54 protein-coding genes (1 of these 54 running past the window's edge) are annotated in these 55,902 nt (G+C 74.5%); 20 read left to right on the forward strand and 34 right to left on the reverse strand.

From position 1 onward, the window contains the following. A protein-coding gene (locus ACFWTC_RS05065) for a hypothetical protein (protein ID WP_384026217.1) crosses the window boundary here: on the reverse strand, positions 1-1,455 show its 5' portion. The gene continues 1,284 nt to the left of window position 1, outside the view; only the first 1,455 of its 2,739 coding nucleotides appear in the window; its start codon is at positions 1,453-1,455; its stop codon lies beyond the left edge, outside the window. Next, positions 1,452-4,769, reverse strand: coding sequence for an FtsX-like permease family protein (locus tag ACFWTC_RS05070; protein WP_384026214.1), 3,318 nt, complete (start codon positions 4,767-4,769; stop codon positions 1,452-1,454). Before ACFWTC_RS05070 ends, ACFWTC_RS05065 begins: the two co-directional genes overlap by 4 nt. 170 nt (positions 4,770-4,939) lie before the next feature. Between ACFWTC_RS05070 and ACFWTC_RS05075 the strand changes: the two genes are divergently transcribed. Continuing rightward, complete coding sequence (locus ACFWTC_RS05075; protein WP_383919426.1) at positions 4,940-5,668, forward strand: ABC transporter ATP-binding protein; 729 nt, start codon at positions 4,940-4,942, stop codon at positions 5,666-5,668. Here ACFWTC_RS05075 and ACFWTC_RS05080 read toward each other — a convergent pair. Then, positions 5,658-6,065, reverse strand: coding sequence for an STAS domain-containing protein (locus ACFWTC_RS05080; RefSeq protein ID WP_383919429.1), 408 nt, complete (start codon positions 6,063-6,065; stop codon positions 5,658-5,660). The two genes, ACFWTC_RS05075 and ACFWTC_RS05080, sit on opposite strands and share 11 nt — an antisense overlap. 244 nt (positions 6,066-6,309) lie before the next feature. Next, positions 6,310-6,543 (reverse strand): hypothetical protein, encoded by a 234-nt coding sequence (locus ACFWTC_RS05085; protein ID WP_383919432.1) that lies wholly within the window; start codon positions 6,541-6,543, stop codon positions 6,310-6,312. 208 nt (positions 6,544-6,751) lie between these two features. Here ACFWTC_RS05085 and ACFWTC_RS05090 point away from each other — a divergent pair, with 208 nt between their 5' ends. After that, positions 6,752-7,522: a reductase gene (locus ACFWTC_RS05090; RefSeq protein ID WP_384026211.1), complete on the forward strand. Its 771-nt coding sequence runs from the start codon at positions 6,752-6,754 to the stop codon at positions 7,520-7,522. A gap of 153 nt (positions 7,523-7,675) precedes the next feature. Here the strand turns inward: ACFWTC_RS05090 and ACFWTC_RS05095 are convergent, their stop codons facing one another. Continuing rightward, complete coding sequence (locus tag ACFWTC_RS05095) at positions 7,676-7,804, reverse strand: hypothetical protein (RefSeq protein WP_383919437.1); 129 nt, start codon at positions 7,802-7,804, stop codon at positions 7,676-7,678. 35 nt (positions 7,805-7,839) lie between these two features. Beyond that, complete coding sequence (locus tag ACFWTC_RS05100; protein ID WP_383919439.1) at positions 7,840-8,586, reverse strand: GntR family transcriptional regulator; 747 nt, start codon at positions 8,584-8,586, stop codon at positions 7,840-7,842. Between the two features lie 244 nt (positions 8,587-8,830). Here ACFWTC_RS05100 and ACFWTC_RS05105 point away from each other — a divergent pair, with 244 nt between their 5' ends. Genes ACFWTC_RS05105 through ACFWTC_RS05125 form a run of 5 tightly spaced genes read left to right on the forward strand, consistent with a single transcriptional unit; the run spans position 8,831 to position 13,586 of the window. After that, positions 8,831-9,997, forward strand: coding sequence for an ABC transporter substrate-binding protein (locus ACFWTC_RS05105; protein WP_383919442.1), 1,167 nt, complete (start codon positions 8,831-8,833; stop codon positions 9,995-9,997). Then, positions 9,997-10,902: an ABC transporter permease gene (locus ACFWTC_RS05110; protein ID WP_384026208.1), complete on the forward strand. Its 906-nt coding sequence runs from the start codon at positions 9,997-9,999 to the stop codon at positions 10,900-10,902. The genes ACFWTC_RS05105 and ACFWTC_RS05110 overlap by 1 nt, the downstream gene beginning before the upstream one ends. Further along, a complete protein-coding gene (locus tag ACFWTC_RS05115) occupies positions 10,899-11,816 on the forward strand; it encodes an ABC transporter permease (protein ID WP_383919564.1) in 918 nt (305 codons plus the stop codon). Before ACFWTC_RS05110 ends, ACFWTC_RS05115 begins: the two co-directional genes overlap by 4 nt. A gap of 4 nt (positions 11,817-11,820) precedes the next feature. Continuing rightward, positions 11,821-12,924, forward strand: a complete 1,104-nt coding sequence (locus ACFWTC_RS05120) for an ABC transporter ATP-binding protein (protein ID WP_383919447.1) — start codon at positions 11,821-11,823, stop codon at positions 12,922-12,924. Beyond that, positions 12,921-13,586: an HAD family hydrolase gene (locus tag ACFWTC_RS05125; protein ID WP_383919450.1), complete on the forward strand. Its 666-nt coding sequence runs from the start codon at positions 12,921-12,923 to the stop codon at positions 13,584-13,586. The genes ACFWTC_RS05120 and ACFWTC_RS05125 overlap by 4 nt, the downstream gene beginning before the upstream one ends. Positions 13,587-13,705: 119 nt before the next feature. Here the strand turns inward: ACFWTC_RS05125 and ACFWTC_RS05130 are convergent, their stop codons facing one another. Next, positions 13,706-14,452: a TauD/TfdA family dioxygenase gene (locus ACFWTC_RS05130; RefSeq protein WP_383919453.1), complete on the reverse strand. Its 747-nt coding sequence runs from the start codon at positions 14,450-14,452 to the stop codon at positions 13,706-13,708. A gap of 184 nt (positions 14,453-14,636) precedes the next feature. On the opposite strand from ACFWTC_RS05130, the gene ACFWTC_RS05135 reads away from it, so the two are divergent. Further along, the gene (locus tag ACFWTC_RS05135; RefSeq protein WP_383919455.1) at positions 14,637-15,725 is read left to right on the forward strand and encodes a DUF2330 domain-containing protein; all 1,089 of its coding nucleotides are present in this window, start codon (positions 14,637-14,639) and stop codon (positions 15,723-15,725) included. Positions 15,726-15,875: 150 nt separating this feature from the next. Beyond that, entirely contained in the window at positions 15,876-16,445 is a 570-nt protein-coding gene (locus ACFWTC_RS05140; RefSeq protein WP_383919458.1) for a hypothetical protein, read from the forward strand. 74 nt (positions 16,446-16,519) lie between these two features. Here the strand turns inward: ACFWTC_RS05140 and ACFWTC_RS05145 are convergent, their stop codons facing one another. After that, positions 16,520-17,896 carry an erythromycin esterase family protein gene (locus ACFWTC_RS05145; protein WP_384026205.1) on the reverse strand — a complete coding sequence of 459 codons (1,377 nt, stop codon included), beginning with the start codon at positions 17,894-17,896 and terminating at the stop codon, positions 16,520-16,522. A gap of 708 nt (positions 17,897-18,604) precedes the next feature. Here ACFWTC_RS05145 and ACFWTC_RS05150 point away from each other — a divergent pair. Further along, positions 18,605-19,549: a nucleoside hydrolase gene (locus ACFWTC_RS05150; RefSeq protein WP_383919463.1), complete on the forward strand. Its 945-nt coding sequence runs from the start codon at positions 18,605-18,607 to the stop codon at positions 19,547-19,549. 85 nt (positions 19,550-19,634) lie between these two features. Here the strand turns inward: ACFWTC_RS05150 and ACFWTC_RS05155 are convergent, their stop codons facing one another. Then, positions 19,635-20,456 carry a helix-turn-helix transcriptional regulator gene (locus ACFWTC_RS05155; RefSeq protein WP_383919567.1) on the reverse strand — a complete coding sequence of 274 codons (822 nt, stop codon included), beginning with the start codon at positions 20,454-20,456 and terminating at the stop codon, positions 19,635-19,637. Between the two features lie 140 nt (positions 20,457-20,596). Here ACFWTC_RS05155 and ACFWTC_RS05160 point away from each other — a divergent pair, with 140 nt between their 5' ends. After that, positions 20,597-22,009: an MFS transporter gene (locus tag ACFWTC_RS05160; protein ID WP_384026202.1), complete on the forward strand. Its 1,413-nt coding sequence runs from the start codon at positions 20,597-20,599 to the stop codon at positions 22,007-22,009. Between the two features lie 238 nt (positions 22,010-22,247). On the opposite strand, the gene ACFWTC_RS05165 is transcribed toward ACFWTC_RS05160, so the two are convergent. Beyond that, positions 22,248-22,568 (reverse strand): SH3 domain-containing protein, encoded by a 321-nt coding sequence (locus ACFWTC_RS05165; RefSeq protein WP_383919468.1) that lies wholly within the window; start codon positions 22,566-22,568, stop codon positions 22,248-22,250. Positions 22,569-23,039: 471 nt separating this feature from the next. Continuing rightward, positions 23,040-23,543, reverse strand: coding sequence for a PPOX class F420-dependent oxidoreductase (locus ACFWTC_RS05170; protein WP_384026199.1), 504 nt, complete (start codon positions 23,541-23,543; stop codon positions 23,040-23,042). Positions 23,544-23,991: 448 nt separating this feature from the next. Between ACFWTC_RS05170 and ACFWTC_RS05175 the strand changes: the two genes are divergently transcribed. Further along, on the forward strand, positions 23,992-25,416 hold the full coding sequence (locus ACFWTC_RS05175) for a hypothetical protein (RefSeq protein ID WP_384026197.1): 1,425 nt from the start codon (positions 23,992-23,994) through the stop codon (positions 25,414-25,416). A gap of 64 nt (positions 25,417-25,480) precedes the next feature. Here ACFWTC_RS05175 and ACFWTC_RS05180 read toward each other — a convergent pair whose 3' ends face one another. Continuing rightward, positions 25,481-25,678 (reverse strand): hypothetical protein, encoded by a 198-nt coding sequence (locus ACFWTC_RS05180; protein WP_383919476.1) that lies wholly within the window; start codon positions 25,676-25,678, stop codon positions 25,481-25,483. 161 nt (positions 25,679-25,839) lie between these two features. Between ACFWTC_RS05180 and ACFWTC_RS05185 the strand changes: the two genes are divergently transcribed. Beyond that, entirely contained in the window at positions 25,840-27,042 is a 1,203-nt protein-coding gene (locus ACFWTC_RS05185) for a cellulase family glycosylhydrolase (RefSeq protein ID WP_383919479.1), read from the forward strand. A 99-nt stretch (positions 27,043-27,141) separates the two neighbouring features. Here ACFWTC_RS05185 and ACFWTC_RS05190 read toward each other — a convergent pair whose 3' ends face one another. The 9 genes from ACFWTC_RS05190 to ACFWTC_RS05230 all read right to left on the reverse strand — a co-directional run bounded on the left by ACFWTC_RS05190 (position 27,142) and on the right by ACFWTC_RS05230 (position 37,937). Further along, complete coding sequence (locus tag ACFWTC_RS05190) at positions 27,142-28,260, reverse strand: glycosyltransferase family 4 protein (RefSeq protein WP_384026194.1); 1,119 nt, start codon at positions 28,258-28,260, stop codon at positions 27,142-27,144. Beyond that, a complete protein-coding gene (locus ACFWTC_RS05195) occupies positions 28,257-29,501 on the reverse strand; it encodes a polysaccharide pyruvyl transferase family protein (protein ID WP_383919484.1) in 1,245 nt (414 codons plus the stop codon). The genes ACFWTC_RS05190 and ACFWTC_RS05195 overlap by 4 nt, the downstream gene beginning before the upstream one ends. Further along, on the reverse strand, positions 29,498-30,892 hold the full coding sequence (locus ACFWTC_RS05200) for a lipopolysaccharide biosynthesis protein (RefSeq protein WP_384026191.1): 1,395 nt from the start codon (positions 30,890-30,892) through the stop codon (positions 29,498-29,500). Before ACFWTC_RS05200 ends, ACFWTC_RS05195 begins: the two co-directional genes overlap by 4 nt. Further along, positions 30,885-32,036, reverse strand: coding sequence for a glycosyltransferase family 4 protein (locus ACFWTC_RS05205; protein WP_384026189.1), 1,152 nt, complete (start codon positions 32,034-32,036; stop codon positions 30,885-30,887). Before ACFWTC_RS05205 ends, ACFWTC_RS05200 begins: the two co-directional genes overlap by 8 nt. Next, entirely contained in the window at positions 32,033-34,324 is a 2,292-nt protein-coding gene (locus tag ACFWTC_RS05210) for a DUF2206 domain-containing protein (RefSeq protein ID WP_383919492.1), read from the reverse strand. The genes ACFWTC_RS05205 and ACFWTC_RS05210 overlap by 4 nt, the downstream gene beginning before the upstream one ends. Then, a complete protein-coding gene (locus ACFWTC_RS05215) occupies positions 34,321-35,433 on the reverse strand; it encodes a glycosyltransferase family 4 protein (protein WP_383919495.1) in 1,113 nt (370 codons plus the stop codon). Before ACFWTC_RS05215 ends, ACFWTC_RS05210 begins: the two co-directional genes overlap by 4 nt. Then, positions 35,433-35,858, reverse strand: a complete 426-nt coding sequence (locus tag ACFWTC_RS05220) for a hypothetical protein (protein WP_384026186.1) — start codon at positions 35,856-35,858, stop codon at positions 35,433-35,435. Before ACFWTC_RS05220 ends, ACFWTC_RS05215 begins: the two co-directional genes overlap by 1 nt. Beyond that, positions 35,855-36,568: a glycosyltransferase family 2 protein gene (locus tag ACFWTC_RS05225; protein ID WP_383919501.1), complete on the reverse strand. Its 714-nt coding sequence runs from the start codon at positions 36,566-36,568 to the stop codon at positions 35,855-35,857. Before ACFWTC_RS05225 ends, ACFWTC_RS05220 begins: the two co-directional genes overlap by 4 nt. A 253-nt stretch (positions 36,569-36,821) precedes the next feature. Next, positions 36,822-37,937, reverse strand: a complete 1,116-nt coding sequence (locus ACFWTC_RS05230; protein ID WP_384026183.1) for a LamG-like jellyroll fold domain-containing protein — start codon at positions 37,935-37,937, stop codon at positions 36,822-36,824. Between the two features lie 184 nt (positions 37,938-38,121). Between ACFWTC_RS05230 and ACFWTC_RS05235 the strand changes: the two genes are divergently transcribed. The 3 genes from ACFWTC_RS05235 (at position 38,122) to ACFWTC_RS05245 (ending at position 40,912) form a co-directional block, all read left to right on the forward strand. Beyond that, complete coding sequence (locus tag ACFWTC_RS05235) at positions 38,122-38,655, forward strand: hypothetical protein (protein WP_383919506.1); 534 nt, start codon at positions 38,122-38,124, stop codon at positions 38,653-38,655. Positions 38,656-38,941: 286 nt separating this feature from the next. Then, a complete protein-coding gene (locus tag ACFWTC_RS05240) occupies positions 38,942-39,805 on the forward strand; it encodes an SAM-dependent methyltransferase (protein ID WP_383919509.1) in 864 nt (287 codons plus the stop codon). A gap of 69 nt (positions 39,806-39,874) precedes the next feature. Continuing rightward, complete coding sequence (locus ACFWTC_RS05245) at positions 39,875-40,912, forward strand: hypothetical protein (RefSeq protein WP_384074053.1); 1,038 nt, start codon at positions 39,875-39,877, stop codon at positions 40,910-40,912. Between the two features lie 72 nt (positions 40,913-40,984). Here the strand turns inward: ACFWTC_RS05245 and ACFWTC_RS05250 are convergent, their stop codons facing one another. The 7 genes from ACFWTC_RS05250 to ACFWTC_RS05280 form a co-directional block, all read right to left on the reverse strand. After that, on the reverse strand, positions 40,985-42,394 hold the full coding sequence (locus tag ACFWTC_RS05250; protein ID WP_383919515.1) for a cytochrome P450: 1,410 nt from the start codon (positions 42,392-42,394) through the stop codon (positions 40,985-40,987). Beyond that, positions 42,391-43,011 carry an ATP/GTP-binding protein gene (locus tag ACFWTC_RS05255; protein ID WP_383919518.1) on the reverse strand — a complete coding sequence of 207 codons (621 nt, stop codon included), beginning with the start codon at positions 43,009-43,011 and terminating at the stop codon, positions 42,391-42,393. The genes ACFWTC_RS05250 and ACFWTC_RS05255 overlap by 4 nt, the downstream gene beginning before the upstream one ends. Further along, on the reverse strand, positions 42,992-43,351 hold the full coding sequence (locus ACFWTC_RS05260; RefSeq protein WP_383919521.1) for a DUF742 domain-containing protein: 360 nt from the start codon (positions 43,349-43,351) through the stop codon (positions 42,992-42,994). Before ACFWTC_RS05260 ends, ACFWTC_RS05255 begins: the two co-directional genes overlap by 20 nt. After that, positions 43,348-43,752, reverse strand: coding sequence for a roadblock/LC7 domain-containing protein (locus tag ACFWTC_RS05265; protein ID WP_383919524.1), 405 nt, complete (start codon positions 43,750-43,752; stop codon positions 43,348-43,350). Before ACFWTC_RS05265 ends, ACFWTC_RS05260 begins: the two co-directional genes overlap by 4 nt. A 6-nt stretch (positions 43,753-43,758) precedes the next feature. Next, a complete protein-coding gene (locus tag ACFWTC_RS05270) occupies positions 43,759-45,285 on the reverse strand; it encodes an ATP-binding protein (RefSeq protein WP_383919527.1) in 1,527 nt (508 codons plus the stop codon). A 353-nt stretch (positions 45,286-45,638) separates the two neighbouring features. Then, a complete protein-coding gene (locus ACFWTC_RS05275) occupies positions 45,639-47,093 on the reverse strand; it encodes a sensor histidine kinase (RefSeq protein ID WP_384026177.1) in 1,455 nt (484 codons plus the stop codon). Positions 47,094-47,181: 88 nt separating this feature from the next. Further along, positions 47,182-47,859 carry a response regulator transcription factor gene (locus ACFWTC_RS05280; RefSeq protein WP_383919533.1) on the reverse strand — a complete coding sequence of 226 codons (678 nt, stop codon included), beginning with the start codon at positions 47,857-47,859 and terminating at the stop codon, positions 47,182-47,184. 136 nt (positions 47,860-47,995) lie between these two features. On the opposite strand from ACFWTC_RS05280, the gene ACFWTC_RS05285 reads away from it, so the two are divergent. Next, entirely contained in the window at positions 47,996-48,622 is a 627-nt protein-coding gene (locus tag ACFWTC_RS05285; RefSeq protein WP_383919536.1) for a hypothetical protein, read from the forward strand. Positions 48,623-48,982: 360 nt separating this feature from the next. Continuing rightward, the gene (locus ACFWTC_RS05290; protein ID WP_384026174.1) at positions 48,983-49,513 is read left to right on the forward strand and encodes a DoxX family membrane protein; all 531 of its coding nucleotides are present in this window, start codon (positions 48,983-48,985) and stop codon (positions 49,511-49,513) included. A 92-nt stretch (positions 49,514-49,605) separates the two neighbouring features. Here ACFWTC_RS05290 and ACFWTC_RS05295 read toward each other — a convergent pair whose 3' ends face one another. Then, positions 49,606-50,310, reverse strand: a complete 705-nt coding sequence (locus ACFWTC_RS05295) for a DsbA family protein (protein ID WP_383919541.1) — start codon at positions 50,308-50,310, stop codon at positions 49,606-49,608. A gap of 232 nt (positions 50,311-50,542) precedes the next feature. On the opposite strand from ACFWTC_RS05295, the gene ACFWTC_RS05300 reads away from it, so the two are divergent. Further along, positions 50,543-50,758, forward strand: a complete 216-nt coding sequence (locus ACFWTC_RS05300; RefSeq protein WP_383919544.1) for a hypothetical protein — start codon at positions 50,543-50,545, stop codon at positions 50,756-50,758. A 39-nt stretch (positions 50,759-50,797) separates the two neighbouring features. On the opposite strand, the gene nadE is transcribed toward ACFWTC_RS05300, so the two are convergent. The 4 genes from nadE to ACFWTC_RS05320 all read right to left on the reverse strand — a co-directional run bounded on the left by nadE (position 50,798) and on the right by ACFWTC_RS05320 (position 54,314). Next, complete coding sequence (gene nadE, locus ACFWTC_RS05305) at positions 50,798-51,628, reverse strand: ammonia-dependent NAD(+) synthetase (RefSeq protein ID WP_383919547.1); 831 nt, start codon at positions 51,626-51,628, stop codon at positions 50,798-50,800. Between the two features lie 185 nt (positions 51,629-51,813). Beyond that, entirely contained in the window at positions 51,814-52,767 is a 954-nt protein-coding gene (locus ACFWTC_RS05310) for a hypothetical protein (RefSeq protein ID WP_383919550.1), read from the reverse strand. 151 nt (positions 52,768-52,918) lie between these two features. Next, on the reverse strand, positions 52,919-53,314 hold the full coding sequence (locus tag ACFWTC_RS05315; protein WP_267723634.1) for a hypothetical protein: 396 nt from the start codon (positions 53,312-53,314) through the stop codon (positions 52,919-52,921). Between the two features lie 145 nt (positions 53,315-53,459). Continuing rightward, a complete protein-coding gene (locus ACFWTC_RS05320) occupies positions 53,460-54,314 on the reverse strand; it encodes a class I SAM-dependent methyltransferase (RefSeq protein ID WP_383919553.1) in 855 nt (284 codons plus the stop codon). Positions 54,315-54,782: 468 nt separating this feature from the next. Between ACFWTC_RS05320 and ACFWTC_RS05325 the strand changes: the two genes are divergently transcribed. Further along, positions 54,783-55,058 (forward strand): isoamylase early set domain-containing protein, encoded by a 276-nt coding sequence (locus ACFWTC_RS05325; RefSeq protein ID WP_383919555.1) that lies wholly within the window; start codon positions 54,783-54,785, stop codon positions 55,056-55,058. Between the two features lie 117 nt (positions 55,059-55,175). Here ACFWTC_RS05325 and ACFWTC_RS05330 read toward each other — a convergent pair whose 3' ends face one another. Next, complete coding sequence (locus ACFWTC_RS05330) at positions 55,176-55,532, reverse strand: STAS domain-containing protein (RefSeq protein ID WP_383932620.1); 357 nt, start codon at positions 55,530-55,532, stop codon at positions 55,176-55,178. Positions 55,533-55,902 lie beyond the last annotated feature (370 nt).

The raw sequence follows: 55,902 nt of genomic DNA on the forward strand, positions 1-55,902 counted from the left end.
GGTCAGCGCCAGCAGCAGCGGCGCCGCGACCAGCAGCGGGTCCAGCCCGGCCCCGGCCGGGGCGACCCCGCGCCGGCGCACCTCGAACACGGCGGCGCCGGTGGCGGCCACGACGAGGAGCTCGGGGACGAGCCGCCGCCGGGGGCTCCGCCCGCGCGGAGCGGACAGCAGCACGAAGGCCCGTACGGGAAGGGCCAGGAGGGCCAGGAGCGCGACGGCCGAGGCGGCGAACAGCGAGGCCGTGGCCCGCGGCGCCGGCAGCAGTACGAGGGCGAGCCAGCAGGCGAGCGCGGAGGCGGGCAGCACGGTGACGGCGCCCTCCCCGAGCAGGCGGCGCACGATGGACCGGCGCGAACCGCCGCGCGCGAGCAGCAGCCGCAGCTCGGCCTCGCGCCGGTCGCCGCCGAGCGCGGCGGCCAGGCAGAACACCACGGCGGCCACCCCGGCGACGCCGGCCGGGCCGATGGCGGCGAGCGGCGCGGCCGCCTGCTGCCGGGCCTCCGCTTGGGCGAACAGGGCGGGGAGGCGGGAGGTGATGCGCAGGTCCGGCCGCTTGATGGCGAGGGCCAGCTCGGCGGCGGTGGGACCGGCGACGAACGCGGCGACCTCCCGTTCGACACCGGGCATGCGGTCGGCGCGCAGGACCGAGGTGTCCACCGGGAGCCGCCAGAAGAAGTCGGCGCCGCGGCCCCAGGGCGCCAGCCGGTCGATGGAGTCCGCCCCGACGACGGCGGTGGTCTCCCAGAAGATCTTCGGTTCCGGCGGCACCGTCACGTTCTCGCAGGCCCTGGTCAGGCAGGGGAGATCGGTCCAGTAGACGTCGGCGGGGTCGGCGTCGTAGAGGCCGACGACCTCGGCCCGGTCGCTCACGCCGAGGTCGGCCACGGATTCCAGCACCGTGCCCAGCGGGGCCTTGAGGGTCTCGGAGGCCTTGCGGGACAGGGCGACCGGGACCGGCGCGCCGGGCGCCCCGCCCTCCGGCCAGCGGCCGGCGACCAGCCGGGTGTGGGCCGCGATCTCGGGCAGGTGCAGCAGGCTGAGGCGCGGGGCGACGCCCTCGGGCCGGGCCAGGCCCGGATTGGCGAGGGAGCGCCCCTTCAACGCGCGCACGCCGTGTACCGGACCGCTCGGGGCGACCCGGAAGGTGCCGCCCGTACGCGCCCGCAGCTCGGCCAGGACGGAGTCCATGTCCGCCGGCGTCAGCTGTCCGTACCGCGCGGAGGCGACGGCGGTCAGGCTCGTCTCGCTCGGCCCCCGCTCGTGCAGGAAGGAGCGCAGGGCGTGGTCGGCGCCCCGGTCCACGGCCCGCGGGAGCGCGGCCGCCAGCAGTACGGCGACGAACGCCAGGGCGGCGGCGAGCAGCGCGGCCAGCGGGGCCGCGCGCAGCCGGGTCCGCACCCAGGGCGCGGGCCGGAACCGCCGTCGCTCGCCGGCGGTGGGGGCCGGGCCGGTCACATCTCCTCCACGTGCCGCAGCCGGGCGGCCACGTCTCGGTCGTACCGGCCGCCGAGGACGGCCGACAGCAGGGGTACCGCGGCGATCGCGGCGGCCATCAGCAGGGTCTGGGTGCCCGGCAGGTCCACCAGGATCTCCGGCACGGGCCGGCGCGCGGCCGGCGTCAACACCACCAGCGGCACCACCAGGTGGACCACGGCGGCGCCCAGCCCCAGCCCCACGGCGGTGGCGAGGCCGACCAGGAGCCCGCCTTCGGCGGCAGCGGTACGGGCCAGTCTCCGGCGGGGCGTTCCGAGCGCCAGCAGGACCGCGAACTCCGCGGCCCGCTCGCGCCGGGTGGCCGCGGCGGCCGCTCCGAAGCCGATCGCCGCCAGCACCGCGCAGGCCACGGCGAGGGCGGCCAGCGCGCTCTGCGGGCCCGCGCTCAGCGGGTCGTCCAGCAGCACGGCGGCGACCTCCTCGCGCAGTTCCACCTGCTGCGACCCGGCGCCCGCGCGCAGTTCGGCCGCCGCGCGCGCGGGCGCGGGGTCGGACGGCGACGCGGCGGGCAGCCACCACTCGCCGGCCGGGGGCAGCTCCAGCCCGCCGTCGGCCGCCAGCAGCCGTCCGGCGGTGGCCAGGTCGACGGCGAGCGCGGTGTCGCCGGCCACCGGCAGCGAGCCGACGGCCGCGGTCACCCGGACCGGGACGGTGGCCCCGCCCAGCGGGACGGGGACCAGGTCCCCGACTCCGGCCCCGACCGCGGCGAGGTAGCGGTGGGTGGCGACGCCGGGCACCTCGGGCGCTGGGGCCGCGCCCGGGACCAGCCCGAGCTGGATGCCGCCGGCGGTGTCCCCGCCGCCGCGGTAGCGCAGCCGCGGGAGCGCCGGTGCGCCGTCCGGCGGGGGCAGCAGCTCGGCGGCGGGGGCGCCGCCGTTCAGCGTCGGGGTCTTCAGGGTCCAGCCCGGAGCCCCGGCCGGCACCGGTACGGTCACGGACGGCCCGCCGGGGGTGTCGGCGACGGCGAGGCGGCGTACGGCCAGCTCCCCGGGGGCCTCCGCGTCCTCGCGGGGGAACCGGTAGGTGCCGGAGTACTCCGCGCCGTACGAGAGGACCAGCCCCGCGACCGACAGGGGTGCGGCGGGAGCGCCGAGGGGCGCCCCGGCCAGCGCGTCGACGTCCACGGAGACGGTGCCGTCCCCGGACTCCGGCAGGCGGAGCATCGGCGACCGGAACGTCAGCCCGAACCGGTCCCGCAGCAGCAGTCCGAGGCCCGCCCGGGAAGCGCCCTCCGGCACCCGCACCGTCACGTCGACGTCGATGCGGCGCGGCCGTCCGGGCAGCTCGACGGCGTTCCCGCCGGCCGGGCCGGCCGTTGCCAGTGGCGCGAACAGCTCCCGCATCGGGCGCCCGTCGCGCAGGTCGGCGCGCAGCGGCACCCGGTCGGCCACGGCGGCGGCGCCCAGCGCGAGCACCTGGGCGGGCTTCCCGCCCGGCAGGTCCTGGACCGTGCGCACCACCGGGACGACGCGCTCGCCGCCGGGCAGCGCGGCGTACCGGCCGCCGCGGCCCGCGGGGTTCAGCTCGCTGCCGGAGATCCGCAGGCCGCCGGCGGTGGCGAAGTCTGCCTGGTCGCGCTGGGACGCGGACCAGGCGGTGTGCTGGCCGAGCGCCAGGACACCGCTGGAGACGGCGAGCACGAGGAGCAGCACCGGCCCGGTGGACCGCTTGGGCCGGCGGGCCAGCTGCCAGCCGACCAGGGCGGGTCCAAGGCCGCTGCCGCGCGCGGCGATCCGCCCGCCCAGCCGGGCGGCGAAGGGCAGCAGCCGCAGCACGAGCAGGGTGCCGGCGCACATGGCCAGCGTGGGGGCGGCGACCAGCACCGGGTCGACGCCGAAGCCGTCGGAGGCCGCGGTCGCAGAGCCGTTGGCGCCGTCGGTGCCGGACCCGGGGTCCTCCCCGCTGCCGTACCGGGCGAGTTGGCGGTACGCGAGCACGGCGAGAGCCAGCAGCGCCAGGTCGGCGCCGGACCGGGCCGCCCCTGCGACCAGGGCCTGACGGCGGCCGCTGCGGCGCAGTGCGGCGGCCCCGGCGCCCCGCAGCGCGCCGGGCAGCGCGGTCAGCAGGACGCAGCCCAGGGCGCAGGCGGTTGCGACCGGCCACGACAGCCAGGTTCCGGACGTGTCCAGCGGGACCCCGGACAGCGGGCCGAAGCCGGTGAGCAGGTCCAGCAGGGGCGGGGTGAGCAGCGGGGCGAGGACGGCGGCGGGCAGGGCGAGCAGCAGGGACTCGGCCGCGCCCAGGGCGCCCAGCCGCAGGCGGGAGGCGCCGCGCGCGGTCAGCAGGACGCGCTCCGGCTCCTGCCGGTCCGTCAGGAGGTGGGAGACGAGCAGCAGCGCGGCCCCGGCCAGCACGGCCAGCTGGAGCGCGCCGACCAGCAGCGAGGAGCGGGCGACGGACTGCCCGGAGCGCAGCTCGGCGAGCACGGCGGGGAGATCCGACGTGGCCTGGTGCCCGGCGGGGGCCTTCACCCCGGACTCCTCCGGCGCCCCGTCCGCGAGCCCCGCCGCCCGGCCGCGGAGCGCCTCGGCCCCGGCGGCGTCGACGGCGGAGAAGTCGGGGTCCAGCAGCGACGCGCGGCCGTTCTGCGCGAGGGCGCCGGAGGTGAAGGCGGAGTCGTCCACGAGCAGCGGCCCGTACGTGGTGAACCCGCCGACCCGGAGCCCGCGGCCGCCGACCGGATCGAGCCGCCAGTAAGGGGAGTCGGGGTCGGCGGCCAGGTACACGCCGGTGACCCGGACGGTGAGCGGGGCGCCGCCGAACCGGTCGTCCAGGCGGACCTCGGCGGGCAGCGCGGCCCCGGTCAGTCCGAGCCGGGCCAGCGCGGCCCGCGGGACAACGACCGCGAGCGGTCCGGGTTCCGCGGCGGCCCCGGGCCACTGGCCGTCGAGGAGGCGTACGCGCGCCCGGTCGAGGGAGGCGAGCAGGGTCAGATCGGGCTGCCTGCCGGGGGAGACCGCCCCGGGCAGCCCGTACGGGCGGCTGCGTGCCAGGCTCTCCACGGCGACCGGCAGCCGGCCGAACAGCTCGTCGGAGAAGGCGCGTACCGCCTGCTCGTCGGCCGCGCGGGAGGCCGCGGCGTGCTCGGAGGTCACCAGGACGGTGGCACGGGAGTGGCCCGGGCCCTGGAGCGCCTGCCGCAACCCCGCCTCGCCGACGCCGCGGGTGAAGGCGAACAGCGCCGTCAGCACGGTCGTCGTGATCAGGACGGTGAGCAGTACGGCGACGGCGAGCGGCAGTCGCCCGCGCAGCCGGCGCGTGACGAAGCCGAGCATGTGCCTGTTTCCTCCCCCATCCGGACCGTTGGTACCGGATAGCGGACGATGCTGCCAGATTCGAACGCATGGCGGAAGGGACTTGCGCGATATGTGTGGCGGGTGAGCAAATGCGAACGGGTGGCGCCTCGGACGCCGCCGGAAGGCCGATTCGAGGGGGAGCGCACGCCATGACGCAGCACCGGGAGAGCACGCCGGAACCCATCCTGACGGTGGTCGACGTGCACCGCAGCTTCGGCACCGGGGAGCAGGCCGTGCACGCGCTGCGGGGTGTGTCGTTCGACGTGCGCAGGGGCGAACTCACCGCGCTCAAAGGCCGGTCCGGCTCGGGCAAGACCACCCTGCTGAACGTGGTCGGCGGCCTCGACACCCCGTCCGGCGGCGCCGTCTCCCTCGACGGCACGGACCTGGCGGGCCTGGACGAGGCCGGGCTGCTGGAACTGCGCCGCGACCGGATCGGCTTCGTGTTCCAGTCCTTCGGCCTGATCCCGGTGCTCACCGCCGCGGAGAACGTCGGCGTACCGATGCGGCTGCGCAAGGTGCCCGCCGCGCAGCGCGAGGAACGGGCCCGGACCCTGCTCGCCCTGGTGGGGCTGAGCGAACACGCGGAACAGCGCCCCGGCGAACTCTCCGGCGGACAGCAGCAGCGCGTCGCGGTGGCCCGCGCCCTGGCCAACGAGCCCGACCTGATCATCGCGGACGAACCGACCGGTCAGCTCGACTCCGAGACCGGACGGCAGATCATGGGGCTGCTGCGGGCCGTGGTGCGCAGCGAGGGAGTCACCGTCCTCGTCGCCACCCACGACCCGGTCCTGATCGAACTCGCCGACCGGGTCGTGGAGCTGCGCGACGGCCGCATCGTGGAGGGGCAGGGCGCGGAGCAGGCGGTTACGGGCTGAAACCGCCGCCGGGCGGCAGCGGCAGGCGCGCCGCCAGCTCCATCAGCACCCGGACGGCCCGGGAGCCGGCGGCCACCTCCACGCGACCGCCGGCCCGGACCCACCGGTCCAGCACGAGCAGGAGGCCCGAGTCGCAGAAGGTCACGCGGGTCGCGTCCAGGACGAGGCGGCGGGCGCCGCGGGCCGCGCCGTCCACGAGGAGGCGGTGCAGGGGCACGCAGGTGTAGTGGTCGAACTCCCCGTCCAGGCGGACGGCGAGGACGTCACCGCGGAGCGTGGCCCGTATGCGGGGGAGGGGGCCGGGGCCGGCCTCGACGGGGAGCTCCGCGAAGGACTCGTCCGGAGCGGCGGCGGGCAGGACCGGGGCGTCTACCGGGGCGTCTATCGGAGTGCGCATGCCTCCCCCAACGGGCCGCACCCCGGTACGGAACGGGCGGGACCCGCTCATTCACCCGCGCGGGCCGCCCCGCTGACCCGTTCCGGCGATCTTCGCGCCCGCACCCGCGCCCGGGCGGGCCGCACTGCGGTGTGCAGCGCCGACGCGACGGTCATCGGGGCGGCCGCCCGGGCGGAAAGCAGACTCCCGAGCACGGCGATCGCGACCCCCGCCAGGAGGTGCATGCCCAGGCCGTCGTGCCGGCCTACCGGGCGGGGCTGGTCCCGCCCGGCTCGCTGGAGCGCGCGAGGAGTTCCTCCATCACCTGCGCCGGGAGGGCCGGGTTGGCGGCCGCGGCGCCCGCCAGTGACTCGCCCGCGCCCGAGAGGAGGCGAGTGAGGGCCTCGGGCGGCAGGGCGGGGTGGGCGGCCGCGTGGGAGCCGGCCCGGGAGTCGGCCAGGCAGGGCAGGAGGGCCCCGGGCGTCGCGTTCGGGTGCACCGCTGTCTTCCGCAGGGCCCACCGCACGGGCGGTTGGTGGCGGGCCAGTTCCTCCAACAGGGTTCCCGCGCGTCCGGGTCGGAGGCGACCCCGCCGTGGACCTGCACCCCGTACCGGGCCACCGCGGCGCGCAGCAGCGCCTCGGACAGGCCGGGGTGCGGGGCCACGGCCCCGACCACCGACGCGTCCCGGTCGAGGCAACCAGGCGGTGCTGGGGACGCGGACGTCCGACGTGGTCGTCGACCAGGTCTGCTACACGCCGCTCCAGGCGGCCGTCGCCCGCCGGGTCTTCGCCGGCCGGACCGGACGCTACGTCATGACCTCGACCATGGAGGTGTACGACCCCGCCACCCTGCCCGGCCCGGCGGACCCGGGGCGGCGGGTCCCGGTGGAGGAGCCCGCCGGCCCGGGGTGGACGCCGTCCCCGGCCGCGCACCCGTGGTGGGACCCGGGGGAGGTCGGGCGCCGGCTCGGGCCCGCGCGGGCGTACGCCGAGGGCAAGCGGCAGGCCGAGGCGGTGTTCCTGTACGAGCCCGCCCTCCCGTTCGCCGCGGTACGGGTCGCGCACGTCCTCGGCGGCGGCCCGGCGGACTTCACCGGGCGGCTGGCGCACTACGTGGAGCGGATCGGCTCCGGCACTCCGGTGGCGGTCCACGAGGCCCCGTACGCGACCTCGTTCATCCACCACCTGGAGATCGCGGAGTTCCTGCACTGGGCGGCGGAGGGGGAGTTCAGCGGGCCGGTCAACGCGGCCTCGCACGGCGCACTGGACGTGACCGCGCTGTGCGAGGCGGTCGCGGAGCGGCTGGGCCGACGGCCGCGGTACCGGATCGTCGGGCACGGCGCCGACGCCTCGCCGTTCTCCTTCGACCGGGCCTACGCCATGGACAGCGGCCGGGCCGCGGCCCTCGGGTGCGCCTTCGGCCGGACCGCCGACTGGCTGCCGACCGCGCTGGCCGAAGCGACCCGCCCTGCCTGACGTCCCCTGCCCCGTACCTGCCCCGGACCTGCCCGGGACCCCCTGCCCCGGCCCTCGGACTTCCAGCCCCGATCCCGGCTCCAGGGGCACGTCCTGGAGGACAGGGGCGTGTCCTGGGGGGCGTGGGCGTGCTGACGAGGACGCCGCCAGCGATCACGGCAGGGGCGAGGCGGTCTCCTTGCGGCGGTCGAGACGTCCGCCACCGCGCTCCTCGCCCTCTGCGCTGACGAGCGTGTGCGCCTGTGCGCGGCTGTCGTGCCCGATGGCGACCGGCGCCGTCACCTCCGGTCCGGGACTGCCGCAGGGCGCGGTGGGGGTCAGTGGTCGCCCGGGCGGCGTTCCAGAGGGGTTGCTACCGCTGAGTTGCTCACACTGAAGGTCACGCTGCCGGCCCTGTAGCGGTCGTCGGACCACTCGATGGGGCGGGCGGCCGACGTCGCCGAGACGTGCCGTTGGCGCAAAAGCGGGCTACCGCGCCGGATCCCCAGGAGGCGGGCGTCCTCGCTGCCCGCCGCGAGGGCGTCGATGAGGTGCTCGCCGTAGTGGGCCACCACCCCGGAGTCCTCGGCCAGGGCGTCCATGACGGACCGGCAGTCCGCCGGCATCGCCTCGACCGCCGCCGCGACCCAGTCGGCGTACGCGGTCCGCTCCACCATCACCGGCTCGCCGTCGAGCAGGCGCAGCCGCAGCACGGCCAGGATCCCGGTGCCCGGCGCCAGGTGCAGCCGGTCCGCCTCCTCGGCCGTGGCGGGCCGGCGGACCCGGGACAGGAAGCGGCTCCCTGCCTCGTGCCCGACCCCCTCGGCCCACTGCGCGAAGCTGTTCAACTCGCCGAAGCTGTGCCGCCTCTCGTCCCGCAGGACGATCCGCCGCGCCCCCTGACGGGAGCCGATCAGGCCCTCCGCGGCGAGCGTGGCGACCGCTTGGCGGATCGTGCCGCGGGAGGCGGACCAGTGGGCCGCCAGATCGCTCTCGGAGGGCAGCTGTCCGCCCACCGGGAGCTCGCCGGAGGCGATCGCCCCGCGCAGCGCGGCGGCGATCTCCAGGTACCGGACCGTGCCCATGCCGTTCGCTCCCTCATCGCGGTGTGTGCCGGGTGCCGGGATCGCGGACCCCGGCCCCCGGTCCCTCCATGATCAGTCCAGCAGCTCCGGGCACGTCTGCTTCCGGCCATTCTCGTCTCTTCCCCGAGTCGTGCTCCCGGCGACGGGCGCCGTTCACCGTCCGTACAGCGGGCCCGGGCGAACTGGAGCCAACTTGTTCAGACAAGTGAACGACCCCCTTTTGGATCTGTCTCCGGGAGAGACCGTGCTCAGTTCCTCCGCCCGTCGCGGTGCGGCCGTACTGCTCAGTGCCACCGTCCTCACCACGCTCAGCGCGTGCGGCGCCGCCCCCGACCCGCAGCCCGCCGGTGCCGCCGGCGACGCGAAGAACGCGAAGCAGCCGGGCGCCGCGACCTCCGCGGCCGACTTCGGTTCCGTGGAGGCCCTCACCGCCGCCGCGCAGAAGGAGGGCCAGCTGAACGTGATCGCGCTGCCCCCGGACTGGGCGAACTACGGCGAGATCATCAAGGCCTTCGAGGCCAAGTACAAGATCAAGGTCAACAGCGAGAACCCGGACGCCTCCAGCTCCGACGAGATCGCCGCCGTCAAGTCCCGCAAGGGCCAGAAGCGCGCCCCCGACGTACTGGACCTCGGCATCGCCTTCGCCCGCAGCGGGGCCGCCGAGAACCTCTTCGCCCCGTACAAGGTCGCCGCCTGGGACAAGATCCCCGCCGGCCAGAAGGACGCCGACGGCCGCTGGTACAACGACTACGGCGGCTACGTCTCCATCGGCTGCGACGCCGCCCGCGTCCCCACCTGCCCGCAGACCTTCGCGGACCTGCTCAAGCCCGAGTACAAGGGCAAGGTCGCCCTCAACGGCAACCCCACCAAGTCCGGCTCCGCCTTCGGCGGCGTGTACGCGGCCGCACTCGCGAACAAGGGCTCCTTCGCCGACATCCAGCCCGGCATCGACTTCTTCGGGCAGCTGAAGAAGAGCGGGAACTTCATCCCCGTCGAGTCCACCCCGGCCACCGTCGAGAAGGGCGAGACGCCCATCTCCATCGACTGGGACTACCTGAACGCCGGCTACGCCGAGCAGTTCAAGGGCAAGGGCGTCGACTGGAAGGTCGCCGTCCCCACCGACGGGGTCTTCGCCCAGTTCTACTCGCAGGCCATCAACAAGGAGGCCCCGAACCCGGCGGCCGCCCGCCTGTGGATGGAGTTCCTGTACAGCGCCGAGGGCCAGAACCTGTGGCTGAAGGGCTACGCCCGCCCCGTGCTGCTGCCCGCCATGACCCAGGACGGCACCGCCGACAAGGACGCCGTCGCCAAGCTCCCCCAGGTCCAGGGCACCCCGGCGTTCCCCGCGTCCGAGGAGCTCGACAGGGCCAAGGCCGCCCTCGCCGAGAAGTGGGACAAGGCCCTCTCCTGATGTCCGCCACCTCCACCACCCCCCACCCGACGGGGACCGCCGGCGGCACCAGCCGCCGCCGGCGGCGCGGCCCGCGCACCTGGCTCGCCGCCCTCCCCCTCCTCGCCTTCACCGGCCTGTGCTTCGGGATCCCGCTCGGCGCCATCGCCTTCGGCGCCGTCACCCGCACCGACCCGGCGACCGGCGCCACCGCACTGACCGGCGAGCACCTCGCCCGCTCCCTCCAGGGCCCGTACCTCGACTCGCTCGTCGGCAGCGTCCAGCTCTCCGCCCTCACCGCACTTATCGGCGGAGTCCTCGGCGTCGTCATCGCCCAGGCCGTCGTCACCTCCGGCTCGGCGGGACTGCGCGGCGCGGCCCTCACCGCCTCCGGCGTCCTGGCCAACTTCGGCGGTGTCCCGCTCGCCTTCGCCTTCATCGCCACGGTCGGGATCTCCGGGGTCGTCACCCAGCTCGCCGACCTCGCCAGCCTCGGCTGGAACCTGTACTCCTTCACCGGACTGACCGTGGTCTACCTGTACTTCCTCACCCCGCTGATGGTGCTGGTGATCGCCCCCGCCCTGGACGGACTGCGCCCCCAATGGCGCGAGGCCGCCCAGAACAGCGGGGCCACCGGCGGACAGTTCTGGCGCCACGTCGGCCTGCCGGTGCTCGCACCCTCGCTGCTCGGCGGGTTCGTGCTGCTCTTCGGCACCGCCTTCGCCGCGCACGCCACGGCGGCGGCCCTCGTCGGCGGATCCGTACCGCTGGTCACCCTGAAGATCGCGGACGCGCTGTCCGGCAACGTGCTCACCGGCCAGGAGAACGTGGCGCTCGCCCTCGGCCTCGACATGATCCTGATCGCCGGCCTGGTCATGGCGGTCTACCTGCCCCTCCAGCGACGGAGCGCCCGATGGCTGCGATGACCCCGACCGCCGCCCGCACGACCCCGGTGGCCGACGCCGGGGCCCCGGCCCCGCGCCCCGCCGCGCTCCGGGCCCGGCGCCGGCCCCGCGTCTGGCGCGGCGCCGTACTCGCCCTCGCGGGCGCCTACTTCGTCCTGCCGCTCCTCGCCTCCTTCGTCTTCACCGTGCACGTGCCCGGGCAGGGCATCTCCTTCGAGGCGTACACCGGACTGCTCGCCGCCGACGGCTTCACCGGGAGCCTGCTGCTGTCCCTGGGCCTCGCCACCGCGACCATCGCCCTGTCCCTGCTGCTCGCGGTGCCCGCGCTGGTTGCCGTACGCATCGGCTCCCCGCGGCTGCGGCCGGTCGTCGAGGTGATGTGCATGCTGCCGCTGGTGGTACCGCCGATCGCCCTGGTCACCGGGATCACCACCGTCCTGCGCTGGGGCCCCGAGCACCTGTCGCGGACCCCGCTCTACCAGACCTTCCTGGCCGTGCAGAACGAGAGCTTCCCGGTCGTCCTGGTCCTCGCCTACACCGTGCTGGCCCTGCCGTTCGTGTACCGCTCGCTCGACGCCGGACTGCGCGCCGTCGACGTGCCGACCCTGGTCGAGGCCGCCCGCAGCTGCGGCGCGAGCTGGCCGTACGTCGTCCTGCGCGTCCTCCTGCCCAACCTGCGGGCCGCGCTCGCCGGAGCCGCGTTCCTGACCCTCGCCCTGGTCCTCGGCGAGTTCACCATCGCCTCCCTCCTCGGCTTCCAGCCCTTCGCCGTCTGGATCGTGTCGATCTCCGGAGCCCAGGCACGCATGTCGGTCGCCGTTTCCGTCCTCAGTCTCCTCATCACCTGGCTGCTGCTGCTCGCCCTGTCCCGGGCGGGCACCGCCCCGTCCACGGCCGCGGCGACGCCCGCCACCACCTCCCGCAAGGAATCCTGAGCCCATGTCCACCACGCCCACCACCGCCCCCGCGGCCGGGAAGCCCGCCGACTCCGCCGCGCCCGCGGGCGCGCGCGTCGAGTTCCGCGCCCTGCGCCGGGCGTTCGGCTCCACCGTCGCGCTGGACGGCCTCGACCTCACCGTCGAGCCCGGTGAACTCCTCGCCCTGCTGGGCCCGTCGGGCTGCGGGAAGACCACGGCCCTGCGCGTGGTCGCCGGCTTCGAGCAGCCGGACTCCGGCGAAGTCCTGGTCGACGGGCAGGACATCACCCGCGTCCCGGCCAACCGCCGTGACGCCGGGATGGTCTTCCAGTCGTACAGCCTCTTCCCGAACCTCAGCGCCCGCGACAACGTCGCCTTCGGCCTGCGGGTCCGCAAGGCCGGCGCGGCACAGCGCCGCGAGCGCGCCGCCGAACTCCTCGACCTGGTGGGGCTGCCGGACCACGGCGACCGCTACCCGCACCAGATGTCCGGAGGTCAGCAGCAACGCGTCGCACTGGCCCGCGCCCTGGCCCTGCGCCCGCGCGTGCTCCTGCTCGACGAGCCGCTCTCCGCGCTGGACGCGAAGGTACGGGCGAACCTGCGCGAGGAGATCCGCAGGCTCCAGCTGTCCCTGGGCATCACCACCGTGTTCGTCACCCACGACCAGGAGGAGGCGCTGTCGATGGCCGACCGCGTCGCGGTCCTGAACGCGGGGAAGCTGGAGCAGTGCGCGGCCCCGGCCGAGCTGTACGAGCGCCCCTCGACGCCGTTCGTGGCCGAGTTCGTCGGCACCATGAACCGGCTGCCCGGACGGCTCACGGGCTCCGGCCTCGTGGAGGTGGCGGGCGTACGGCTGCCCGTGGACGGACCGGTGCCGGCCACCACGGAGGTCGAGGTCCTCGTACGCCCCGAGAACGTGACGGCGAGCGCCGACCCCGACGGCGACGCCACCGTCGTCTCCGCCTCCTTCTTCGGCTCCGTCACCCGGCTCCACCTCGAACTCCCCGGCGGCGTCCGGGTCAAGGCGGACCTGCCCTCGCGGGACGCGGGAGACCTGGCGCCCGGCACCCGCGCCGCCATGGGCCTGGCCGAGCGGCCGGTGCTCGTCGTGGCGGGGCCCGCGTGAGCGCCCTCGGAGCGGTCCTGTTCGACATGGACGGCACGCTCGTCGACACCGAGGTGCTGTGGTGGCGGACCACCGAGGAGATCGCCCGGGAGCTCGGGTACGCACTGAGCCACGCGGACGCGCCGGAGGTGGTCGGCCGGGCGGTGGGGGACACCGCCGCCCACCTGGTACGGGCCGCGGGCGCGGGCGACGCGGCCGAGGTCGCCGCCGCGCTCACCGGGGACTTCTTCCGCCGGGTCGACGCCGGGGCGCCCGTACGCCCCGGAGCTCGGCGGCTGTTGGCCGCGCTGGAGGCCGAGGGCGTGCCGTTCGCGCTGGTCAGCGCCTCGCCGCGGGTGGTCGTGGACTCGGTGGTGGGCGGTTCGCTGGCCGACGTCCCCTTCGCGTTCACCGTGTCCGCCGACGACACCGGGCGCACCAAGCCGCACCCGGACCCCTACCGGGCCGCCGCCGCCCGGCTGGGCCTCGCTCCCGGGCGGTGCGTGGCGGTGGAGGACTCGCCGGACGGCGCCGCCTCCGCGGAGGCCGCCGGGTGCGGGGTCCTGGTGGTGCCGTCGCTCCTGGCGGTCCCGGCGTCGGCGGCGCGGACCTTCGCCAGCTCGCTGGAGGAGGTCACCCCGGAACTGCTGCGGCGGTGCCTGGAGGCGTCGGCCCGGGGATGAGCCGCCGGACGGGCCGGGGACCGGGTGCGGCCGGTACGCTTCGGCGCCCTTCGGTAGGTGCGGCGCCCTCGGGTACGGTGCGGCGCCCTCCCGTCCGGGGCGGTCCGGTCCGGCCCGGTTCAGCCGCCCCGCCCCCGTTCCCGCCCGCCCCGCCGGCCGTGGCAGGCTGGGCACGTGAACCAGGCACCGCCACCGGAACCGGCCCCGCCGGCCCCCGGGCGCAGGGGGGCGTCGCCGAGCGGTCGGCGCGCTGGTCGCGCGGATGCCGCCGGACACGGTCTCGTACTCCGAACAACTCGCGTTGACGCGTCGACCTCGTCGGCGGGCCCGTGCAGGGTGCCGATGGAACGGTTGTTGAAGCGGATCTCGCGGATGCGCCCGAGCGGGTCCACGTCGATCAGCGGCCGCTCGGCGCGCAGCTCGGCGCGCAGCTCGGTGTGCGCGTCCGCGAACACGAACTCCACGGGGGTGCGGGCCAGTACGGCGAAGGCGTGCGGGTCCTCCGCACGCAGCAGCGCGGCGGCGTGGAAGCCGTCCACGAGCCCGGAGTCACCGCCGGGTGCCCCGTTCAGGCAGTGCAGCAGGTGGAGCGTGGGCACGGGGTCCCGGTAGGGGTTGTCGGTGTGCGGGGCGATCCCGGCGCCGGTGAAGGCCAGGTCGGTGGGAGCCGCCTCGACGCGCACTTCGAAGAGCCGGCCGTAGTTCGTCTCGCGCACGAAGCCGAACGTCCGGGCCACGTCGAGCACCGCGCGGTCCCGGGTCGGCACGCCCCGCAGCAGCGCGAACCCGAGCCGCGCCACGCTCTCCAGTACCTCCTCGCGAACCCGCGGACCACTCCCGTACGCCTTCCAGCCGGCCTCCGGCACGCGCCCGCGCAGGTCCGCCGCGGCCCACAGCTCCTTGTCGGCCTCGGTCCGGCCGTCGCCCCGGGCATGCTGGCAGCCCCCGGTGACGGCCAGGTGGCTCCGGGGGAAGGGCGGGGGCGGGAGGACGGGATCGGGCCGCGCGGGCGTCCGGAACCGGAACGCGGGGGCGGTCGTCTGAGACCCCGTGTGGACGAAACGAAGGATCCTGGCGCTGCTGTTCGCCCTGCTCGCGACCCAGCTGGGCTCCCTGATCAGCCCGGCGTACGCCTGCGGCTGCGGGGCGATGGTGCCCGACGGGCAGTCCCGGATCGGGGTCGACCGGGAGACCTCGGTGGTGCGTTGGGACGGCCGTACGGAACAGATCGTGATGCGCTTCACCGTCGGCGGCGACGCCCGCCGGGCCGCCTGGATCATGCCGGTGCCGGGGCGGGCGACGGTGGAACTGGGGGACGGGACCCTGTTCGGCGAACTCGCCTCGCTCACCCGGCCCGAGCGCCGGGCCCGCGGCTACTTCTGGCCGCGGGACTCCGACTGGCCCTTCTCCTCGGGCCGCGGCGACAGTGCGGGAGCCGCGCCGCCGGGCGGCGACGGGACGGGGGTCGGCGTCGTCGGCCGCGAGCAGCTCGGCGACTTCGACGTCGCCCGCCTCACGGCCACCGACCCCAGCGCCCTGCAGAACTGGCTGGAGGCCAACGGCTTCACGCTCTCCGACCGGCTCGCCGCCGAGGTCAAGCCGTACGTGGACCAGAAGTGGGAGTACGTCGCGGTGCGGCTCGCCCCGCGCCGGCCGGACGCGGTGCTGCGCGGCGACCTGGACCCCCTGAAGATCCGCTTCGACAGCCCGCGGCTGGTCTACCCGATGCGGCTGTCCCGCCTCGCCCGGACCCCGCAGTCCCTCGGCCTCTACGTGCTGGCCGACCACCGCATGGAACCCGCCTCCCGCATCGGCGGCTCCGCCCCGGAGGTGACGTTCGCGGGCACCGTCTCCCCGAAGGACGGCCCGCTCGCCGAACTGGCGGGCACCGGGCCGGTGTTCCTGACGGCGATCGACCAGCGGTTCCCGGACCCGTCCCGCATCGACGCCGACCACGAACTGCGCGCCGCGCCCGCGGACACCCCGTACCGGCGGGTGATCCACCACGACGAGCTGCTCACGGTGTGGGGCGGCATCCCGGTCTGGCTCCTGACCATCGCTGTGGCCCTGGTCCTCGCGGTGGCCGCCTTCACCGGGTCACTCCGCCTTCGCCGCCGCCGCGCGCGCACGGGGACCTGACGCCGGCGGTGTCGGCCGGTGCGGAGCCGCCTGCGGCCCCCGGCACCGGGGGCCGTGCGCGTCCGCGTTACCTTGCTGTTCTCGTATCGGGACCGCCCGGGACGCAGTCCGCGTCCCGGAGGCCCGTTTTCGTCAGCGCAAGGGTGACACGTGCACAACCACAAGCCCGCGGTACGGGCCGTCAGCGGCCGCAGCGGCCGTACCGTCCGCATCGCGTCGGCCGTCGTCCTGGCGCTCGGCCTGCTCACCGGCTGCTCGGCGGAGTACGACGCCGACGACATCGCGTACGCCGGGGACTACAGCAGCCATCCGCCGCTGTCCGTGGTCGGGTTTCCGTCCACGGGCACGTTGGGGATCACCCAGCAGGTGGTGTGGCGCATCGCCGACGGCAAGCCCGGCGAGCTGGCGTCCCTGGCGGACGACGCACCGGACGACGGCGCCGCCCGCAAGACTGCCGAGAACTGGATCGCCGCGTTCGGCAAGGGCGCCCGGGGGAAGATCACCGCGGAGTTCTACGACGAGGGTTCGTACCGGCAGACCGTAGTGCTCTACCTGCACGGCACCGGTCAGATCAAGGAGATCTACGTCCTGCCCGGGACCATCGAGCACCATGACGGCTGGCGGGTGAGCATGGCCGAGCCGGACCTCGCAGAAGCCACGGCGGTCGGGCCCTGGGTGCCGAAGACGCCCGGCGAGCTGGGGTCGACGATGATCCGGTGACCGATCCGGTGACCGATTCGGTGACCGATTCGATGAGCGATCCGGTGAACCGAACCGGCTCCGGACGGGCCCGTTCACCGTGCGGCGGGTGCCGGGCCGGCCGGCAGCAGCCGGGCGGCGGTGACGCGGTGCAGGTGGATGACGACGTCGTGCGCGGACGCGAGGGCGACCGGGTACTCGGCTCCCGAGGGCCCGGTGTAGACGGTGCCGATGCTCCGGGTGGTGCGGGCCGTGGCGAGCCACGTTCGGGCGGCGAACGGGGCGCTGCGCAGGTCCAGGACGTAGTCGCGGTGGCCGACCCGGTCCAGGACGTACTCGTTGCTGCCGGGCTGCGCCGGGCCCACGGTGTGGCGGCGCACCTTCCCGTCGTCACCGGTGGCGTTGAACGAGCCCCGGTCGAAGGTGGTGCCGATGCTCACGTAGCCCGTGCCCAGCTTGTCGCGCAGGAAGCTGCCCTGCACCTTCGGGTACTGCGCCGGGTCGCGGGTCTCCAGGGCCAGGTGCGCGTTGTGCGCCGACAGCAGCACCTTGTCCCCGGTGTTCTTCTGCCACCAGTCGACGTTCTCGGCCATGACCGAGTCCCGGTAGCGCATGCAGGCCGCGACCTGCGCGGGGTCGGCGAAGTCGAAGGCGTAGCCCCTGGCCGTCTGGTCGATGGCGGTGGCGTGCTGCACGGCCCAGGCGTACGCCTCCCCGTCGGCCCCGGCCCCGGCCCCGGCCCCGTTCCCCGGGTTCTGCTGCCTGAGGAGGGTCAGTGCGCGCCCGGTCCGGTTCGCCATCTCCTGCCGCTCGGCCGGCGGCTTCGTCAGGTACGCGTTCATGTAGGCGTCGGCGGAGGTCGTCGGCCGAAGGCCGTCGTACAGAGCGGTGAGCTCCGGCAGGAGCGCGGGACGGGTCCGGGCGACGAAGTCGGTCACCTGGTCGTAGAGCTCCGGGCCGGCGTAGGCGAAGTCATCGCCCATGAACTGCACGGGATCCCGCGGGTGTTGGACGTTGTACGCGCGCATCCACCGCAGGAGGCCGAGGTACTCGTCGGTGTTCCACCAGGCGTACGTGTTCTGGAACTCCTCGCGCATGATCTGCCGGGCGTCGCCCCTGCCGTGCAGCACGTAGTCGTTGAGCCGCAGCCCGGTGCTCCAGCTGCCCTCCAGGGCGAAGGTGCGGAAGCCCTTCTCCTCGACGAGGTAGCGGAAGACGCGGTGTTTCATCGTGAGGAACTCGTGCGAACTGTGGGTGGCCTCGCCCAGGCCCACCACCCGGGCGTCGCCCACCATCCGGCCCACGGGGCGCAGGTCGTCCACGCCGCCCGTGGGCTCGGTGGTGCGCAGGGGGTGTGCGCCCCGTTCCAGGGCGGGCACCGGCGACACCGCCGGGGACGGGGGAGCGGCGGCGAGCACCGCCCCGAGCGTCAGGAGCAGAAGGGCGGAAAGTGCGGGAGTGCGTCGTCTCATGCCCCCAGCCTCGTGTCCGACGCCCACCACCACCATGATCCAAACCCCCGGTCCGGGGGTGGGGCTACCTCCACCTCCCGCCCGGACGCGAGGTGGGGGTCGGGCGCACGAGGTGCACGTCGGGCCGGTGTTCGCGATGCAGATCGCCGCCCCGCGGCTCGCGTCGTCCTTGACCGGGACGGTGATCGTGTCGTCGGCCTTCCGGGGGAATCCGCGCGCGTTCGACCGTCCAGCTGCCGCGTCCCGGCTCGCGGGGTTCAGTCGGCAGGGCCGGAGGCGGCGAACGCCGCTTCCGGGCGCGGGACGTAGTCCACGGGGTCCTGGCTCCAGCAGCCGCTGTCGTGGCCGCCGCGGCAGAGACAAGGTCTGAAAGGGTTCTCGGCTTTTGCTGGCTGGAATCCAGGCCGTGCCGTGGTGTCGTCGGGTCGCCGTGCGCCCACGGTTCGGTCGAGTGACACGGGCGGCGGGGGGTTCGGACGGCCGGGACGTCGGGCACCCGCCGTCGCGGACTGCGGCCGTTCGGTGGGTCCCGCCCGCCGTCCCCGCGATCCGGCCGGATCCGGACCGTGCCGTGACCGCCCCGACGTATCGTCGTGCCGTGCCCGCTACGGACGGCGGGCGGCGTGGTCGGCGAAGGGCCCGGGGGCCCACCGCGGGCCCCCGCCCGGAGGTGTCCGTACCGGCCGGCCCCGACGAGGAGGAGCGCCCGTGCCCGTTCCGATGATCATCGACTGCGACCCCGGGCACGACGACGCCCTAGCGATCATGCTGGCCGCCGCCGATCCCGCCGTCGACCTGCTGGCCGTCACCACGGTCGCCGGCAACCAGACGCTGGAGAAGACCACGCTCAACGCCCGCCGGGTCTGCACCCTCGCCGGGATCACGGACGTCCCCGTCGCGGCCGGGTGCGACCGGCCGCTGGTCCAGCCGCTGGCCGTCGCAGCCGACGTACACGGCGCCTCCGGCCTGGACGGGCCGCGGTTCCCGGACCCCACCGTCGACGTGGTCCCGGAACACGCGGTGGACCTCATCCACCGGATCCTGACGGACCACCCGGAGCCGGTCACCCTGGTGCCCACCGCCCCGCTGACCAACATCGCCCTGCTGCTCACCCGCTACCCCGACAGCGCCGCCCTCATCCGCGAGATCGTCCTGATGGGCGGCTCCACAGAGCGCGGCAACCGCACGCCGGCCGCCGAGTTCAACATCCACACCGACCCGGAGGCCGCGGACATCGTCTTCCGCAGCGGAGTCCCCGTCACCATGTGCGGGCTCAACGTCACCCACCAGGCCCTGGCCACCCCCGAGATCCTGGCCCGCTTCGAAGGCCTCGGCACCGAACTGGGCGACACCTGCGCCGGACTCCTCGCATACTTCGCCGCCGCCTACAACCGGCTGTGGGGCATGCCCCACCCGCCGCTGCACGACCCCGTCGCGGTGGCCCGGGTCATCGACCGGTCGATCGTCGGCTGCGTGGAGGCGAACGTCACCGTCGAACTGCACGGGCGGTACACCCGTGGCGCCACCGTCGTGGACCTCCACCGGTACCTGGACCGCCCGGTGAACGCACAGGTCGCCGTCACCCTCGACGCCGACCGCTTCTGGGACCGCATGGTCGCGGCCGTCACGGCCCTCGGCTCCCGCAGCACCTGACCGGCCGGCCGGCCGGCCAGCCATCCAACCCGCCGAGCCGACCGCCCGAACCGGCCCCGAACCGGCCCCCGTCGCCCCCGTCCGCTCAGCCCGCGACGGGGTACATCAGGCCGCGCCGCCCCTCCGGAGACGTCAGCCACTCCAGTTTCGCGGCCGTGTCCGTGCCCGGCAGCGGGGTGTGGAGCACGATCGACAGGTCGGGTCGGGCCGGCACGCGCAGCTGGGTCGACTCGACGTGCAGCGTGCCCACGACCGGGTGCTCCATCTCCTTCCGGAGCTGGCCGCCGGGCCGTACGTCCCGCTGCTCCCACAGCGCGGCGAATTCCGGGCTGCGTTCCTTCGCCTCCGCGACGACCGTACGGAACCCCTCGTCCCGCGGGTGCTCCGAACAGGCCGCCCGGAACTGGGCCACGACCTCGCGCGCCACCTCCTCCCAGCGCGTGGAGCGGAGCCGGTAGATCGGATCGGTGAAGAAGGCGACCAGACAGTTCTGCACGGTCTCCGGGCGCATCCCGAGCACCAGCGCGGCCGCCTCGTTGTACATCACCGTGTTCCAGTACACGTCCATGATGTGCGCGGGGTAGGGCATCCAGGCGTCGATCAGCCGCTTCAGGCCGTGGCACATGTCCCGGTCCCCGGGGGCGACCTCCAGGGCGGGCGGGTTGAGGCCGGCGAGCACGTACAGGTGCCGCCGCTCGGCGCTGGTCAGCTTGAGCACCCGGCCGACCGAGTCCAGGACCTGCGCCGACACGGTGATGTCGCGCCCCTGTTCCAGCCACTGGTACCAGGACACCCCGACCCCGGCCAGCACGGCGACCTCTTCGCGCCGCAGACCGGGCGTGCGGCGCCGCGCTCCGCCGTCCGGGAGCCCGGCTTCCGTCGGCGTCACCCGGGCCCGCCGGCTCATCAGGAACTCCCGCAGTTCAGCCCGGCGGTGCTTGTCGATCGGTGTCGCCACGAAGTTCCCCCTGCCGGCCCCCTGGTGGTGCCACCAACAGGATAAGTTCCCACTCTCCACGGGCATTCCCGCGCCGTGAAGGTGGGGCCATGGCGACCGACACACAGACGACAACCACCGCTCCGCACACGGCGGACCCCGGGGGCCACCGGCTCTCCGGCCGGGCCAGGCTGGTCCTCTTCGTACTCTGCGCCGCCCAGTTCATGGTGGCGCTCGACTTCTCCGTACTCAACGTGGCCCTGCCCGTCCTCGGCAAGGACCTGGGCCTCGGCCGGTCCGCCCTGCAGTGGGCGGTCACCGCCTTCGCGCTGCCGTCCGGGGGCTTCCTGCTCCTCTTCGGCCGCATCGCCGACCTCTACGGCCGCAAGAAGCTGTTCCTGACAGGCCTCGCGGTCTTCGGTTCGGCCTCCCTGCTCGCCACCTTCGCCTGGGACCCGGCGTCCTTCCTGACCGGACGCGCCGTCCAGGGACTGGGCGCGGCGATCATCGTGCCGACCGGCATGTCCCTGCTGACGACCACGTTCCCCGAAGGCCCCCTGCGCGACCGGGCACTGGGCATCTCCGGCACCCTGCTGTCCCTCGGCTTCACCGTCGGCATGCTGCTCGGCGGGGTCATGACCGACACCCTCGGATGGCGCTCGACTATGGGGCTGCTCGCGGTCGCCTCGGTGATCGTGCTCCTCCTCGCCCCCGGACTGCTGCCCGAATCGCGCACCCCCGAGCGGCCGCGGCTGGACGTACCCGGCGCCGTGACCGTCACCGGCGGACTGCTCGCGCTGATCTACGCCCTGTCGACGGCCGCCCAGCGCGGTTTCGGAGGGGCGGACGTCCGGATCACGCTGGCCGCCGGGCTCGTGCTCCTCGCCGCCTTCGCGGTGGTGGAGGCGAAGGCCGAGGCCCCGCTGGTCTCCCTGCCGATGCTGAAGCGGCGCACGGTCGCCTGGGGCAACATCGGAGGCCTCGTGACCTTCTCGATGATGTCGACGGTCGTCTTCGTCCTGACCCTCTACCTCCAGGAGACCCTGCACCTGTCCGCCTTCCGGACCGGTTTGGTCTTCGGCGTCCAGGGCATCGCGTCCGCCGTCGCCGGCACGTACGCCCCCACCCTCATCGGCCGCTTCGGCGCCCGCCGCACCCTCGTCGGCTCGCTGCTCGGCCAGGGCGTGTTCATCGCCGCGCTGCTCGGCGTGGGCACGGAGTCCGGCGCCCTGCTGGCGACCGTGGCCGTATCGCTGGCCAGCATGTTCCACCTCGGAGCGATCATCTCGTACGGGGTCACCGTGACGAGCGGGGTGCCCGACGGGGAACAGGGCCTGGCCACCGGCCTGGTCACCACCACCCAGCAGGTCGGCATCACCATCGGCATCCCGCTGCTCGGCGTCCTGGCCACCACGCAGGCGTCGCTGCTCGACGGCGTGCGGACGGTGCTGGCGATCGACGCGGCCGTCGTGCTCGCCGCCGCGCTCCTGGTGGCGATCGGACTCGGCCGACGCAAGGCGTGAGGTCGGGGCCGCGGGCCCGAGCGGCCCCGGCCCCACGGGCCCACCGCCCCCCCCCGTGACCCGTATCACGGCCAGCGGAGGGGAGGGCCCGCCCCGTGGCCGGGCGAACCCGCCGCTGCCCGGCGGGTCCGGAAGACGGACGTGCGCCGCGCCGCCGACGGCGCAGGGCACGACCTGTGGCCGGCGCGGTCGGCGAGGAGCCCCTCCGCCGCTGCGCGGCCACGTCACGGATGCCGCGTCAGCACCAGGGCACGACGGTGTAGTTGTGCACGTACCGGGCCGACACCCAGCCGGTCGGCTGGCCGTGCAGCCGGTACCAGACGTTGTTGCCCTCGACCCACTTGGCCTGCACCTGGCAGGACAGCCTGACCTTCTCCCACGGGCGCAGGGAGCCGACCACGCGGGCATTGGTGGTGGCGTTGGCGCGGACCTTGACGCCGGCCGAGCTGACGACCAGGCCGTCGGCGTACGGTACGGCCGCCAGCGCGCCCCCGGCGAAGAGGACGGCCGAGGCGGCGGCCGCCGTACCCGCCACAGCGATCCTTCTGAACATGCGCATCTGCGTCTCCCCAACCTCACGACTCACCGGCGCGCATCGAACGCGGCCTTGGGAACGACCCTGCGCCGCCGTTCCGCGGACGGCCGTCCGGCACACCGCACGGTCCCTCGAACGGCGGAGCGACCGGACCGGGGCGGGGCGCCGGCGGTTCACCCCCGGCACACCGCCCGTGTGCCCACGGCGATGCCGCCCACCAGTACGGCGAGGGCGCCCCAGAAGACCGGGGGCGACCACATGAGGACGTCCGGACGCGGGCGACCCTCAGGCTGTAGGAGGTGGTGCAGCTCTCAGCGCCGCCGGTGAAACGACCGAGCGCGGCGGCGAGGGCGATCAGCCCCCGCAGTCAGTGCGGCAGCCCGCTGTCGCACCAACCGCCCCTCGAACCCGTGGGTTTCACCCGACGTGGTACCCGGTCGTACGGCCGCACTTGCGGTGCCCGGCCCGCCGCCGCGGCGGCGGGCCGGGCGGCGGTCAACGGAGCGACGCGCCGTACACGTGGTCGACGGCGATCGTCACCAGCACCCTGCGGTCCGACACCATGACGGACCGGTACTCATCCCAGTCCGGGTGCTCGCCGGCGGCCAGCCGGTAGTAGTCCACCAGGGCCTGGACCTCGGGACCGTGCGGGTCGGTGCCCGGCCCGACGAGCGTGACCGTGCCCTCGGCGGTGGCCCACGTCCAGCCGTCCGGGCCGGTCACCTCCAGCGCGGCGCGCGGGTCGCGGCGCAGGTTGGCGGTCTTGGCGGTTCCCTCCGTCGTCGACACCCGGATCAGCCCGGCGGCCCGGTCGTACGACGGCAGGACGGGGGACAGCTGGGGGCGGCCGTCGGACTTCAGGGTCGCGAGGACCCCGAGCCGGCTGCGCGCGAGCAGCTCGTGCGGGTCGAAGGGCGCGCCCGCAGTGTCCGCGCTGCTCGCAGCGCTCACCGGGTCCGTCGGGTCCGTCGGGTCCGTCGTGTTCGTGGTGTCTGCCATGTGGGCCTCAACCCGGGACCGGACGCGACGTATTCCGGCAACCGGCGGCCGATTCTGCGGAACCGATTCTGCTCCGGGTCGTTGATGGATTGGGTGCACTCGCCCGCTCCGGGTCTCCGTTCCCCGGAGCGGGCTCCGCACCCCTCGCGCCTCCGCACCCCTCGTGTCGTACGAGGCGCTCTCGCGGCCCTTCGGGGAGGTGGGCACCTTCTTCGACCGAGCCCCCAACTCCCGGACCACGCCCCTCAACTCACGGACCACACCCGCCGGCCGCGCGATCCCCCTCGTCAGAGCCGTGTCACGGCTCGCTCGTTCAGGTGACGCCCCTCCTCTCCGCCCCGGCGGGGCGGAGGCCCGGTGTCAGGATGTGGCTCGAAACGGACGCGTGAGCGACGTGGGATCCACCGGTGATCGGGGGGCCCACCGCGCGGAACAGGGAGGCCCGGCGGTGACGGACTCCGTGACGGATGCCCAAGGCCGGACCATCGGCGCCGTGCTCCTCGTGATCGGCTGGCTGGTCATCGCCTGGGCGCTGACGGCGGCCCACGACGCGGCCTCCGCCACGTACGCCGGACCGCCGGTGTGTGACGGGAAACTGATGCGCCCGGGCGACGCGTGCCTCGGCACCGGTTCCCGCACCGGCACGTACGAGGAGATCGCCGGCCGCAGGACCGCGCACGCGAAGGCGGACGCCTGGAACACCGTCGAGACCGCCGGGTTCGTCGGCGCGGGCCTGGTCTACGCCGGGGCGGCCACCGCCGGGGCCGCCGGCCGGCTGCGGGAGCCGCTCCGCACCGGGCTCGTCCTCGGCGCCGGTACGGTGCCGATGCTGGGCGTCGCCGCGGCCCTCTGGCCGCTCCAGGCCCGGGTGGAAGCGGCGTCGACCGTGCCGGTCGGCCTGTCGGGCGTCCCCGCGGCCGCCTTGACGGCAGCCCTGGTCGTCTTCGCCACGTCGGCCTACCTGGTGACCGTCTGGGGGGATCCCGGGAAGGGCCCGCTCCCACCGGCGGAGGAGCGGGTCGCGGCCCGGCGGAGGGCCGCTTCCGCGGCCTTCGACCAGGGCGGGACGGACGACCCCTGGGCCGCGCGGCGGATCGCGGATCCGCTCCCGGCGCACTATCCGGTGTTCGTCGTACGCGGCTTACAGGCGCTGGGGGCCGTGGTGTTCGCGGTGTCCTGCCTGCTCGGCGCCGCCCTCCGCACGGGCTCCGCCGACCTGCCCGGCTGGCTCCCCGCCCTCGGCGCGGGTGTCGGCGGCCTGCTCTTCGCCGTCCACGGCGTGCGCTTCCCGCGCCACGGCTCCGGCCCGGCACGGTGGGGGTACGCCGCGGCCGCCCTGCTCGCCCTCGCCGCCGCGGCGGGCGAACTGACGTCGCTGTCCGCGGCGACCTGGTCCGGCCTGCTGAACGTCGTGGCCTTCACCGGCGCGTTCTGGACGCTCGCCTCGTGGTTCGGCACGACCCTGCCGAACCCGCCGGTCGCCGGCCGGATCGTGTACGCGATCGTGGGCGTCACCCAGCTCCAGGCCGCGGCCGTGGTGGCCACCGCGGCCCGCGCGCCCGCGTCGCCGGTGGCGGCCGAGGTGGCGGCGTACGTCACCACCGTCGTCGTCCTCGCGTGGACCTGCACGTCGTTCGACCGCGCGTCGAAGACCGAGGCCCTCGGCGCGGTGCCCCCGGCCGTCTCCGTCACCTGCTTCTGCGCCTCGTCGCTGCTGCTGGCCGTCACCGCCTACCGCGCCGCCGTCGCGGACCCGGGGTGGTTCGTATGGGCGATCGCGGCGGGCACCGCCCTGGTCAGCGCCGTCCACGCCTACGCGGCGGCCGCCCGGGTTGCCGGTGCGGTCCGGTCCTCACCGTCGAACAGCGGCTGAGCACGGGCAGCAGCGCCTGGGACGACGAAGGGCGGGGCGGACGCTGTGGGTGCCGGCGCACCGGTCAGGCCCGTCCGAAGCGGTCTCGGCGCCCGACCCGGTCCCATCCGGCCGGGGCCGGCGGGCGGGGCACCGTCCGGCCCGCCAGCACCCACTCCCGCTCCAGCCGGTCGTAGATCGGAGAGTCGGACTCGGTCCATGCCGCCCAGAGCGGTCGCGGGCCCCCGCTGGTCGCCCGCGCTGCGAACATCGTCTCCTGCATGCCGCATCAACGATTCCGCGCCCCGGGACGTGGCGGCACGTGACCGTTTCGTCACCACCCGACCGCACCGCACCGCACCGCGCGGGCGGGACGCGGACCGTACCGGGCCGGGCCGGGGGACGGCGAACCGCGAACCGCGCGCTTGGCCTAGGCTGACCCCCATGGTGGGGCACTCAAGTACAAGGCAACGGCTCGTCGTCGCCCTCGTCTCCTTCGTCCTGGCGGCCGCCGCGACGGTCGTGGCGGCGGCGTCGACCGGCCCCTCGTCCGATGCGGACACCCGTCCCGCCAACGGCCTCCAGCGGCCGCCCGAGCCGCCCAAGGAGCACGACCTGCGGCTCGGCCTGTCCTACGGCGACACCCTCACGTGGAAGTCCGACGACGGCCTGGCCGCCGCCCTCAACGACGCGGTCGGCCTCGGCACCACGTGGATCCGGGTCGACCTCTCCTGGAACAACATCCAGCCGGACAGCCCGCGCACCTACCAGTGGCAGCGCTTCGACCGGATCGTCAAGGCGGCCCGCGAACGCAACCTCGACGTCCTCGCCACGGTCGCCTACACCCCCGGGTGGGCCCGGGCCGCATCCTGTTCCGGGCACCGCCCCACCTGTCCGCCGGCCGACCCCGGCAAGTTCGCCGCGTTCGCGAAACTCGCCGCCCTGCGCTACGCACCCCAGGGCGTGCACACGTGGGAGGTCTGGAACGAGCCCAACCTCCCGCAGTTCTGGTACCCCAAGCCCGACGCGAAGGCGTACACCACCCTGCTGAAGTCCACCGTCGCCTCGCTGCGCGAAGCCGACCCGACGGCGTACGTGCTGATGGGCGGTCTGGCCGCCGTCGGCACCTGGGAATCGATCAAGTACGTCTCCCACCTGGACTTCCTGGAGCAGGTCTGCAGGCTCGGCGGCAACAAGGTGGTCGACGCGCTCAGCTACCACCCCTACGCGTGGCCCCAGCTCCCGCACGACGGCAAGGTGTTCAGGGAGATCAGCAGCGCCGGGGAGAACCTGGTCGGCGTCGCCGAGCGGCACGGGACGCCCGGCCTCCCCGTGTGGCTGACGGAGACGGGCGCGCCGACCGACGGCCCCGGCAACTCCGCCGCCGACGAGAAGTCCCGGACGGAGAACATCACGCACGTCACCGAGGCGTTCCAGGCGCGGATCGCCACCGACACCGTGCCGACCGCCGCGAAGGAGAAGTACGTGGCGGCCGCGTTCTGGTTCGCCCATCAGGACACGGCCACCGGCAACGACAAGAGCCATTCCAAGTACTACGGGCTGCGCCGCTACGACGGTTCCGCGAAACCCGCTTTCGCCGCGCTCCGGGCCGCCATCGAGGAGTACGAGAAGCAGCAGCCGCGGTAGCCGGGATGCCTCCCGGCCCGCCCGGGAGGCGTCCCGGCCGCGGTCCCGCCGCGGTCCCGCCGCGGTCCCGCCGCGGTCCCGCCGCGGTCCCGCCGCGGGTCACAGCGAGCGGAACAGCTCCACGTACCGGGCCAGGAGGCCGTTCCAGGAGAACCGTTCACGTGCGGTACGCAGCCCGGCCCCGGCCAGCCGGTCAGCCAGAGCGCCGTCCTCCAGGAGGCGCCGGCAGGCCCCCGCCAGCGCGACGGGGTCGCCGGGAGGCACCAGCAGTCCGGTCCGCCCGTCCTCGACGACGTACGGGATGCCGCCCACCCGGGAGCCGACCACCGGGGTGCCGCAGGCCATGGCCTCCACCAGGACCATGCCGAACGACTCGGCCTCGGTGAGGGAGGGCAGCACCAGCACCGCGGCTTCGCGTACCTCCCGGGCGAGGTCCCGGCCCGTCAGTTCCCCGGCCGCGGTGACCCGGTCCGCGAGGCCGAGGGAGGCGGCCAGGGCGAGGTGGCCGGCGACCGCGTCGCCGCCGCCGACCAGGCGCAGCAGGGCCCCGGGCACCCCGGCCAGGGCGCGCACCAGGACGTCGACGCCCTTCCACGCCGAGGACCGGTCGATCCGGCCGACGTAGAGGAGCGTCGGCGGACGGCTTGAAGGCGGCGGACCCGGCGTGAACCGGCCGATGTCGACGCCCGGGCTGATCTCCAGGGCTCCGGGCCGCCCCGCGGCCAGGGAGACCGGGGACACGGCGACCAGCGCGCGGGCCCTCGCGAACACCTTCGGCAGTACCCGGCGTTCGTACACGCCGATGAGGCGGTCCGCGGCGCCGGTGCCGGGTCCGCCCTTCAGCATCGAGCCGGCGTGGTAGGTGAGCACGGTGGGACGGCGTCCGGCGACCGCGACGGCGATGTCCCCGAGGCCCGGCACGGGGGCGTGGGCGTGGACCACGTCGGCGCCCGTGCGGCGCAGCCAGTACCGGACCTGGAGCGGCCACAGGGGGCTCAGGGGGGTGTTGGAGAGCCGGAGCCAGGAGCCGAGCCGGACGACCCGTACGCCGTCCTCGACGGAGGTACGGGTGCGGACCCCGGGGCGGCTGGTGAGGACGACGGCCTCGAATCCGGGCGCGTCGTGCACGGCGCGGGCCACCCGGGCGGCGTACTGCTCCACGCCGCCGAGGTGCGGGGGGTAGTAGGGGGTGACGACGGCCACCGTGCGGGGGCTCACAGGGCGGCCCGCAGCAGGTCGGGGAAGCGGCGGGCTTCGGCGACGTAGCCGGGCAGGCGCCGCTCCAGCTGCTCGCGGTAGCCGGAGTCGTCCTGGAGCAGCGGCTCGACGAGCGCCCACAGCCGGGGGTGGGTGACGTCCTCGATGGGCAGCACGTGGGCGCCGAGGCCGAGGTCGGCCATGATGCCGCGGGTCTTGTGCTCGTACTCGATGGCCACGCAGGGCACTCCGCTGGTCAGGGAGAAGATCACCGAGTGGAAGCGGGTGCCGATCAGCAGGGCGCACTCGCGGTAGACGCCCTTGAGGTCGCGGTAGTCCACCCTGTCCTCGACCAGCAGGGGCGCCGCGGTGCAGTGCGCGGCGATCCGGCGCTCCACGACGCGGTCGTCGTCGCCCAGGTAGTCGGTGCTCACCTGCGGGATGAGCACGACGCGGGCCCCGGTGCCCTGGACGGCGTCGATCGTCGCGGCCAGGGCCCGTTCGTAGGCGTCCTGAGCGGCCGGGGCCAGCCAGCGGCGGGCCGTGACCCCGACCAGCCGCTGCTGCGGTCCGACGCCGAGCCGGGCCCGCCAGTCGGAGGCCGGCGGCGGGTCGAAGGCGAAGCCGGAGTCGACGCCCCGGGTCACGACCGCATCGGGCAGGCCGCAGCCGCGCAGCTGGGCCACGCTGACGTCCTCGCGGGCCAGGACGAGCGGGGACCGGCCGAGGGCGCGGGCCACGAGGCGCCGCTGGAGGGACGAGGGGAACGGCCCGTAGGACTGCGGGGCGAAGACGACCGGCACGCCGGCACGTTGGGCGAGCAGGACGGGCAGGAGGACGAAGAAGAGGTTCTGGTGGCCGTCGAGCCCCGGGCGGGCCAGGACGTACGCCCCTCCGGTGGACACCACCAGGTCGGCGCCGGTCAGGGCGTCCGCCTCGCGCCGCGCCTCGGCGGGCAGGGCCCCGCGCAGGAGCCCGGCCGCGGCGCGGGGCAGCAGGAGGAGGCCGGCGGCGGTCGCGCCGACGTACGCCTTCCGCAGGATCCGGCGGGGCAGCGACGCCGTCCCGTCGGCGACGTGGCGGCGGATCGAGCCGAGGTTCGGGGCGCCCTCGAACGCGGGGTGGACGGCGGGGTCCTCCATGCCGGCGACGGAGATGTCGGCGTCGGGATGGACCTCCCGGATCTGGCGCAGGCAGACGGAGAGCAGCGCGGCGTCGCCCGCGTTCTCCCGGACGTAGGCGTTGATCACCACGATCTTCACGGGCGGTACCTTTCGGCAGGTGGTGCGGCGGCGGAAGGCGGGGCGGCAGCCGTCGGAGCCGTCGGGCCGGGCAGGCGGACGGCACGCAGCTGGAGGGTGTCGACGGGGGACCAGCCCGGTCCGGGGTCGACGTCCGGTTCCGGGGGGCGGGGCGCGGAGGGACGGCCGCGCAGTAGCGCGGCGGTGGCGAACAGTCCGGCGGTCAGGTTGCCGAGGCCCCAGGCACAGCCGACCCAGACCAGCCCGCGCGGCGCCCACAGTGCGGACAGGCCGATGGAGGTGCCCGCGAGGATGGTGTTGGCGGTGATCAGCTGTTTCATCCGCCCGGCCAGCTTCAGCCCGAAACAGGCCCAGGTGTTGAGGGCGACGGCGAGGGCGGCCAGGGCGAGCACGCTGAGCAGCCCGCTCGCGGCGGTGGCGTACCCGCCGCCGAACATGAGCAGGAGCAGCCCGCTGCCGGCCGCGACGACGGCGACGGCGGGCACCTGCACGGCGGCGATGATCTTCGCGGAGCGCCGCAGGAGCTCGCCGAACCGGGACTCGTCGGAGGAGACCTCGGCGAAGACGGCCTCGCCCACGGCGGTGGAGACGGAGTTCAGGAGGGCGGCGATCTGGAAGGCGACGAAGTAGTACCCGGCTTCGGCGGCGCCCAGCTTCTGGAGCACGATCAGCGGGGTGACCAGGACGGGCGCCAGGTTGATCAGGCTGGACACGTAGCTGGCGACGGAGAAGCGGAGCTGTTCGCGCAGCCGCGTGCCCCGGGTGCGGAAATCGAACCGGAAACCGAGGCGGCGCCGGAGCAGGAGCAGGGCCGCCGCTCCGGCGACCGCGTAGCCGATGCCCGCCGAGCCGAGGATCCCGGCCGCGCCGAAACCCACCAGGGCGACGGGCGCGGCGAGTTTGGCCAGGCCTTGGAGGATCCCGTCGGACAGCACGTTGTACTGGGCCATCCGGGCACTGATGAAGACCGACTTGACCAGGAGGTTCAGCGAGGCGCAGGCGCAGGACAGGACGAAGAGGGCGGCCAGGTGCGGGTGCTCGCGGACGAACAGCAGCTTGTGGCCGTACCAGGGGAGCCCGAGCAGGTAGATCCCGGCGGCGGCGCAGGAGACCAGCAGCACCAGCGCCGTGGACTGGGTGATCTGGCCGTTGCGGGCCGTGCCTTCGGCGGGGAAGCGGATCAGGGTGCTGTTGAGGCCGAACATGCTGAGGTAGGACAGCAGCGAGGTCGCGGAGATCAGCGAGGTGGCCAGCCCGACCTGCTCGGGCGGGTAGAAACGGGCGACGACCACCCAGAAGAGAAAGCTCAGACCGGCCGTCGTGACGGTGGACGCGAGCAGGAAGAAGGAGCTCCGGAACATCTGGTCCGCGGGCCGGGCGTGCCTACCCACGGCCGGCTTCCCGATAGTGCCCGAGCAGCGCTGCGACGTGCCGGTCCCAGCCGAACGACTCCTCGGCGAGCAGGCGGGCAGCGGCCCCCATCGCGGCCCGCCGGCCCGGGTCCGCCACCAGGCCGCCGAGCGCGGCGCGCAGCGCGGGAACCGTACGGGGCACCAGCAGGGCGACGTCGCCCTCCAAGCCGTAGGGGGCGTATCCGGGGTCGTCGCTGGTGACGACGGGCAGGCCGGAGGCCATGGCCTCCTGGACGGTCAGCGGGAAGCCCTCGGCGGTGGAGGGCAGGGCGAACACGTCGCACGCGCGGTAGGCGTCGGCGAGCTCCCCGGCGGACAGGGCGCCGAGGCGGTGGACGCCGGGACGCCCGTCGAGGGCCGCGCCGTCCCCGTCACCGGCGAAGACGAGGTCGTACGCGGAGTCGCCCGCGTGGGCGTCGAGCAGGAGGCCGTACCCCTTCTTCGGAACGAGCCGGCCCGCGAAGAGGACGAGGATCCGTCCGGCGGGCAGACCGAGCCGCTCGCGGGCCGCGGCGCGCTCCGCGGGGTCGGCGGACGGCCGGAACAGGCCGGTGTCCACGCCGTTGGAGAGGTGGTGGTGGGCATCGGCCCGGGCGCCGAGCCTCCGGACGAACGCGGCGACGCCGGCGTTGACGGTGAGCACCCGGCGGGCACGGCGGAGCTGGGGCCTGCCCGCGACGGCGTAGACGACCCGCTGGACGGCGCGGACGAGGGCCGAGGGGTGCGCCACCAGACCGACGTGCTGGGTCACCACGGTGGGGGTGCGGGTGGCGGCCGCGGCGAGTCCGGCGGCCCAGGAGGACGCGTAGAGGCAGTCGTGGACGTGGACGACGTCGGCGTGGCGGGCCCAGCGCAGGGCGGCGGGCAGCAAGGCGGGCGAGAACAGCGGGAAGGGGACGCCCGATCGGCGTTCCACCGCGTTGGACGCGGCGACGCGTACGACGCGGACGCCGTCCTCGTGGTGGATTCCGGCACGGTCGCCGCTGGTCAGGACGGTGACGTCGGCGCCGTGCCGGGCCAGGTGGAGGGCCTCGCCCCGGACGACGTTCTCGATGCCGCCCAGGTGCGGCGGGTAGTAGTGGCTGACGAGCAGGATCCGGGGCCGGCGCGGGGGGTGGTTCACCGGTAGATCACGGCCCCTTCGTTGCTGTAGACGAGGTTGCGAGTGGTGTCGAGGAGTTCGCGCGGATACCGGTACGTCACGAGGTCGCCCCGGAAAAAGACCGTGACCTCGTCCTTGCGGGTGGGGGTGGAGCCGAGCAGGACGTAGGACTGGGACCGCAGCAGCGCGGGGTGGACGCTGTCCTGCGTGCGGACGGTGAAGAGGGTCTGGAGCCGGCTGAAGGAGTACCGGTCGGTCTGTACGACGAGGTCGTCGCCCGCCGCCCGCTGGTTGAGCCACATCGCGGCCCGGCGGTCCTCGGCGTGCGGGTAGTAGATGTCGTAGGCGGGTCCGGAATTGCTGAGCGCGAGCTGCGCGGGGTAGCCGCCCAGTGCCTTGGGGACCACCCCGGTCAGGTCGAGCAGGAGCCCGGCGACGAGGGCGCAGAGCACGGGGACTGCGCGGCGGCCGGCCCAGCCCACCGCCCAGAGGGCGCCGGCGGCGATGAACGGGGCGAAGAACAACAGCCCCTGCTGGAAGGCGCGGAGCACGCTGTAGTCGACCGACAGCTGCGGGACCAGGGTGAACAGGCCCATCATCGCGAGGGCGCCCACGGTCAGCGTGATCTGGTCCCGGACGGGGGTGAACGGGCTCCTGCGGCCGCGCAGGGCGATCACGAACCCGACCAGGACCAGGACCTGGAGCAGCAGGGCGGCTGCCTGGCGGAGGACCCCGTTGAGGGCGGACACGCTCAGGCCGGCGGAGGCGAGGGCCCGGCCGGCGGGCGTGAGCGGCAGGTTCTCCTTCTCGGCCACGGGCGTGGGGTACTTCGCGAGGCCCTCCAGCGCCGGGTACTTGCCCGCGGCGCGGTCGGCCCGGGTGTAGGCGACGGTGTCCTCGCGGTACTCGGCGAGCCGCTCCTCGGGGGTGACCCCGGCGCCGCCGAAGAGGCTGTAGCGGGTGTCGGAGGAGCCGCCGCGGGCGCCTCCGGGCCCGAACAGGTCGCTCGCGACGACGCGCAGGGTGCTTTCGAGCTGGCCGCCGGTGTGGGTGAGGGGACCGGCCCACAGCAGGGCGAGGACGGCCGGGACGACCACCGTCCACCAGGTCAGGAAGGTCCGCATGCGGTCCTGGCCGCGGGGGCGGTGCGGATGGGCGCGGCCCCGGCGGGAGGCCAGCCGCCAGGCCTTGTCCACGGTGAACGCCGTCGCCAGGGTGCCGACGATCACGTAGATCGTCGAGTAGTGCGACAGGACCACTCCGGCCAGCAGCACCGTGAACACCACGCGCCGCAGGGGCAGCGGGCGGCGGGCATCCGTCAGGACCAGCATCGCGCAGGCCAGGAGGAGGAAGGCGATGGCCTGCCTGCCCAGGAACGGCATGTCGGTGAAGAAGGTGGGGAACGCCATGAAGAACACGGCGGAGAGCAGCGCCACGAGCGGGGGCGCCACGTTGCGCACCGCGCGGTGGACCAGCACCGGGGTCAGGGCGAACAGCAGCGGCAGAACGGCCTTGAAGACGTAGACGTCCTCGATCCCGGTCAGCCGGAACACGCTGACCGGGAGGAGGGTGATGCTCAGGCACGCGTTGTACGGGTCGGTGTAGGCGGAGATGTCCCAGAACCCGCCGCCGAGGGTGAGCCGGAAGTAGAGGTACTCGCGCTGGATGTCGTGCCCGGTGATGTACCAGCCGCGCAGGGAGGTGAGCAGCAGCAGGGCGGCGGAAGCCGCGTAGATCCCCGCCTCCAGGACGGGCGGCGAGCAGCGCCCGTGGCGTACCAGCAGGAGGACGACCAGCGCCGCGACGAGGACCAGGGACACCGTGCTGACGGCTCCGCCCAGACCGTTGTTGAGGCGGATCGGGCCGGCCACGGCGAGCAGCAGCGCCGCTCCGCCCGCCCAGGCCACCGGGCGTGCACCGCGCAGGGGGGCGCCGCGCAGGAGGGGGCGTTCCGACTGGGGGGCGAGGATCCCGAGGACGAGGAGCACGACGGTGGTCGCCGCGGCCAGCACCAGCCGGGTCAGGGGCCGTTCCACGCCGAGCGGCGGCAGCACGGTGTTGACGGACAGCGCCACGAGGATGTCGAGGAGCACGGCGAGGCCCGTCGCCAGCATGAGGGAGCCGCTGCGGGTGGAGACCACCTTGTCGGTGAAGCCGCGCAGCAGCAGCACGGGGGCGGCGAGCAGCAGCCACAGGCCGACCGGCGCGAGCAGCGGGCCGGGGACGCCGGGCACCATCTCGACGGCGCAGGCGGGGCCGAGGCTGAGCAGGACACCGAGCCGACCGCGCAGCCAGGGGGGCGGGTTCATATCCCGGCCTCCCGGTACACGAGCTCCACGCGTCGCGCGACTTCGTCCCAGGTGTGGCGGCGGGCCCGCTCGGCGCTGCGGCCGGCCAGCTCGCGGCGCAGGCCGGGGTCGGCCGCGAGGCGGTCCACCGCGGCGGCGAGCGCGGCCGGCTCCGGTGCGGCCAGCAGGCCGACGCCGCGGAGCAGTTCCGTGGTGCCGGGCACGTCGGTGGCCAGGACCGGGAGGGCGCCGGCCATGGCCTCCAGCGCCGCCAGGGGCATGCCCTCGCGGTCCGAGGGCAGGACGAATACGTCGGCGTCCGCGTAGGCGGAGAGGAGTTCCCCGCCGTACAGGGGACCGGCGAACTCGACGCGCTCGCCGAGGCCGAGGCGTGCGGCCCGGGCCCGCAGGTCGGCATCGAGCTCGCCGCCGCCGACGACGCGGAGCCTGACCGGGGCGTCGGCCAGGCCGATCGCGTCGAGGAGCCGCGCGACGTTCTTCTGGGCGCTGAGGCGGCCGACGTACAGCAGGCGCAGGGGACGGGGGGCGGCGGCTTGGTCGGCGAGCGGGGCGGTGACGGGCCGGAAGAACTCCGGGCCGACCCCGTTGGGCACCACGTGCACGCGCGCTGCGGGCACCCGGTAGGCCTCCTCGACGAAGCGGGCCTGCTGCCGGGTCAGCACGATGACCGCCGCGGCGGCGCGTGCGACGCGCCCGAAGACGTGCTTCTTGTAGGCGGGCAGGAGCCCGCCGAGGCGTCCGCTGGCGTCCACGTCGAGGTGGAAGTGCAGGACGAACGGCTGCCGGCGCAGCCGGGCGGCGAGCGCCACCGTCTCCGGCAGGAGGGCGTGAGCGCAGTGCACGTGCAGGACGGCGCCGCGCGGGGCGGCCAGCAGCGAGCCGAGGAGCCCCGGGGCCACCGCGGTGTGGGCGAACTCGGCGGCGCGGTGCCTGCGTACGGACACGCCGTCCTCCCGGGCCCGCCGCGGTGCGCCGCCGGAGCCCAGCGTGGTGGTGACGACGCGGACGTCGTGGCGCTCCGCGAGGCGGTGCGACAGGTGGAGCACGACGCGTTCGAGGCCGCCGAGGTGCGGGGGGTAGTACGGGGTGATCTGGAGAACGGTGCGCATCAGAGTTCCGGGGGCGGGCCGAAGCGGAAGTGGAGTGTCTGGGGGTGCCCGGTCAGCGAGACCCGGACCAGGGCGACGTCGGTCCCCTTGACGCGGACCCGCGCCGTGACCGGGACGGCGGCGCCCTGGTGGGGTTCGACGGGGTAGGTTCCGGTCGCCAGCACTCGGCCGTCCGCGGCCTCGACGGTGAGCGTCGCGACGAGTGAACGGGCTCCGGAGCCGCGGTCGTTCACGGCGAAGGGGACGAGGACGCTCGCGCCGTCGAAGCGCGGGTTCTCGGTGAAGTACAGCTCGATGAAGACGGTCTGCTGACGGCTGAACGACTCCAGGAGGACCGTCCGCACGGCCGGCAGCGACCAGGCGCCCGCGCACGAGCCCGCGGCGAGCACGAACACCAGGGCGGCCCGGATCAGGCGTTTCCTCATGCCGGGGTGTGCCGCCGCTCGCAGCTCGCGGGGCGGCCCTCGGCCGGCCGGCGGAAGCGGTGCTCGAAGAGCTGGCGCAGGTTGGCCATGCCGTCGGGCAGCGCGTTCAGCTTCACCTGACCCTGGCGGTTGCGGTACTCGATCGGTACTTCGAGGCACCGGTAACCGGCCCGGGTGGCGGCGTTCTTGATCTCCTGGGAGAAGGCCATGCCCGTCGACTTCACGTCGACGCCGTCCCAGACGTAGCGGCGGAAGACCCACATGCCGGACTGTGAGTCGCGCAGCCCGTTGCGGAACAGGGCCCGGCTCAGGGCGCTCAGCGCGTAGTTGGCCACGGTGTGGGACGGCTTCATCGCCGAGCGGTTCTCACGCCGGAGCCGGTCGGTCGTCATGAACTCGACGTCGGCTTCGGTCAAGGTGGCCAGCAGCTCGGGCAGCGAGTCGAACGGGTAGGTGCAGTCGGCGTCGCCGGTGGCTATCACGTCGCCGCTGGCCGCGCGGAACCCGGCGTGGTAGGCGTTGCCGTACCCCCGTTCGGGCTGCGAGACGACCCTGGCGCCGAGCGAGGCGGCCACCGCGGCCGTGTCGTCGGTGGAGGCGTTGTCCACGACGATGACCTCGGTCTCCCATCCCAGGGCGCGGAGCGCGCCCGTGGGCACCGAGTTCACCACGGTGGGCAGGTTGGGCGCCTCGTTGAGCGCCGGAATCACGACGGAAAGCGTATTCAATTCATCCCCCGGTGCCGGACGAGAACGACGGCCCGCGCGCCGCTGCAACTGAGGGCCTTCACTTCGTGGAGTCTCGGCCGCACCCCGATGCCGGGCGGTCTGCTGGGTGTTCTCTGGTACGGACGTCGGCCCGGTGTCCGGGCCAGCGGTGACCTTATCCGACCGGTGAGACACCCTTCCACCCGCGTGATCTGCCCGTGATGAGCAAATCGGCGCGAAACGACTCGGAGAGGGATTAACCGACGAGCCAGGAACCAGTGGGCTTGATCTCCTTGTCCAGCTTTCCGCCCTTCAGCGCGAGCACCTGATCCGCGGTCAGCGGCTTGTCCCACACCAGCACGTGGCCGATGACCCCGGCCCACGGTCCGCTCCAGATCCCGTGGTGGCGGGAGCGGCCCAACTGGAGCGGACCCTGGCCCGCCCAGGCCGTGGCCACCGGGGCGCGGCCCGCCTCCTTGCCGTCGACGTACAGCGTCAGCGCCTTGGCCTGGGAGTCGTACACGCCGGTCAGCAGGGCCCAGGTGCGCACCGTGTTGAAGCCGTCGGAGGCGGCTCCCACGGCGGTGGACGCCGCCCCCTTCTCGTCGGTCTGCATCCGGAACACCCACGTCTTCTTGCCGTTGCTGTCCTCGCGGCCCAATTCGAAGGAGTACGAGGTGCCGTCACCCTGGCTTATGGCGAACCGCGAGCCGCCGTCAGCCTCGTTGTAGACCCAGGCGGAGACGGTGAAGCTCTTGGACGCGTCGACGACCTGCTCGGCGGCCTGGGCGTAGGAGTTGCCGTTGCTGCGCAGGCGCAGCACATTGCCGTTGTCCACCGTGCCGAGGACGGCGTCGGGGCTGAGCGCGATGTTCACCTGGCCGGATCGGTCGCGCAGCAGGTTCGGTTCTCCGGGGACAGTGGGCGCGTTGGCGTCCGAGGAGCCCTGGCCTGAGGCGGTGGGCGCCGCCTGCGAGGTGCCGGGCCCCGGACCGCTTCCGCCCTTGTCGCTCCTGTCCAGAACGAAGAACCCGGCGCCCACGCCGAGTCCGCAGGCCGCCACGCCGATGACAGCCATCCAGATCCGCTTGCGCGTGCGCTTCTGCGACTCCGAACGGTCTGCCAACGCCTGCCAGTCGGGCTGGGGCGAGGGCGTGAACGCGGCCGGAGACGGCTGGGACCCCGGCGCCTGGGGGTACTGCGGCGGCCCTGCGGCAAGCCGGGGCTGGGGCAGCGGCTGCTGGTACGGATTGGGCTGCCCGGGCTGCGGGAAACCGTAACCGCCGGGCGTCCCCTGGGGATATCCGTAGCCACCCTGCCCCGCGGCGGGGTCCTGCTGGGGAGTGTTCGAGCGATCCGTACCGTCTGTCATGGGACGGATCGTAAAACATGACCGTCGGGTCGCCACCGGACGGTACGTCACGAGACGGAATCGACACCGCACCGGCCGACGTCGCCGTTGACCTGACCCGCCGCGTCCGTGCCCCTACCGTGTACATATGCCGGACGCGGACCGCCCTGGTGACGTGCACCCCGGCACGGCTGGGGGATGCGACGTGGCGACGAGGAACGGCCCGGGAACCGGGCCCGACGCGGAGATCGCCGCACCGGACGCCGCAGGGGCCGACCTCGGCGAGCTCGTCGCGCACGCCGCCGCCGAGCAGGGCGGCGCGCTGTGGCGGCTGCGGGACGGCGACCGTCAGCTCGACGCCAACGTGGTCCGGCTGCCCGCCGGCGCCGAAGTCGCCCCCCACACCGAGGACCACCTCGACGTCCTGCTCGTCGTCGTCGCGGGCGCCGGCCGCCTCACCCTGGCCGGCGCCGGGCGCGAGGTGCGCCCCGGGTCCGTCGCCGTCCTGCCGCGCGGCGCTCCCCGGGGGCTCGCGGCCGGTCCGGACGGGCTGGTCTTCCTCACCGCCCACCGGCGCCGCGCCGGGATGGGCATCGGCCGCCGTCCCCGGCCCGACGAGGCCGCCCCGTGCGGCCTGCACCTCGTCTGCGGACAGTGCCACCGCCACGCGATCGAAGCCGACGCACGCTTCTGCAGCCGTTGCGGCACCCCGCTGGCGCGCCGGACACCGGGCGGCTGACCGGCCGCGACGCGGGTACCGGGACGACTGTGCGCCTCCGGGCCGCTCCGGCGCACGCCGGAGCGTCAACAGAATGCCTTCTTCGCGGTCTCCTGAGACTTGTGCTGTCCGGGTGGGCTGACGCGAAGCAGGAGAAGTGCCACGATGATCCGTGCTTCAACAGAGTGCCGGGGCGGCGCGCGGGGAGTGCGCCGGCGCAGCGCGTCCTGGCAGCCCTACGCCACGAAGGGGCGGACACCACATGAGCGTTTCACCATTCGTATCGTCCTTAGGCGGCGGTCAGTCCGTGAGCGACGACGACAAGGTGCGGCTCTACTACAGCCGCAAGACCAAGGACATCCTGCACAAGTACGGTCCGGGTCCGCGCGTGCACTTCCACGTGGGACTGTTCGCGGCCGGGTCCCACCCGTACACCACCGTGGCCCAGGGCGAACTCAAGCAGCGCATGGTCGACTCGCAGGAGGCGATAGTCGAGCACGCCGCCCGCTCCTGGGGCGCGCACGAGAAGCCTCCCCGCCGGCTCCTGGACATCGGCTGCGGCCTCGGCGGCGCCTCCCTCTACTGGGCACAGGAACACGGCGCCTCCGTCACCGGGCTCACCATCGCGGCCGAACACGTCCCGATCGTCACGCGCTTCGCGACCCAGGCGGGGGTCGGCGACCGCGTCACGCCCGTGCTGAGAGACGTGCACGACCTGGACGAGACGCACGCGTACGACGCCGCCTACGCGAACGAGAGCAGCGGCTACACCGACCGCGCCCGGCTCTTCGAAGTCGTCGCCCGGGCGCTCCGGCCCGGCGGGTGGTTCGGGATCCAGGAGCACTTCGTGGTGCGTCCCGAGACGCGTGCGTTCATCGACGGCTACTACCGCACGCGCCTGGGGACGCGCGCGGAGTACCTGGCCGCCGCCCGGGCGGCCGGCTTCGAACTGGAGCAGGACGAGGACGTCACCGACCGGGTGGCGGAGTTCTGGGTGCAGTCCATGGCGTGGAACACCGCCGAACTCGACCGCCTGCGCGCCGGTGCCCCTCCGTCGACCTGGACGGCCGAGCGGCTGGGGGAGTCGACGATCGTGCACAGCAAGCTCTTCCGCATCTGGCGCGACCACGCGATGGAGACGCGCCTGCTGCGCTTCCGGATCGGAGGCTGAGCCGTGGAGAGCGGGAAGCCGGTACGTCCGTCCCGCATCGGCGCGGAACTACCGCCGTTCTACTGCCCCTTGGAACGAGACCTGATCCACCCCGAGGCCAAGGAGGTCGAGGCCCGGGCCGTCGGGTGGCTCGACGCGTTCGGCCTCTACCCCGACCCGGTCGAGCGCGCCTGGGGGCTGGCCACGCACAGCGCCGACTTCTCCTGCCGCATCATCCCCCGGGGCGACGCCGAGGCGGTCCTGCTCTTCACCGAGTGGAACTACTGGGCCAACGCCGTTGACGACTGGCAGGACTCGGGAGCCGCCGAGGTGCGGACGGCCGCCGTCGCCGACCACGGTGTGCGGCTCCTGCGGACCCTGGAGAACCCCGGCGCGGGGGTCCTGCCGGACGGGCCCGTGACCCGCGCCCTGGCGGACCTGGTGCAGCGCACTCACACCGTGCTGAGCCCGTTCGAGCTCCGCAGGTTCGTCGAGGGCACGCGGGACTGGCTGCTCGGGGCCGCGTGGCAGACGGCGCAGGCCGAGCGCGGGACGATGCCCTCGCTGAACGACTTCGTCGCCATGGGAGGTCTCGCGAACGGCACCCGATTCTCCCTGACCTGGTCCGACGTCGCGGGCCGGGTCCGGCTGCCGGCGGACATGCTCTACGCGCCGGCCCTGCAGGCGCTCACCGACGCGGCGGGCTTCGTTGTCAGCGCCGACAACGACTTGTTCTCGTACGACAAGGACGACCACCTGGAGCCGCGGGAGGTGAACCTGGTCAACGTCATCGCCCACGAGCAACGTTGCCCGCCGGCCGAGGCGGTTCCGCTCGCCGTTGCCCTGCGCGACCGGGTGCTCGGGCTGTTCCTCAGACTGCGGGCGCGGCTCGCGGACGGGGCCGACGAGCCCCTCGCCCGCCACCTGGAGGCGCTGGGCCACTACGTGGCGGGCTGCATCGCCTGGCAGAGCCGGGCCCCCCGGTACGCCAGCCCCCGCAACCGGCACGAACTCCCCGTCCCCGGGGCGCGGTTCACGATCCGGTACGCCGACGTGCCCAGCCACGCCGGTACGGAGCCGCCGCCGCTGCCTGCGCTCGCCCGGTGGTGGGACCAGGAGCACGCCTGAGGAACGCAGAGGACCCCGGCCGACAGCGGCCGGGGTCCTCGGGATCCGGGCCGGAGCCGGCCCGGGCGCCGGTCAGCCGAGGCCGATGAGGCGCCGCCACCAGCTCGACTTGCGCCGGTGCTGGGCCGGCACGTGGGCCGGCGCGGTCACGGGCCGCGGCGGGACCGGGACGTGCGCGGGATGGCCGGAGGGCTGCTCCGGGTACGGGTACGGGTAGTCGCCCGCGTCCTGGACGGGACGGGGTGCGAACTGAACCGGCAGCGCCAGCAGGTGACGGGACATCAGGGTGCCGCGCCAGCGCAGGTCGCCCGCGGCGACGGCGAGCTGGAGGTCGGGCAGGCGGTCGAGCAGCACCTCGATGCCGGTGTCCGCGATGGCGCGGCCGATGTCCTGCCCGGGGCACTCGTGCGGCCCGCTGCTGAAGGAGAGGTGCGAGCGGTTGCCGTGGACGGACGCGTCGGGGTCGGGGCGGATCTGCGGGTCGGTGTTGCCCGCGGCCAGGCCCAGCAGGACCATGTCCCCCGCCTTGACCTGCTGTCCGCCGAGCAGGGTGTCCCCGGTGGCCCAGCGCCCGATGATCGTGTTGATCGGCGGTTCGTCCCACAGCACCTGTTCGAGCGCGTCGGGCAGGGTCAGGTGGCCGCCGGAGAGGCTGGCGCGGAACCGCCGGTCGGTCAGCACGGTCCGCAGGGTGTTGGCGATCAGGTTGGCGGTGGTCTCGTACGCGGCGATCAGCACCACCCTCAGGTGCATGAGCACTTCGGTGTCGCTCAGGTTCGCGGGGTGCTCCAGCAGCCAGGAGGCGAGGTCGCGGGCGGGCTTGGTCTTCCGCTCGCCTACGAGCTGCTCGAGGGTGGCGGTCACGTACCGGTCGCTCTCCAGGGCCGTCTCGGTCCCCTGCAGCATGTCGCGCGCCGCGTTGACGAGGCGGGGTCCGTGCTCGTCGGGCGCTCCGACGAGCTGGGTCATCACCAGCATCGGGAGCTGGTCGGAGAAGGCGGAGACCAGGTCGGCGTGCCCGTCGGCGGCGATCCGGTCGACGAGCTGGTTGGCGAAGCGGGTCACGTAGCGGCGGATGCCGCGCTTGTCGAAGCGCTGCAGCGATTCCACGACCGCCCCGCGCAGCCGCTCGTGGACCGGGCCGTCGGTGAAGTTGCACACCGGCACCCAGGTGACCATGGGACCCAGCGGGGTGTGGGCGGGGACCCGGCCCTCCTTCAGGTCGCGCCAGACCCGCGGGTCGCGGGCGAACCGCGACGGGTTGCGGGCCACGTCCAGGTTCTCGCGGTGGCCGAGGACCAGCCAGGCCGGGAGGTCCCCGCTGACCAGGACGGGGGCCACCGGCCCGTGCTCGGCCCGCAGCTTCTCGTACAGGCCCATCGGGTCGGCTTCCGCCTCCGGCCCGTGCAGCCGGTGCAGGCCGCCCGCGGCCGCCGGGGCGTGGGCCGGGCACTGGGGCGGGGGGATCGGGTTGGTGCTCACATTGCCTCCGGGGTTGCTGCCTGGGAGTGCAGGTAGCGCATGAGGGTCAGCAGGACGTCGCGGGACGAGTCGCGCCGCCTGGCGTCGCAGGCGAGGATCGGGACCGCCGCGGGGAGGTCGAGGGCCTGGCGCAGCTCTTCGACCGGGTGCTCGGGCGCGTCGGGGAAGGAGTTGACGGCCACGACGAAGGGCACGCCCCGCTCCTCCAGCCGGCCGATGACGTCGAAGCTGATTTCGAGCCTGCGGGTGTCGAGGAGCACGACCGCGCCGAGGGCGCCCTCGAAGAGGCCGCGCCACAGGAACCAGAAGCGCTCCTGGCCGGGCGTGCCGAAGAGGTAGAGCACCAGCTCGTCGTTGATGCTGATGCGGCCGAAGTCCATGGCCACCGTCGTCGTGGTCTTGCGCGCCACGCCGCTCGTGTCGTCGACGCCGACGCCCGCCTTGGTCATGGTCTCCTCGGTCGTCAGCGGCTTGATCTCGCTGACCGCACCGACCATGGTCGTCTTGCCGACGCCGAAGCCGCCCACGACGACGACCTTGACGGCGGCGGCCGCCGACTGCGGGAGTACGTCCTCGCTCCGGGGCCCGGCGGGCGCGTCAGAGCTTCTGTAGTCCATCGATCACTGCCTCGATCAGAGCAAGGTCGGGAAGTTGGGCGGCGGGCACCGGCGGGCGGACGAACACCCGCTTGTCGGTCAGCAGGTCGCTGACCAGCACGGTGACCGCGCTCACGGGCAGACCGGCGTACGCGGAGATCTCGGCCACCGACAGCGGCGCCTGGCACATCCGCAGGATCGCGGCGTGCTCCGGCTGCATTCCGGGCAGGGCCGCGGCCTTCGCCACGACCAGGGTGACGAGGTCGATGCGGGTGGCGCTGGTCGGCCCGCTGCGGCCGCCGGTGATGACGTAGAGCCGTTCCGGGCTGGCATCCTCCCAGCTGGGCGGCGGCTGCCTCACGCGAGCTGCCCGTCATGTCGGGGCGGGCTGCTCAGGTGCTCTCCAATCCGGCTCACGAGGGCCCGCATCTGCGCCCCCATCAGGCCGGCGTCCACGCCCTCGTCGGCCAGGACGGCCAGGTAGGACCCGTCGCCCGCGGCCATGAGGTAGAAGAACCCGCCGTCCATCTCGATCACGACCAGGCGCATCCGCCCCTTGGAGTGGGGCAGTTCCGCGGCCACCGCCCCGGCCAGGCTCTGCAGGCCCGCGCAGGCCGCCGCCAAGCGGTCGGCCGTGTCCGTCTCGGCCCCGAACTGCGCCACGCACAGGCCGTCCGCGGACAGCACGATCACGTGCCGCGTCTGCGGCACTCCGGCGGCCAGGTCCTTGAGCATCCAGTCCATGCTGCTTCGCTGTGTCATCACTGCTTACGTCCCTTTGGTCGCTGTGCCCGACGGGTCCTCGCCGCCCTGGCCGGGCAGGCCGGACAAACCGCTGTGGAAGGCCTCCAGCCACATGCCGGGGGCCGCGTCCGGCGCGGTGCGCGGCGCCGCGGCGTACGGGGCGTCCGGGGTGTTGGCACGGTCCTTGCGGCGCCGCTGCGGCAGACCGCCCGCAGTGCGCTCGCCGACCTGCACGGTCTCTTCCTCGACGGCCGGCCGGGACCTGGCCGGCCCCACCGGCCCGGCGGCCGGCGCGCGCACCGAGGGGCGGTCGGCCGGGTGCTCCCGCGGCGCGGGGGCCGCGGCCCTCGGACCGGAGGAGGCGCCGATGCCGTGGGCCAGACCGGTCGCGGCCGAGGCGCTGGTGATCAGGTCCTGCGGCACGATGAGCACCGCCCGGACCCCGCCGTACGCGGAGGAGCGCAGGGCGACCTGGAAGCCGTACGCCTGCGCCAGGCGGCCGACCACCGCGAGGCCGAGCCGAGGCGTCTCGCCCAGGTCGTTGAGGTCGATGCCGGTCTGGGCCTGGGCGAGCATCTGCTCGGCCCGCTTGCGGGCCTCCTCGCTCATGTTCACCCCGCCGTCCTCGATCTCCACGGCGATGCCGGACTGGACCTCGACGGCCGTCAGGTGGACGCGGGTGTGCGGCGGGGAGTAGCGGGTGGCGTTGTCCAGCAACTCGGCGAGCGCGTGGATCAGCGGCTCCACCACCGGCCCCACGACGGCGACTTCGGAGACCGAGTGGAGTTCCACCCGCTGGTAGTCGATGATCCTCGACATCGCCCCGCGCAGGACGCTGTACAGGGTCACCGCCCGGCTCCACTGGCGGCCGGGGCGGGCCCCGCCCAGCACCGAGATGGAGTCGGCGAGCCGCCCGACGAGGGCGGTGCCGTGGTCCAGGCGCAGCAGGTCGCCGAACACGTCCGGATTGCTGCCGTGCCGGTCCTCCATCTCCCGCATTTCCTGGGCCTGCTGGTGGACGATCGCCTGCACCCGGCGGGCGATGTTCACGAAGGCCCGCTGCGCCGAGTCGCGCAGGTTCTCCTCGGCGTCGACCGCGTCGACGACCCGGGCGAGCACGCTCTGCAGGGCCGCTCTGAACTGTGGTGTCAGAGCGGGATCGTTGCCCCAGCGGTTGCCGTATCCGCCGCGCCCGCCGAGGGAGTTCAGCACCTCTTCGGGGAACTCGCCCTTGCGCAGCCGCTCGATGGCCTCCATCAGTACGACCTCGGAGAGGTGCACGGTCTCGGCTTCCTGCCGGGACAGCGCGTGGTGGAGGGCGGCGACCTGGTCGCGCTGCGCCTCCATCGCCCGGCCGCGGCGCAGCGCCTCGCAGAGGGCCACGACGGTACAGGCGGTCCCGATGGCGACCCAGGCGGTCCGGGAGGGGCCCGAGGAGGTGATGAGGGCTCCGGCGAGGGAGGCGACGGCCACGGCAGCGATCGTGGGCAGGAGCCGGCTTATCCCTGTCTCCGAGCGGGCGGCTTTGCGTCGGAAGTTTTCTTGCGCCATCAAGTTCCTCGAACCATCGAAAGAGGGGATTCCTATGACCGGTGGGCGAGCATAACGGCGTCCAACTCGCGTTTTCCGGACTTTCGTTGGAGTTCATCGGACCGGAGGATCGAATACGGGCCATTGTCGACACGCGGATGATTCGCGGCCGCCCCGCAGGCTTCGGTGAGGGCGAAGAAACCCGTGGTCCGAGTTATTTCATTCGAACACGAGAAGTCGGTTCGAACGTGATTTCCGAGCAATTCCGGCCGCAAGTCGGCTGCGCCGACGAGCCCGGGGTGGTGCGCACGCGCACCGCTTGTGCATACCGGCCCCATTCGGCCCGGGGAGCCGTGCCGCGGGCCGCTGCCGGGTCACGGTGCCGGGTGGTCGCGGCCGTCGGGCGGCCCGGTGCGGCCGTGCGCCGGGAGGGGGTCGTGCGTCGGGAGATGGTCGTGCGCCGGGAGGCGGACGGCGAGCCGGGCGCCCCGGGCCGCCGGTTCGGCGGTCACCGACCCGCCGTGGTGGGCCGCCAGGTCACGGACGATCGCCAGCCCCAGGCCGGCCCCGCCCTCGTCGCGGCTCCGCGCGTCGTCCAGGCGGGTGAACCGCTCGAAGACCCGCTCCCGTTCGGCGGCGGGAATGCCGGGCCCGTCGTCGACGACCTCCAGGACGGCGGTCCGTCCCCGCGGCCCGCCTGCCGTGCGCAGGACGACGTCCACCCGGCCCTCGGCGAACCGCTGGGCGTTGTCCAGCAGGTTGGTGACGATCCGGATCAGCCACGGTTCGTGGCCGGCCACCCGCACCCCGGGAGCGAGGTCCGCGCGGACCCCGACCCGGTCGCCGACCCGGGCCGCCACGGTGTCCCGGACCAGGGCGGTCAGGTCCAGGGGGACGGCCGGTACGGGCTGGGCGGCGTCGATCCGGGCCAGGAGCAGGAGATCGGCCGCGAGGTGCTGGAGCCGCTCGACGTCCTGCAGCGCGCCGCCGATCAGCTCGGGCCACAGCTCCGGGTCCCGGACGGCGAGTGCCACCTCCAACTGGGTCCGCAGCACGGTGACGGGGCTGCGCAGCTCGTGGGACGCGTCGGCGATGAACCGCCGCTGCCGGACCCCGGACGCCTCCAGCCGGTCCAGCGTGGCGTTCATCGTCTCGGCCAGGCGGGCGACTTCATCGCGCGTGTCCGGCACCGGAACCCGCCGGCTCAGGTCCCGGTCCGAGATCGCGGCGACCTCCGCGCGGATCTCCTCGACCGGACGCAGCGCCCGGCCGGTGACCCGCCAGGTGACGAGGGCGACGGTGGCGAGGAGCAGCGGCAGCCCGAGCGCCAGCGCGGCGGTGGTCGTGTCGTCGGCGGCGTCGACGTCGCGCAGCGAGGCTCCCGCATAGACCATGACGACGCCGTCGGGCGTGTCGACGACGACCTGGGCCACGCGTTGGCGGTGCCCGTCCGCGAGCGGGAAGACGTTCCTCGTGCGCAGGCGGGTGCCCGGGCGGGCCGTTCCGGAGGTGGCGAGCGGGGGAGCCCCGAGCATGTTGGGGCTGGACAGCAGGACGCGGCCGTCGGCGGACACCACCTGGAAGAACTCGACGCCGGGGGAGAGGGCCCGGACCCTCCCGAGGTTGCCGCGTGCCGCGAGCCCGGCGACCGACTCGGCCTGGCGCCGCGCGTCGTTCTCCGCGTTGCGCAGCAGGTCCCGTTCGAGCAGTCCGACCAGGGCGAACGACGCCAGGGCCAGCGCCGTGGCGACCACGGCGGTGGCACCGATGGTGGCCCGTGCCCGGACCGTGGCCGGCCACCAGCGCTGCCGCGACAGCCACCGGAGCACGCGGCGCGGCGCGCGGAGCCCCGGGACGCGAAGGCCGAGGAGACGGAGCCCCGGGCGCGGGGCGCGGGGAGCAGGGCCGGCCGCGGGGTCAGCCACCGTCGGCCGCCAGCCGGTACCCGGCGCCGCGCACGGTCTCCAGGGCGCACCGGCCGAACGGGGCGTCTATCTTGCGGCGGACCGCGCTGACGTGGACCTCCACGACATTGGGGTCGCCGTCGAAGGCGCTGTCCCACACCTGCTCCAGGATCTCCCGCTTGGGCACCACCTCGCCCGGCCGCCGCGCCAGGTACTCCAGGACGGCGAACTCCCGTGCCGTCAGCCTGATCTCCGTACCGGCGCGGGAGCAGACGTGCCGGGCCGGATCGAGCGCGAGGTCGCCGAACTCCAGGACCTGCGGGCTCCGTCGCCCCGTGCGGCGGCCGAGCGCGCGGAGGCGGGCGACTAGGACGAGGTACGAGAACGGCTTGGAGAGGAAGTCGTCGGCGCCGGTGTCCAGGGCCTCCGCCTCGTCGTACTCCCCGTCCTTCGCCGTGAGCATCAGGATCCCCGACTCGATGCCCGCCGCGCGCAGGCGGGCACAGACCCGGTAGCCGTTCAGGCCGGGCAGCATGATGTCGAGGACGATCAGGTCGTAGGCGTGCTCGGTGGCCATCCACAGCCCCTGCGGTCCGTCGAACGCCACGTCGACGGTGAAGCCCTCCGACTGGAGGCCCCGCTGCAGTGCCACGGCCAGCCGCCGTTCGTCCTCCACCACCAGTACGCGCATGCCGAACAGGGTCTCAGGCCCGGGCCGCGCGTTTGCTGAAGGGGTCTTCAGGCGGCTTCAGGTGGGCTTCAGGGTGCGCTCCGCACGCTCTGCACGAACCGGGCGCGGTGCCCGGGTGTCCTGAGGAGTCACAGGTATGTCTGAGTCCGTCCCGCCGTCGCAGCAGCCCGAACGTGCCCCCGAGCCCACGCCCGTGCCCGCCCCCGAGCATGCTCCCGGAGCCGGTTTCCGGGGCCGGAAGGGGCTGGTCCGTCTGGTGCCCCGGCGCAGGGGTGCCCGCTGGGCGGCGCTCGGGGCCGCAGTGGTGCTCGTCGCCGGCGGCGTCGCGGTCGCGGCGGTGGCCGTGGCCGACCGGCACTCCGACCGGCGCCCCGTCGGCGCGCGCGAGTTCCGGATCTCCTACGAGGGCGGCGACCGGCGCGGCGGCCCGGGCCCGGGGGAGCACCGCGCGGGCGAGCGGCGCGAGCGGACGGAGCCGGGGGTACCGGCGCCGCGCGACGGGTCCGGCGACGGCGGCTTGCGACCGGCGCCGCCGAAGGGGGCGCCGGCGCCGCTGCCGTCGCTGGGGATCGCGGAGGCGGCCGGGAAGGCGGCGGGAGCGGTCGGCGGCGGAAAGGTGGAGAGCCTGCGGGTGGTCGGCCAGGAGGGCGGCGGCAGCGCGTGGGCGGCGGTGGTCCTCGGACCCGACGGCGTCCGGCATGCCGTGACCGTGTCCGGTACGGACGGCACGGTCACCGGCAACACCGTGATCTCCGGGCGGTAGCGCCGGGCGGTGGCGTCGGGCGGGATTCAACCCGGGTTCCGGAGACATATGCGGCGCACCCCGTCTTCGCCCGGGTGATGCCCTTGATCGTGGGCGCCACGATGACCGTGATGGGCGTGCTGGTGCTCACGGGCGTGCTCGGCGCCCCCTGACACGGTGCTCGCCGACACGGCGCCCGAGGTGGCGGCGCGTTCGGCGGGACCGTCCCGGGCGTGCCATGCGGCCGCCCCGCACCCCTCGGTACGGACCCGCCCGGGGGCGCCGTTCGGCGGATCCGGGGCGGGTTCGGGGTCCGCGGCGCCCTCAGTGGATACGGATGGGGGAGTCGCTTCGTGTCCGGCCAACCCCAGGGAGACCCCGATGAGCTGCATCAACCGACGTGACCTCGCACTGCTGGCGCTGCGGGCCGGGACCGGGGCCGTCCTGATGGCACACGGGACGCAGAAGCTGTTCGGGTGGTTCGGCGGCGGCGGCCTGGAGAAGACCGCGGCCGCGATGGAGCACATGGGCTTCACCCCCGGGCGGCACAGCGCCGTCGCCGCGGGCCTCGGGGAGGCCGGCGGCGGGGCGCTGCTCGTGCTCGGCCTGGCCACCCCGGCCGCCGGCGCCGCGGCGGCGGGAGCCATGGCGGGAGGGGTGGCCGTGCACGCTCCCGGCGGGTTCTTCGCCCAGGGCGGCGGGTTCGAGTACCCCGCCTTCCTCGGGTTCACCGCGGCCGCCATCGGCCTCGCCGGCGCGGGCAGGTACTCCCTCGACCACGCCACCGGCCACACCTTCGACCAGTCCTGGATGCTCGCCCTGGCCTTCGCCGGCAGCGCGCTGGCGGCTGCCGCGGTGGTCACCAAGCGCGCACAGTCCGCGGCGCCGGCGGACTCCGCGCCCGAGGACTGACCGCCGCGGGTCCGGGCTGTACGGGGCGAACCGGGTCCGGCCGTCCGGGGGGCCTACGCGGTGGGGCCGACAGCGCCGTGGGCCCGCCCGATTCAGGCCGTGGTCCCGGACTCCCTCTTCAGGTGCCGGGCGAGGCGGTCGGGGTCGGTGTAGAGGTCGGACCCGGTCGGAACCAGCACCCCGTTGATCTCCATGGCCGGAGTGCCCCGTACGGGGGAGTCTTCGAGCGCCGCGGCGGAGGCTTCGACGAACCGCCGGTGCGCCGTGTCCCGTACCGCCGCCTCGAAGGCCGGGCCGCGCAGGCCGTCGACCATGCCGGCCAGGGTGAGCAGTCCCTCCTGCGTGATCCCACCGGGCCCGCGCACCTTGTCGTGGTAGCGGTAGAGCCGGTGGTGGTACGCGTCGAACCTGCCCTGGTCCAAGGCGGCGCGCAGCGCGTTGACGGCGAGCTTCGACCCGGGGCCCAGGAAGGAACCCAGGGTGAACTGGAGCTGCAGCCCGCCGTTGCGGACCGCGCGCTTCAGGTAGGGCCCGGAGCCCTCCGTCTCGAACTCGGCGCAGGCCGGGCAGCTCGGGTCCTCGTACAGCCGCACGACGAGGGATGCGCCCGGGTCGCCGAGCACGATGGTGGTGCCGTCGGCGGCCAGCGACTCCGGAGCCGCGGGCGGGCGGCTGCCGCCCGCCGCCACGGCGAGCGGGCCGTCGTCGGCCTCCGGTTCGCCGCACGCGCTGACGGCCGACGCCACCGTGATGGCCGCGGCGGCGGCCAGGAAGCCGCGTCTGGATCTGACCTGCATGGATGATCCCTCCCCTGGATCAACAGGGGGAGAGGCTACGCGGTCGGCTGTCGCTGCGCGCACCGGGTTTTTCACCGCCTCCCCGCGCCGCTCGCCCCTGCGGCGGCCGACTCCGGCGTGCGGCGTCGAAATCCGGCCGCGGACGACGGACCCGCCGCGCGCCCCCCGGATGCGTGCGATCATCCGGCAGTGCCCGTGCCGGAACGGGCGATCGTTTCGACGGGGGAAGACGATGTCGCGGCGGTGGCGATGGGTGGTGGCGGGCTGGGCGGCGCTCGCCCTGGCGGGCGGCGCGTTCACGCTGTACCTGAACGAACCGGCGGGCAGCGCGACGCCGCCGGCCCGGTGGGAGCGGGGCTCCACGCGCGAGACCGAGCTCGTTACGTGCCCGAGCCCGGGCAACGCCGACCACGCCCGGGTCTCGTGCTCCTACTGGGAGCGGGGGTAGGCAGGGCCCGCCCCCGTTCCCGTCACCGGGCCGTGGTCGTCACGGGGCGATCGGCAGCTGACGCTTGTGCTCGGTGAGGCGGTAGCGGCGGACGATCGTCTCGAAGGCCTGCTCGGCGATCGGCTTGCCCTCCAGGAAGTCGTCGATGTCGTCGTACGTGACACCGAGGGCGTCCTCGTCGGCCTTGCCCGGGGCGAGGGTCTCCAGGTCCGCGGTGGGGACCTTCCACACCAGCTCCGCGGGTGCGCCCAGCGCGTCGGCGACGGCGCGTACCCGGCGCTTGGTCAGTCCCGTCAGCGGGACCAGGTCGGCCGCGCCGTCGCCGAACTTCGTGAAGAAGCCGGAGACGGCCTCGGCCGCGTGATCGGTGCCGACGACCAGGCCGTCGTGCGCGCCGGCCACCGCGTACTGGGCGATCATCCGCTGCCGGGCCTTGATGTTGCCCTGGACGAAGTCCTGGTGCCCGGCGTCCCGGAAGGCGGTGCCGCCGGCCAGGGAGGCCTCCAGGGCGGCGTCACTCGCGGGCTTGACGTCCACCGTCAGTACCCGGTCGGCCCCGATGAACCCGAGGGCGAGCTGGGCGTCCTTCTCGTCGGCCTGGACGCCGTAGGGCAGCCGCATGGCGTAGAACGTCGCGTCGTGGCCGGCCGCGCGGGCCCGCTCCACGGCGAGCTGGCAGAGCCGTCCGGCGGTGGTGGAGTCCACACCGCCGCTGATTCCGAGCACCAGGGAGCGCAGACCGGTGGAGGTCAGGCGCTCGGCCAGGAAGGCCGTACGGCGCTCGATCTCCTGCTCGGCGTCGAAGGTCTGCGAGACCTGGAGTTCCCGGGCGATCTCCTGCTGCAGGGCGGTGGATGCCGGCCGGCTCACGGCTGCTCCTCGTGGTCGTTCGTCGATGGTGCGTGGTGCGCTGTCCCGTCGACCCTAGTCGAAGCCGCCGACCCGGGATCCGGCGACCGCCGCCCCGGCTCCGGCGGCTGTGGGACGACCGCTGCCGGACGACTGCTGCCGGACGACCGCCGCCGCCGTCCGCCCGGCCTGCGGCGCGGCCGTCCTCAGGCGCCGGCCGCTATCAGCGAGGCGGCGAGCCTCATCCGCTCGTCGAGCTGCTTCTTCGCCCGGTCCAGTGTCTCGGCGTTCCGCTCGATCAACTGCTTCTGGTAGGCGGTCTCGACCGCGTACCAGGTGCCGACCAGGTTGGTCCGCCGCTTGCAGTCCACGTCCTGCCTGGCGGTGGCGATCGCCTGCGGTCCGCTCAGGTCGGCGTCGTCGATGCCGGGCGGCGGGGCCATCGGGTTGTCGACGGTGTAGCCGTGCTCGGCCATGCACGCGCTCCACGCCGCGATCACCTTGACAACCCGGCTGTCCTTGCGGGAGCGGGTGAACCCGTCGAAGCCGAAGGAGTGCGGGACCATGCCGTCCACGGTGTCCGCGGTCGGTGCGTACAGCTTCAGGGCGCTCTCGCGCAGGCAGCCCCCCGCCGGGACCTTCTGCCCGCCGACGACCGTGGTCGCCGCGTCGGAGGTCTCCGCCTCCTCCTGGTTCATCGGCACGGGCTTGGACGGGTCCACCTCCAGCCCGTGCAGCACCAGTTGCTCGTTGGGCCCGAGGGACTGCTGCGGCGGCTTCGAGGCGCCGGCCATCCGGGGGTTCTCGTACCCGAGCCGGGCCGCCTCGGCCGCGTCGGAGAGGCCGTAGCGCCGGCTCTCGCCGGGCTCGTCCGCCGACGAGGCCTTCCGCCGGAGCTGGTAGCGGAAGCCGTAGCGCCGCATGCACTGGTCGACGAGTACGTCCTGCGCCTCGTCGAGGATGCCGAGTTGGCGCGCGTCCGGTACGTACGGGGCCAACGGGAAGGCGAGGGAACGGGTTTCGAGCAGTGCGGTGACCGCCCCGATCGCGGGTTCCGGTCCGGGGCCGCCGGCGCCCGACGGGGAACACCCGGTCAGCAGGAGCGTCAGCGCGACCGCGCAGGCGGTCGGTACGAGGGGCGCGGGGCGCGGCGGGAACATGGGGGCTCCGATGCGGGGACGGCCGGAACGCGGGCGCGGCCGCTCCGACCGGCGCTTGCGGGCGGAGCGGCCGGCGCGCCTGCGCGGACCGGGAGGTCTGCGAGATCTGCGAGGGCTTGCTGAACGCACCCGAACGGGCTCTGGACCGCCTCTAGTTGAAGTAGGCGGACGATATCGAGTTGGTGAAGGTCGCGTTCGTGTTCCCGCGGGCACCGGCGGCGATCGTGGCGCCGTAGCCGCCGCCCTTCCAGTCCGTGTGGATGTTCCACGAGTAGATGTCCCGGTTCGAGTAGGACTCCGTCCAGTCGTTCGTCAACTGGTACGCGCAGCTCTGCGAACCCTTGAAGAAGTCGTCCGCGAAGTTGCTGTCCGAGACGTTGAGGTCCAGGACCGAGTTCTGCTGGTTCTGGTAGCAGAACAGGCCGAACTCCCCGCTGGTGAGCCAGCCGTCCTTGTCGGCGGCCGAAGCGGAGCCGGCGCCGGCGCCGAGGGTGGCGAGGAGCAGGCCGGCGGCCGCGACGGTGCGCAGGGAGCTGCGGAGCTTCATCAGTCTTGCCTTTCGGTCGAACTGTCACGATGTCGGTGGGCGGGACGCCCGGCCGCAGCGGGCCGGGACATGACCGCGGAGAAGTGGATCACGCCCGCACCGACCCCGCAACTGTCCCTGAGTCCAGGGGCATTGATTCCGGCCGTCAGGCCTGCGGGGGGCCTTCCGTGCCGGGGTGGCGGCCCCAGGCGGTGATCATGCCGGGTGACAGGTCGGCGCAGTCGGGCGAGTCCAGGTACCGGACGGCCGCGTCGATCGCGGCGTCGTCCACCAGCCCGGTCGCGGTCATCGCCCCGCTCGCGCGGTCCCAGGTTCCGGCCCAGAACCGGCTGATGGGGCTGCCGGGGGTCAGGGGCGGGACGTGGATCTCGGCGGCCACGCCCTCCAGCCCGGCGGTGCGCAGCAGCTGCGGGTACCGGGGCGTCCAGGAGACGTCGGTGCCGATGGTCTTCCGCAGCCCCTGCCACATGGCCCCCATGGCCCGGGTGTACGGGGTCGCGGGCGCGGTCGCGCTGGTGAGGTCGATGGCGTCGCTGAGGACGAGCACCCCGCCGGGCAGGAGCAGCTCGCGGAAGCTGTTGATCAGATGCTGCCGCGCGGGCAGGTGCATCAGGACGAAGCGGGCGTGGACCAGGTGGAACCGGCCGGGATCGAACGCCGGGTCGGTGATGTCCGCCTCCAGGGTGTCGAGTCCCGGCTGGGGGCGGGCGGCGAGGAAGCGGACGTCGCGGTCGACGGCCAGCACGCTCGCGACGCCGGCCTCCCGCAGGAGCCGCCGGGCGACGCTGCCGGTGCCCGCTCCCAGTTCGAGGCAGCGCCGGCCGGGACCGGCTCCGAGGCTCCGCAGCCGGGCGAGGGTGACGTCGTCGTAGGCGAGCGCGCCGAGGTCGATGCGCTCGTCCTCCCCGGCCCGGTCGGGCGGGAACACCGCCGTGCCGTAGTGGCCGGGGGCGGAGGCCTCCGGGCGGGCTCCTCCGCCGGACGGGGCGTGTGCGCTCATGGACGGTCACCGCTTCCCAGGGCCGGGCGGACCGGTGCGGGCGGTGGGTGCGCAGGGTGCGTACGCGGTCGTGGGAGCAGGTTCACCACCCGTGGTGCCCGCGCTTTCAGTATGGCCGCGGGGCGGCCGGGCGACGACCGCTGCCCGTACGGCCCGACAGGCGGGGTGCCACGGCCGGGGGGCCGCGGGCGGGCGCCGCGGCCCCGTGCATCGCGGTCGCGCGGCCCGTGGCCACGGGGCCCGCCGTCCGGGGTCCGCCGGACGGGTTGCGGCGGACGCCCGCCCCGCGTTTCGGCGGCCGCACGGAACGCGGGCTGGTGTGGAGTGGGCGGGCTGACCGGCCCCGACCGTCCCGACGGCGGACACAGCGGGCAGCTCCCCGCCTCCTCGGCGCCGTCGCACGGCCCGGGGGCCCGGGGGGCGGCGCTGCGGGCCGTGTACCCATTACCGACCGGCGGGAGCCGACACGTGCTGGAACGCAAGCTGCGCAAGGACCACACCGAGGTCACCTTCGTCCTCCCCGCCGACTCCCCGCCCGGACCGGTGAGCGTGGTGGGCGACTTCAACGGCTGGCAGCCCGGCGCGCACACGCTGGTGCCCCGCAAGGACGGCAAGCGCGCCGTCACGGTGGCGCTGCCCAGCAAGTCCGCCCACGCCTTCCGGTACCTGGCCGCGGGCGACTACTGGTTCAACGACGAGAGCGCCGGGGACCGGGAGGGTTCCAACAGCCGCCTCCACACCTGAGCCGCCGACACCGGCCGGCCCTCGGGCCCCCGGGAGCGTGACGAAGCGGGTGTGGCCCGGATCCGGTGGATCCGGGCCACGCCCGCTTCGGCGGCCGGCCACCGGCGGGCGCGCGAGTCAGCCGGCCGGTTCCGGGTCGAGGGGGAACAGCGCCGCCGTGCCGGTCATCTCCAGAAGGCTGCGGAGCTGGTGGTTGGGGGACTCCAGGCGGACGACGGAGCCCGCCTCCACCGCGGTGCGGCGGGCGGTGAGCAGGGCGTTGAGCGCGGAGGAGTCACAGAAGTCCAGGCGGGAGCAGTCGACCACGACGCCCCTCGACGCGGACGCGTGTGCCACGGCGGCGGTGAGGGCGCGGCCCAGGAAGGGGACCGAGTCGAGGTCCATCTCGCCGACGGGCCGTACCACCACGGCGTGGTCCAGGACATCCACGGCGATGTCCTCCCCGCCGGCCTGCGAGGCAGGGCGTTCGGTCATGCGGGATCACTCCTTGGTCGACGGGCGCGCACCGCGGCAGCCCGCTGTTGCGGTCGTCGCCCCGGGGCGCGGCGGGTGCCGCTGGTCGTGGCGGTCCCGGCGTCCCCGGGCGGTGGGGCGGTCCAGCGGAACGAGACGGTGGCTCGGTGCCGATTACCTCATCGTGGAACCTCTGGAAATCTACCTCAGCCATGGCAGACATTGCACGCCGGCCCGGTGATGTTTCTCGAACGGCCAGGAGGGTTGGCCGGGTGGGGCGCCGCATGCGGCCCACCCGGCCGGGCGGGCCGCCGCGGGTCCGGAGAGGCCGGCCGGGCACCGGGCCCCACCGGCCCCGGGTTGGCACCATGGGCCCGTGCCGGGTGCCGGC

Source organism: Streptomyces sp. NPDC058619, assembly GCF_042717785.1.
In the GTDB taxonomy this organism is placed as follows: Bacteria; Actinomycetota; Actinomycetes; order Streptomycetales; family Streptomycetaceae; genus Streptomyces.

Excerpts from the sequence above, each read along its gene's own strand:
- ACFWTC_RS05215 (WP_383919495.1), bottom strand. The coding sequence starts at position 35,433 with ATGCGCACCGTTCTCCAGATCACCCCGTACTACCCCCCGCACCTCGGC.
- ACFWTC_RS05180 (WP_383919476.1), bottom strand. The coding sequence starts at position 25,678 with ATGCAGGAGACGATGTTCGCAGCGCGGGCGACCAGCGGGGGCCCGCGA.
- ACFWTC_RS05075 (WP_383919426.1), top strand. The coding sequence starts at position 4,940 with ATGACGCAGCACCGGGAGAGCACGCCGGAACCCATCCTGACGGTGGTC.
- ACFWTC_RS05165 (WP_383919468.1), bottom strand. The coding sequence starts at position 22,568 with ATGCGCATGTTCAGAAGGATCGCTGTGGCGGGTACGGCGGCCGCCGCC.
- ACFWTC_RS05070 (WP_384026214.1), bottom strand. The coding sequence starts at position 4,769 with ATGCTCGGCTTCGTCACGCGCCGGCTGCGCGGGCGACTGCCGCTCGCC.
- ACFWTC_RS05290 (WP_384026174.1), top strand. The coding sequence starts at position 48,983 with ATGAGCTGCATCAACCGACGTGACCTCGCACTGCTGGCGCTGCGGGCC.
- ACFWTC_RS05265 (WP_383919524.1), bottom strand. The coding sequence starts at position 43,752 with ATGACACAGCGAAGCAGCATGGACTGGATGCTCAAGGACCTGGCCGCC.
- ACFWTC_RS05230 (WP_384026183.1), bottom strand. The coding sequence starts at position 37,937 with ATGACAGACGGTACGGATCGCTCGAACACTCCCCAGCAGGACCCCGCC.
- ACFWTC_RS05115 (WP_383919564.1), top strand. The coding sequence starts at position 10,899 with ATGACCCCGACCGCCGCCCGCACGACCCCGGTGGCCGACGCCGGGGCC.
- ACFWTC_RS05315 (WP_267723634.1), bottom strand. The coding sequence starts at position 53,314 with ATGAAGCTCCGCAGCTCCCTGCGCACCGTCGCGGCCGCCGGCCTGCTC.
- ACFWTC_RS05270 (WP_383919527.1), bottom strand. The coding sequence starts at position 45,285 with ATGGCGCAAGAAAACTTCCGACGCAAAGCCGCCCGCTCGGAGACAGGG.
- ACFWTC_RS05185 (WP_383919479.1), top strand. The coding sequence starts at position 25,840 with ATGGTGGGGCACTCAAGTACAAGGCAACGGCTCGTCGTCGCCCTCGTC.
- ACFWTC_RS05155 (WP_383919567.1), bottom strand. The coding sequence starts at position 20,456 with ATGAGCCGGCGGGCCCGGGTGACGCCGACGGAAGCCGGGCTCCCGGAC.
- ACFWTC_RS05160 (WP_384026202.1), top strand. The coding sequence starts at position 20,597 with ATGGCGACCGACACACAGACGACAACCACCGCTCCGCACACGGCGGAC.
- ACFWTC_RS05330 (WP_383932620.1), bottom strand. The coding sequence starts at position 55,532 with ATGACCGAACGCCCTGCCTCGCAGGCCGGCGGGGAGGACATCGCCGTG.
- ACFWTC_RS05300 (WP_383919544.1), top strand. The coding sequence starts at position 50,543 with ATGTCGCGGCGGTGGCGATGGGTGGTGGCGGGCTGGGCGGCGCTCGCC.
- ACFWTC_RS05220 (WP_384026186.1), bottom strand. The coding sequence starts at position 35,858 with ATGAGGAAACGCCTGATCCGGGCCGCCCTGGTGTTCGTGCTCGCCGCG.
- ACFWTC_RS05255 (WP_383919518.1), bottom strand. The coding sequence starts at position 43,011 with ATGGACTACAGAAGCTCTGACGCGCCCGCCGGGCCCCGGAGCGAGGAC.
- ACFWTC_RS05320 (WP_383919553.1), bottom strand. The coding sequence starts at position 54,314 with ATGAGCGCACACGCCCCGTCCGGCGGAGGAGCCCGCCCGGAGGCCTCC.
- ACFWTC_RS05100 (WP_383919439.1), bottom strand. The coding sequence starts at position 8,586 with ATGGGCACGGTCCGGTACCTGGAGATCGCCGCCGCGCTGCGCGGGGCG.
- ACFWTC_RS05080 (WP_383919429.1), bottom strand. The coding sequence starts at position 6,065 with ATGCGCACTCCGATAGACGCCCCGGTAGACGCCCCGGTCCTGCCCGCC.
- ACFWTC_RS05145 (WP_384026205.1), bottom strand. The coding sequence starts at position 17,896 with ATGAGACGACGCACTCCCGCACTTTCCGCCCTTCTGCTCCTGACGCTC.
- ACFWTC_RS05295 (WP_383919541.1), bottom strand. The coding sequence starts at position 50,310 with ATGCAGGTCAGATCCAGACGCGGCTTCCTGGCCGCCGCCGCGGCCATC.
- ACFWTC_RS05280 (WP_383919533.1), bottom strand. The coding sequence starts at position 47,859 with ATGCGCGTACTGGTGGTGGAGGACGAACGGCGGCTGGCCGTGGCACTG.
- ACFWTC_RS05310 (WP_383919550.1), bottom strand. The coding sequence starts at position 52,767 with ATGTTCCCGCCGCGCCCCGCGCCCCTCGTACCGACCGCCTGCGCGGTC.
- ACFWTC_RS05120 (WP_383919447.1), top strand. The coding sequence starts at position 11,821 with ATGTCCACCACGCCCACCACCGCCCCCGCGGCCGGGAAGCCCGCCGAC.
- ACFWTC_RS05285 (WP_383919536.1), top strand. The coding sequence starts at position 47,996 with ATGTCTGAGTCCGTCCCGCCGTCGCAGCAGCCCGAACGTGCCCCCGAG.
- ACFWTC_RS05170 (WP_384026199.1), bottom strand. The coding sequence starts at position 23,543 with ATGGCAGACACCACGAACACGACGGACCCGACGGACCCGACGGACCCG.
- ACFWTC_RS05210 (WP_383919492.1), bottom strand. The coding sequence starts at position 34,324 with ATGAACCCGCCCCCCTGGCTGCGCGGTCGGCTCGGTGTCCTGCTCAGC.
- ACFWTC_RS05110 (WP_384026208.1), top strand. The coding sequence starts at position 9,997 with ATGTCCGCCACCTCCACCACCCCCCACCCGACGGGGACCGCCGGCGGC.